General features: G+C 70.1%; 45 protein-coding genes and 1 pseudogene (1 of these 46 only partly in view). 16 read left to right on the forward strand and 30 right to left on the reverse strand.

What is annotated here, in order from left to right; genetic code table 11:
• The 3 genes in view from ABIE38_RS16425 to ABIE38_RS16435 are tightly spaced (at most 30 nt apart) and all read right to left on the reverse strand, a layout consistent with a single transcriptional unit that may run on beyond the window.
• Positions 1 to 218, reverse strand: the 5' portion of a protein-coding gene (locus ABIE38_RS16425) for a trimeric intracellular cation channel family protein (RefSeq protein ID WP_354058097.1). 544 nt of this gene lie to the left of the window's left edge; only the first 218 of its 762 coding nucleotides appear in the window; its start codon is at positions 216 to 218; the stop codon falls past the left edge of the window.
• Between the two features lie 10 nt (positions 219 to 228).
• Positions 229 to 795 carry a GtrA family protein gene (locus tag ABIE38_RS16430; RefSeq protein ID WP_354058099.1) on the reverse strand — a complete coding sequence of 189 codons (567 nt, stop codon included), beginning with the start codon at positions 793 to 795 and terminating at the stop codon, positions 229 to 231.
• Positions 796 to 825: 30 nt separating this feature from the next.
• The gene (locus ABIE38_RS16435) at positions 826 to 1,896 is read right to left on the reverse strand and encodes a glutathione S-transferase family protein (protein WP_354058101.1); all 1,071 of its coding nucleotides are present in this window, start codon (positions 1,894 to 1,896) and stop codon (positions 826 to 828) included.
• A gap of 131 nt (positions 1,897 to 2,027) precedes the next feature.
• On the opposite strand from ABIE38_RS16435, the gene ABIE38_RS16440 reads away from it, so the two are divergent.
• Positions 2,028 to 3,062: a DUF2332 domain-containing protein gene (locus ABIE38_RS16440; RefSeq protein ID WP_354058103.1), complete on the forward strand. Its 1,035-nt coding sequence runs from the start codon at positions 2,028 to 2,030 to the stop codon at positions 3,060 to 3,062.
• A gap of 63 nt (positions 3,063 to 3,125) precedes the next feature.
• Here the strand turns inward: ABIE38_RS16440 and ABIE38_RS16445 are convergent, their stop codons facing one another.
• From ABIE38_RS16445 to ectA, 4 genes are all read right to left on the reverse strand, one after another.
• Complete coding sequence (locus ABIE38_RS16445) at positions 3,126 to 3,953, reverse strand: PIG-L deacetylase family protein (protein ID WP_354058105.1); 828 nt, start codon at positions 3,951 to 3,953, stop codon at positions 3,126 to 3,128.
• A 32-nt stretch (positions 3,954 to 3,985) separates the two neighbouring features.
• Positions 3,986 to 4,408, reverse strand: coding sequence for an ectoine synthase (locus ABIE38_RS16450; protein ID WP_354058107.1), 423 nt, complete (start codon positions 4,406 to 4,408; stop codon positions 3,986 to 3,988).
• A gap of 40 nt (positions 4,409 to 4,448) precedes the next feature.
• On the reverse strand, positions 4,449 to 5,744 hold the full coding sequence (gene ectB / locus ABIE38_RS16455; protein WP_354058109.1) for a diaminobutyrate--2-oxoglutarate transaminase: 1,296 nt from the start codon (positions 5,742 to 5,744) through the stop codon (positions 4,449 to 4,451).
• 67 nt (positions 5,745 to 5,811) lie between these two features.
• Positions 5,812 to 6,324 (reverse strand): diaminobutyrate acetyltransferase, encoded by a 513-nt coding sequence (gene ectA / locus ABIE38_RS16460; RefSeq protein WP_354058111.1) that lies wholly within the window; start codon positions 6,322 to 6,324, stop codon positions 5,812 to 5,814.
• Between the two features lie 179 nt (positions 6,325 to 6,503).
• Here ectA and ABIE38_RS16465 point away from each other — a divergent pair, with 179 nt between their 5' ends.
• Positions 6,504 to 6,929, forward strand: a complete 426-nt coding sequence (locus ABIE38_RS16465) for a pyridoxamine 5'-phosphate oxidase family protein (protein ID WP_354058112.1) — start codon at positions 6,504 to 6,506, stop codon at positions 6,927 to 6,929.
• A 13-nt stretch (positions 6,930 to 6,942) separates the two neighbouring features.
• On the opposite strand, the gene ABIE38_RS16470 is transcribed toward ABIE38_RS16465, so the two are convergent.
• The 3 genes from ABIE38_RS16470 to ABIE38_RS16480 all read right to left on the reverse strand — a co-directional run bounded on the left by ABIE38_RS16470 (position 6,943) and on the right by ABIE38_RS16480 (position 10,290).
• Positions 6,943 to 7,401 (reverse strand): arsenate-mycothiol transferase ArsC, encoded by a 459-nt coding sequence (locus tag ABIE38_RS16470; protein ID WP_354058114.1) that lies wholly within the window; start codon positions 7,399 to 7,401, stop codon positions 6,943 to 6,945.
• Entirely contained in the window at positions 7,398 to 8,510 is a 1,113-nt protein-coding gene (gene arsB / locus ABIE38_RS16475; protein ID WP_354058181.1) for an ACR3 family arsenite efflux transporter, read from the reverse strand. The genes ABIE38_RS16470 and arsB overlap by 4 nt, the downstream gene beginning before the upstream one ends.
• Positions 8,511 to 8,649: 139 nt before the next feature.
• Positions 8,650 to 10,290: an HNH endonuclease signature motif containing protein gene (locus ABIE38_RS16480; protein WP_354058116.1), complete on the reverse strand. Its 1,641-nt coding sequence runs from the start codon at positions 10,288 to 10,290 to the stop codon at positions 8,650 to 8,652.
• A gap of 135 nt (positions 10,291 to 10,425) precedes the next feature.
• Here ABIE38_RS16480 and ABIE38_RS16485 point away from each other — a divergent pair, with 135 nt between their 5' ends.
• Positions 10,426 to 10,776, forward strand: a complete 351-nt coding sequence (locus ABIE38_RS16485) for an ArsR/SmtB family transcription factor (protein WP_354058118.1) — start codon at positions 10,426 to 10,428, stop codon at positions 10,774 to 10,776.
• A 111-nt stretch (positions 10,777 to 10,887) separates the two neighbouring features.
• Here ABIE38_RS16485 and ABIE38_RS16490 read toward each other — a convergent pair.
• The 3 genes and pseudogenes from ABIE38_RS16490 to ABIE38_RS16500 form a co-directional block, all read right to left on the reverse strand.
• Positions 10,888 to 11,149, reverse strand: a pseudogene (locus ABIE38_RS16490) (arsenical pump-driving ATPase); the annotation flags it as partial.
• A gap of 40 nt (positions 11,150 to 11,189) precedes the next feature.
• A complete protein-coding gene (locus ABIE38_RS16495) occupies positions 11,190 to 11,921 on the reverse strand; it encodes an arsenate-mycothiol transferase ArsC (RefSeq protein ID WP_502914799.1) in 732 nt (243 codons plus the stop codon).
• Between the two features lie 53 nt (positions 11,922 to 11,974).
• Positions 11,975 to 13,489 (reverse strand): SulP family inorganic anion transporter, encoded by a 1,515-nt coding sequence (locus ABIE38_RS16500; RefSeq protein WP_354058122.1) that lies wholly within the window; start codon positions 13,487 to 13,489, stop codon positions 11,975 to 11,977.
• 100 nt (positions 13,490 to 13,589) lie between these two features.
• On the opposite strand from ABIE38_RS16500, the gene ABIE38_RS16505 reads away from it, so the two are divergent.
• Complete coding sequence (locus tag ABIE38_RS16505; RefSeq protein ID WP_354058183.1) at positions 13,590 to 13,943, forward strand: MerR family transcriptional regulator; 354 nt, start codon at positions 13,590 to 13,592, stop codon at positions 13,941 to 13,943.
• On the opposite strand, the gene ABIE38_RS16510 is transcribed toward ABIE38_RS16505, so the two are convergent.
• A complete protein-coding gene (locus tag ABIE38_RS16510; RefSeq protein WP_354058124.1) occupies positions 13,944 to 15,005 on the reverse strand; it encodes an ArsO family NAD(P)H-dependent flavin-containing monooxygenase in 1,062 nt (353 codons plus the stop codon). It lies immediately after the preceding gene.
• 73 nt (positions 15,006 to 15,078) lie between these two features.
• Between ABIE38_RS16510 and ABIE38_RS16515 the strand changes: the two genes are divergently transcribed.
• Positions 15,079 to 16,179 carry a permease gene (locus ABIE38_RS16515; protein ID WP_354058126.1) on the forward strand — a complete coding sequence of 367 codons (1,101 nt, stop codon included), beginning with the start codon at positions 15,079 to 15,081 and terminating at the stop codon, positions 16,177 to 16,179.
• A 37-nt stretch (positions 16,180 to 16,216) separates the two neighbouring features.
• On the forward strand, positions 16,217 to 16,453 hold the full coding sequence (locus ABIE38_RS16520) for a thioredoxin family protein (RefSeq protein ID WP_354058128.1): 237 nt from the start codon (positions 16,217 to 16,219) through the stop codon (positions 16,451 to 16,453).
• Between the two features lie 12 nt (positions 16,454 to 16,465).
• Here ABIE38_RS16520 and ABIE38_RS16525 read toward each other — a convergent pair whose 3' ends face one another.
• Positions 16,466 to 16,876, reverse strand: coding sequence for an arsenate reductase ArsC (locus tag ABIE38_RS16525; protein WP_354058130.1), 411 nt, complete (start codon positions 16,874 to 16,876; stop codon positions 16,466 to 16,468).
• Positions 16,877 to 16,944: 68 nt separating this feature from the next.
• A complete protein-coding gene (locus ABIE38_RS16530) occupies positions 16,945 to 18,102 on the reverse strand; it encodes an acyl-CoA dehydrogenase family protein (protein WP_354058131.1) in 1,158 nt (385 codons plus the stop codon).
• A 113-nt stretch (positions 18,103 to 18,215) separates the two neighbouring features.
• Here ABIE38_RS16530 and ABIE38_RS16535 point away from each other — a divergent pair, with 113 nt between their 5' ends.
• The gene (locus tag ABIE38_RS16535) at positions 18,216 to 18,983 is read left to right on the forward strand and encodes a PIG-L deacetylase family protein (RefSeq protein WP_354058133.1); all 768 of its coding nucleotides are present in this window, start codon (positions 18,216 to 18,218) and stop codon (positions 18,981 to 18,983) included.
• A gap of 8 nt (positions 18,984 to 18,991) precedes the next feature.
• Here the strand turns inward: ABIE38_RS16535 and ABIE38_RS16540 are convergent, their stop codons facing one another.
• Genes ABIE38_RS16540 through ABIE38_RS16550 form a run of 3 tightly spaced genes read right to left on the reverse strand, consistent with a single transcriptional unit; the run spans position 18,992 to position 21,236 of the window.
• Positions 18,992 to 19,729 (reverse strand): APA family fibronectin-binding glycoprotein, encoded by a 738-nt coding sequence (locus tag ABIE38_RS16540; RefSeq protein WP_354058135.1) that lies wholly within the window; start codon positions 19,727 to 19,729, stop codon positions 18,992 to 18,994.
• Positions 19,726 to 20,400 (reverse strand): alpha-ketoglutarate-dependent dioxygenase AlkB family protein, encoded by a 675-nt coding sequence (locus ABIE38_RS16545; protein ID WP_354058137.1) that lies wholly within the window; start codon positions 20,398 to 20,400, stop codon positions 19,726 to 19,728. The genes ABIE38_RS16540 and ABIE38_RS16545 overlap by 4 nt, the downstream gene beginning before the upstream one ends.
• A complete protein-coding gene (locus tag ABIE38_RS16550; protein WP_354058139.1) occupies positions 20,397 to 21,236 on the reverse strand; it encodes an inositol monophosphatase family protein in 840 nt (279 codons plus the stop codon). Before ABIE38_RS16550 ends, ABIE38_RS16545 begins: the two co-directional genes overlap by 4 nt.
• Positions 21,237 to 21,366: 130 nt before the next feature.
• Here ABIE38_RS16550 and ABIE38_RS16555 point away from each other — a divergent pair, with 130 nt between their 5' ends.
• The 5 genes from ABIE38_RS16555 (at position 21,367) to ABIE38_RS16575 (ending at position 25,880) form a co-directional block, all read left to right on the forward strand.
• Positions 21,367 to 22,011 carry an ABC transporter permease gene (locus ABIE38_RS16555; protein ID WP_182609363.1) on the forward strand — a complete coding sequence of 215 codons (645 nt, stop codon included), beginning with the start codon at positions 21,367 to 21,369 and terminating at the stop codon, positions 22,009 to 22,011.
• Positions 22,008 to 23,201 (forward strand): ABC transporter ATP-binding protein, encoded by a 1,194-nt coding sequence (locus tag ABIE38_RS16560; RefSeq protein ID WP_354058141.1) that lies wholly within the window; start codon positions 22,008 to 22,010, stop codon positions 23,199 to 23,201. The genes ABIE38_RS16555 and ABIE38_RS16560 overlap by 4 nt, the downstream gene beginning before the upstream one ends.
• On the forward strand, positions 23,198 to 23,962 hold the full coding sequence (locus ABIE38_RS16565; RefSeq protein WP_354058143.1) for an ABC transporter permease: 765 nt from the start codon (positions 23,198 to 23,200) through the stop codon (positions 23,960 to 23,962). Before ABIE38_RS16560 ends, ABIE38_RS16565 begins: the two co-directional genes overlap by 4 nt.
• Positions 23,959 to 24,936: a glycine betaine ABC transporter substrate-binding protein gene (locus ABIE38_RS16570; RefSeq protein WP_354058145.1), complete on the forward strand. Its 978-nt coding sequence runs from the start codon at positions 23,959 to 23,961 to the stop codon at positions 24,934 to 24,936. The genes ABIE38_RS16565 and ABIE38_RS16570 overlap by 4 nt, the downstream gene beginning before the upstream one ends.
• Before the next feature lie 71 nt (positions 24,937 to 25,007).
• Positions 25,008 to 25,880 (forward strand): alpha/beta fold hydrolase, encoded by an 873-nt coding sequence (locus tag ABIE38_RS16575; RefSeq protein WP_354058147.1) that lies wholly within the window; start codon positions 25,008 to 25,010, stop codon positions 25,878 to 25,880.
• Between the two features lie 49 nt (positions 25,881 to 25,929).
• On the opposite strand, the gene ABIE38_RS16580 is transcribed toward ABIE38_RS16575, so the two are convergent.
• Together ABIE38_RS16580 and ABIE38_RS16585 are read right to left on the reverse strand one after the other, a co-directional pair.
• Positions 25,930 to 26,235, reverse strand: coding sequence for a hypothetical protein (locus tag ABIE38_RS16580; protein ID WP_354058149.1), 306 nt, complete (start codon positions 26,233 to 26,235; stop codon positions 25,930 to 25,932).
• 35 nt (positions 26,236 to 26,270) lie between these two features.
• Positions 26,271 to 26,738, reverse strand: a complete 468-nt coding sequence (locus ABIE38_RS16585) for a hypothetical protein (RefSeq protein WP_354058151.1) — start codon at positions 26,736 to 26,738, stop codon at positions 26,271 to 26,273.
• Positions 26,739 to 26,901: 163 nt separating this feature from the next.
• Between ABIE38_RS16585 and ABIE38_RS16590 the strand changes: the two genes are divergently transcribed.
• The gene (locus tag ABIE38_RS16590) at positions 26,902 to 27,981 is read left to right on the forward strand and encodes an FUSC family protein (protein ID WP_354058152.1); all 1,080 of its coding nucleotides are present in this window, start codon (positions 26,902 to 26,904) and stop codon (positions 27,979 to 27,981) included.
• Here ABIE38_RS16590 and ABIE38_RS16595 read toward each other — a convergent pair.
• The gene (locus tag ABIE38_RS16595; RefSeq protein ID WP_354058154.1) at positions 27,978 to 28,427 is read right to left on the reverse strand and encodes an MmcQ/YjbR family DNA-binding protein; all 450 of its coding nucleotides are present in this window, start codon (positions 28,425 to 28,427) and stop codon (positions 27,978 to 27,980) included. The genes ABIE38_RS16590 and ABIE38_RS16595 overlap by 4 nt on opposite strands.
• 2 nt (positions 28,428 to 28,429) lie before the next feature.
• Positions 28,430 to 29,320: a cation diffusion facilitator family transporter gene (locus ABIE38_RS16600; protein WP_354058156.1), complete on the reverse strand. Its 891-nt coding sequence runs from the start codon at positions 29,318 to 29,320 to the stop codon at positions 28,430 to 28,432.
• Between the two features lie 73 nt (positions 29,321 to 29,393).
• Between ABIE38_RS16600 and ABIE38_RS16605 the strand changes: the two genes are divergently transcribed.
• From ABIE38_RS16605 to ABIE38_RS16615, 3 genes are read left to right on the forward strand one after another with little or no spacing between them, the layout of a single operon-like run.
• Positions 29,394 to 29,828, forward strand: coding sequence for an NfeD family protein (locus tag ABIE38_RS16605; protein WP_179523646.1), 435 nt, complete (start codon positions 29,394 to 29,396; stop codon positions 29,826 to 29,828).
• Positions 29,829 to 29,879: 51 nt separating this feature from the next.
• Entirely contained in the window at positions 29,880 to 31,187 is a 1,308-nt protein-coding gene (locus ABIE38_RS16610; RefSeq protein WP_354058158.1) for an SPFH domain-containing protein, read from the forward strand.
• Positions 31,188 to 31,242: 55 nt separating this feature from the next.
• The gene (locus tag ABIE38_RS16615) at positions 31,243 to 31,887 is read left to right on the forward strand and encodes a TetR/AcrR family transcriptional regulator (protein WP_354058160.1); all 645 of its coding nucleotides are present in this window, start codon (positions 31,243 to 31,245) and stop codon (positions 31,885 to 31,887) included.
• A gap of 9 nt (positions 31,888 to 31,896) precedes the next feature.
• Here the strand turns inward: ABIE38_RS16615 and ABIE38_RS16620 are convergent, their stop codons facing one another.
• From ABIE38_RS16620 to ABIE38_RS16650, 7 genes are all read right to left on the reverse strand, one after another.
• Positions 31,897 to 33,282 carry a TIGR01777 family oxidoreductase gene (locus ABIE38_RS16620; RefSeq protein ID WP_354058162.1) on the reverse strand — a complete coding sequence of 462 codons (1,386 nt, stop codon included), beginning with the start codon at positions 33,280 to 33,282 and terminating at the stop codon, positions 31,897 to 31,899.
• Positions 33,283 to 33,293: 11 nt separating this feature from the next.
• On the reverse strand, positions 33,294 to 33,992 hold the full coding sequence (locus ABIE38_RS16625; RefSeq protein WP_354058164.1) for a lipocalin family protein: 699 nt from the start codon (positions 33,990 to 33,992) through the stop codon (positions 33,294 to 33,296).
• A complete protein-coding gene (locus tag ABIE38_RS16630) occupies positions 33,989 to 36,259 on the reverse strand; it encodes an MMPL family transporter (protein ID WP_354058165.1) in 2,271 nt (756 codons plus the stop codon). The genes ABIE38_RS16625 and ABIE38_RS16630 overlap by 4 nt, the downstream gene beginning before the upstream one ends.
• A gap of 14 nt (positions 36,260 to 36,273) precedes the next feature.
• Entirely contained in the window at positions 36,274 to 37,083 is an 810-nt protein-coding gene (locus tag ABIE38_RS16635) for an alpha/beta fold hydrolase (protein ID WP_354058167.1), read from the reverse strand.
• Between the two features lie 106 nt (positions 37,084 to 37,189).
• Complete coding sequence (locus ABIE38_RS16640; protein WP_354058169.1) at positions 37,190 to 37,924, reverse strand: histidine phosphatase family protein; 735 nt, start codon at positions 37,922 to 37,924, stop codon at positions 37,190 to 37,192.
• Positions 37,925 to 37,940: 16 nt separating this feature from the next.
• Positions 37,941 to 39,239 carry a phosphotransferase family protein gene (locus ABIE38_RS16645; RefSeq protein WP_354058170.1) on the reverse strand — a complete coding sequence of 433 codons (1,299 nt, stop codon included), beginning with the start codon at positions 39,237 to 39,239 and terminating at the stop codon, positions 37,941 to 37,943.
• Positions 39,236 to 40,516, reverse strand: a complete 1,281-nt coding sequence (locus tag ABIE38_RS16650) for an acyl-CoA dehydrogenase family protein (protein WP_354058172.1) — start codon at positions 40,514 to 40,516, stop codon at positions 39,236 to 39,238. Before ABIE38_RS16650 ends, ABIE38_RS16645 begins: the two co-directional genes overlap by 4 nt.
• Between the last annotated feature and the right edge of the window lie 226 nt (positions 40,517 to 40,742).

Below are 40,742 nucleotides of genomic sequence, written 5' to 3' on the forward strand. Positions count from 1 at the left end.
ACGAACGGCGGCACCAGCAGGACGGGCTGCGCGAACGCGAGCGGGGTGACACCCAGCATGACGTCGCGCAGGATGCCGCCGCCGAGACCTGCCAACAGGCCCAGTACCAGACCTCCGGTGATGTCGATGTTCTTCCGCGCGGCCAGCAGATTGCCGGACAGGGCGAAGAAGAACACCCCCACGAGGTCGAACCACAGCAGCAGCGTCGAGGATTCCACGAGCCGGCCCCTAGACCACCGCGTCCGCGGTGGAGCGGGCGTGGTGACGGCGACGGACGGAGCGGAACGTCCAGAGCTTGTTGACGACGAAGTTGATCGGCATCGTGATGAGGATCGTCAGCAGCTGGCTCCAGTACTCCCTGGAGTGGATGCCCGCGTCCTCGTGCCACCACGGTTCGGGCAGGTAGAGCGGCGAGGTGGGGTTGGTGAAGGCCAGCTTGATGAAGATCCCCGCGGCCGCGGCCACCGATCCCACCAGCAGGAACGGCCAGAACTCCTGCATCACCGGTGCCTTGTGCCCCTTGCCGAAGGTCCAGTGCCGGTTGAGCATGAAGTTGTAGACATTGGCCACCAGGAACGCCACGATCCACACCAGGGTCGTGAAGCGGAAGTTGTACTCCGTCCCCGAGAACGGGAACAGGATGTCCTGGGCGTTCTGGGTCCCGCCGTTGGCCCTGTTCATCAGGACCGTGACGATCATGTTGACGACCATCCCGGACCCGCCCACGATCCCGAACATGAGGAACTGTCGGGCGTTTCGTCGATAACGACCTAGTTCGGACGGGGCCGGGTTCACAGCGAGCCAGTCTAGGCCCACAGGCCGGGACTAGCCCGCTCCGTGCCCCTCCGGGACCCGCTCGGACGGGTCGTCGATCGGCCCCGGGGCGGTGCCGGCACCGAACGGGCGGCCACCGAGCTCCTCGCGGTGATGCGGGGAGAGCAGGCCCGCGAGGTCCGGCCCCTTGGGCACGATCCCGGTCGGGTTCACGTCGCGGTGGACGTTGTAATAGTGCTCCTTGATCTGCGGGAAATCGCAGGTGTCCCCGAAGCCGGGCGTCTGGAACAGGTCGCGCAGATAGCCCCACAGGGCCGGCATCTCGGTGATCTTGTTGCGGTTGGCCTTGAAGTGGCCGTGGTAGACCGCGTCGAAACGCACGAGGGTGGTGAACAGCCGGATGTCGGCGACGGTGATCGTGTCGCCGGCGAGGTATCGACGGGTGGTCAAGCGCTCCTCGAGCCTGTCCAGCGAGGCCCAGAGCTCGTCGTAGGCCTGCTCGTAGGCGCCCTGCTCGGCCGCGAACCCGCTGCGGTACACGCCGTTGTTGACGGTCGGGTAGATCCACGAGTCCAACTCGTCGATCTCGTCGCGATGCTCGTCGGGGTACAGGTCCGGGGCGCCGTCGCGGTGGAAGGCCGACCATTCCGTGAGCAGATCGAAGTTGAGCTTCTGGTACGCGTTGGTCACCACCGACCTGGTGGGCAGGTCGACGAGGGCCGGGACCGTGATGCCGCGCGGGTAGTCGGGGATCCGGTTGAAGTAGGCCTCCTGGAGCCTGTGCATGCCCGTGACCGGGTCCTTGCCGTCGGGGTCGAGGTCGAAGACCCAGGAGTTGACGTCATGGGTCGGACCGGCCAGACCCATGGAGATGGCGCCCTCCAGACCCATCAGACGGCGGACGATGATCGAGCGGCTCGCCCAGGGGCAGGCCCGGGCCGCCATCAGGCGGTACCGGCCGGCCTCGACGGGCCACCGCATCTCGCCGATCTTCTCCCCCACCGGGTCCGATCCCGCCGGGAGATCCGCCACGACCCGATCGTTGATGTAGGTGGCGTCACGGACGAACTCACCGTCCTCCGAGGCGTTCTTGGCTGCGATGAACTCGGTGTCGTCTGCCATGGGGTCTCCTACGGTCGTCGTCCGGTCGTCGTCGCGGCCAGTGGTTGATGCATCACCAATATAGCCGGTCCGACGCCCTCGCGCCAGCGCATCCGGGTGATCCGGGGCGCCCGGTGTGCCACGCTGGCCGCATGGACTCCGCGCACGTCGACGACGTTCCCACCCGCTACGCCGAGTTCGCCGAGTTCGAGGTCCGCGGCCGCACCCCGGTCTACCTGGCGTGGGCCCGGGGCATCGCCGAGGACCCCGCGACGTGCGAGCTCATCGGGAGCCTGCCCCGGATCAAGCGACAGCCCGCGCTGGTCTTCGCCTCCGCCCGGCACGCCGGCGCTCCCGAGACCGAGGACTACCCGGCGTTCCGGGAGTTCGTCCACGCCCACTGGGCGGAGATCGAACAGATCGCCCTCACCCACTCCACGCAGACCAACGAGGCCAAGAGGTGCGCGGTCCTCCTGCCGTTCCTCTCCCTGCTCCCGGGCCCGCTCTCGTTGGTGGAGATGGGAGCCTCCGCCGGACTGTGCCTGTACCCGGACCGGTACGCCTACCGGTACGCGCTCGATGGCGGCTCCACCCACGAGCTGCGACCGGCGGGATCGGACACGGCCGCCTCCGCCGCCGACACCCCGGTCCTCGACTGCGCCCTGCGCGACGGCGTCCCCCGCCCGGAGGCCCTGCCCGACGCCGTCCACCGTGGCGGGGTGGACCTGTCCCCCATCGACCCCTCCCACGCCGATTCGCGGGGCTGGCTGCGCAGCCTGATCTGGCCCGGACAGCAGGCCGAGCGGGTGCCCCGCCTGGATGCCGCGCTCGACATCGCCGCCGCCGACCCGCCCCAGATCATCACGGGGGACCTGGTCGAGAAACTGGAGGACTCCGTGGCCGCGTGTCCCGCGGGGTCCACGCCGGTGGTGTTCCACACCGCGGTGCTCGGATACCTCGAACCCCCGGCCCGCGCCGAGTTCGTCCGCCGGGTCACAGACCTCTGCAGGGACGCGGGAGCGGTGTGGATCTCCGTGGAGGGGGTGACCCTCCTCCCCGACGTCGCCGAGCAGGTCCCGGAGTCGATCCGGCGCCACAAGGGCATCTTCGTCGTCGCCGTCAACGGGCGCCCCCTGGCCACGGCACACGGCCACGGTGACTGGGTCCGCGCGCTCGACATGCCCTGACATGCCCTGACAGGCCGGGCGGGTCCGGGGCTGGTCGGGTCGGGCCTAGCCGGCTCGGCCACTTCAGTCGAACGGCCACCCGCGACGCATCGACTGGTCGGACCCCGGCTCGATGAGGTACTCGGTCCCGAAGGTCGCCGCGTAGACGTTCTCCGGCAGGGCCAGCATCATGCCGATGTCGCTGGTCTGACTGGCGTGACACTCCATCGCGCGACGCTTGAGCTCCACGACGTCCGCGGGAAGGTCGATCGCCCACGCGATCTCCGACTGCGGGACCCCCACCGGCAGCCCGTCGTCCCCGGTGAGAATCATCCGCCGCAGTTCCTCCACATCCATGCCGCCGGACGCGAACGCGGCCAGGAACTCCGCCGCCTCGGGGCTGTCGAGCATCTCGAGTTGGGCGTCCTGGTTGGTCGTGGCCTCCAGAAGCCGCGGACGACGGGCCGCCGACTCCACAGCGCGGCGGGCGATGCGGTGGACGGCCAGGTGATCCGGGTGCCCGTAGTTCCCGTGGTGGTCGTAACCCACGAGGACGTCGGCATCCTCTCTGTCGAGGATCCGGGCCAGCCGGCCGGCCGCATCGTCGGTGTCGGCGCTGTGCAGGCACAACGGATCGTCGTTCTGGGCCCACCCGGTCATCCCCGAGTCGCGGTAGCCCAGCCAGTCGATCCTCGCGACACCCAGTACCGCTGCTGCGGCCCGGGCCTCCCCGCGCCGGTGGTCGACCAGGTCGCCGTCGGGCCCGAGGTGGTCGGGCCGCTGGCCGTGGTCGCCGTCCGTGGCGAAGACCGTGACGACGCGGTGACCACCGCGCGAGGCGAGGGCCATCATCCCGGCGGTCTGGGAGGTCTCGTCGTCGGGGTGGGCGTGGAGGAACACGATCGTGGACACCCGACCAGTGTGCCCTCCCGGCCCCGACCTGCCTACTTCTCGCGCACGACCGTTCCGTCATCCTGCAGGCGCAGGAGCGGGTAGATGCCGTTCTCGTCGTGGTTCTCGTCGCCGACGACCGGGGGGTTGAAGACGCAGAGCATCTGCATCTCCTCCTCCACGATGACCTGGTGCTTCTCGTGGCCGTCGAGCAGGTACATCGACCCCGCCTCGAGCGGGTACTCCTTGTCGTTCGTGAGGTCCCGCAGGATCCCCTTGCCCCGGGTCAGCCAGACGGCCTCGATGTGGTTGGCGTAGTGGAAGTCGTTCGTCGTGCCGGCGGCGATGGTGGTCTCGTGGAACGAGAACCCCACCCGGTCGTCGGCCAGGACGATGCGCTTGGACTCCCAGTTGCCGTTGTTGCCCTTGACGTGGCGGTCGGTGTCGGTGATCTCTGCGGTGGTGCGAACGATCATGTGGTGCCTCCTCGGGGAAGGTGTGGTGGTCCGGGCGCGCTCAGAGGTACTGCTGGGCGAGGACGTGGTCGACGGCTTCGTAGCAGATCTCGATACCGCGGTCGCGCTCGTCGTCGGTCAGGATGAGCGGGGCGAGGAACTTGACCACCTCGTCGCTCGGGCCGGCGGTCTCGACCAGCATCTTGTTGTCGAAGCAGCGGGCCATGACCTCTCCGGCCAGCTCCGGCTTCTCGAGGAAGGCGATTCCGAAGGCCATGCCTCGGCCGCGGAGCTCGAGCTTGCCCTCGTACTTGTAGACCAGCGGGGAGAAGCGCTCGCGGAGGATCCGGCCGTTCTCGAGCGTGCGGTTCTGCAACTTGTCGTCCGACCAGTACTTCCGCAGCGCCACCTCGGCGGTGACAAATGCCATGTTGTTGCCGCGGAACGTGCCGTTGTGCTCGCCCGGGGTCCACTCGTCCAGCTCACGGTTGAACAGGGTGATCGCCAGCGGCAGGCCGTAGCCGCCGATCGACTTGGACAGGGTGACGATGTCCGGCTTGATGCCGGCGAACTCGAACGAGAAGAACTCGCCGGTGCGGCCGCAGCCCATCTGGACGTCGTCGACGATGAGCAGGATCTCGTGACGCTTGCACAGCTCGTCGAGGGCCTTCAGCCACTCGGCGCGTGCCGCGTTGATGCCGCCCTCGCCCTGGACGCACTCGACGATCACGGCCGCCGGGCGGTTCATGCCCGAACCGGAGTCGACCAGGACGCGCTCCATCCACTGGAAGTCCTCGGTCACGCCGCCGAAGTAGTTGTCGTACGGCATCGGCGTGGCGTGGACCAGCGGGATCCCGGCGCCGGCGCGCTTCATCGAGTTGCCCGTGACGGACAAGGACCCGAGGGTCATGCCGTGGAACGAGTTGGTGAAGTTGATGATGGCCTCGCGGCCGGTGACCTTGCGGGCCAGCTTGAGCGCCGACTCGACGGCGTTCGTACCGGTCGGCCCGGGGAACATCACCTTGTAGTCCAACCCGCGCGGCTCGAGGATCGTCGAGGTGAAGGTCTCCAGGAAGGCGCGCTTGGCGACGGTGTACTTGTCGAGCGAGTGGGTGACGCCGTCGCGCTGGATGTACTCGAGCAATGCGCTCTTCATGTCGTCGTCGTTGTGGCCGTAGTTCAGTGCGCCGGCGCCGCCGAAGAAGTCGAGGTAGTCGTCCCCGTCGACGGTCGTGAGCTTCGCGCCCTTCGCGGTGTCGAACACCACCGGCCAGTTGCGGGAATAGCTGCGGACCTCGGACTCGCGGTCGGAGAAGATCGAGGTGTCCAGGTTTGCGTCGTGCGTGGCTTCGGTCATGGTGGTGATCACTCCATCGAGAATGGTGTCGGGCGGCGGCGGCGGACCAGTGGGCCCGGGCGCCCTTCTAGGAAATCGTGTAGAGATCTTCGGGTTCGTGCCCGTCGCCGAGCAGTTCGACGCCGAGGTAGTCCTCGCTGGACAGCGTCATTCCCCGGTCGCGGGCGACGGCGCCGAAGGTGCGCTGGGACGCCTCGTTGTCCGGGCTGATGGTGGTGCGCAGTCGGACCACACCGCGCTCGGCGAGCCGGTCCATGAGGCTGTGGAGCAACCGTGCGGCCAGCCCCTTACCTCGCTGGTCCGCGTCGACGCCCACCTGCCAGACGAAGATCGTGTCCGGCTCCGAGGGGCGCAGGAATCCGGTGACGAAGCCGACGACGCGGCCCTCGACCTCGACGACCACCGAGCTCTCGGAGAATTCCGCTCCCCACAACACGTAGGCATAGGAGGAGTTCAGGTCGAGTACTCCGCTGTCGCGGGCGATCTCCCACATGCGATTTCCATCTGCCGCCGTGGGCGGGCGGAAAACCGCGTCGGACGAATCAGGGTTACGGGGTGCTTCTCGTTCTCCTGGGTTCATAGGTGATCACCACGGTAGTGACGTGGACCGGTTGCCGCATCTACCTTCGCCGGATCGTTACCCGATTGTCGGGCGAGTCCGCAGGTGGCCGTCGTGCAGTGACATCCATCACCCGGTGCGACCCCGCCCGCTATCGCGATGGTCTTCCTTACCGGGCCGGACCCTGGGAGAATAAATTCATGGACGAGAACCCGATCACCGAATTCGACGAGGGCCGCTCTCTCGAGTTGCTGGCCACCGAGGCGCTCGGCCGCCTGGTCACCGTCTCGGGCGGGCGGGCAGACATCTTCCCCGTCAACTACGCGCTGTCGACGGAGGGCAAGATCTTCTTCCGCACGGCGGAGGGCAGCAAGCTCGCCGGCCTCACCGTTCATCCCGACGTGGTCTTCCAGGTCGACCACATCGAGGATGAGGAGGCGTGGTCGGTGGTCGTCCGGGGTGAAGCCCGACGGCTCGACAGCTTCGAGGAGATCAACCGCGCCGAGGAACTCGACCTCAAGCCGTGGATCCCCACGCTCAAGTACAACTTCGTGGAGATCACACCGGAGCAGATCTCGGGCCGCGGCTTCGCCTTCGGCGAGGAGCCGGAGCGGTATACGGGGTAGGCGCGCTGTCGGCTTAATCGGCTGAGCCGGCCCCCCGGTCGTTCAACTCGGCCCACAGTCGCCTCACGCGGGCGTCGATGTCGTCGCGGATCAGTGCCATCCGCCCCGCACCGTCGATCCCCCGCTCACTCGGTTCATCGGTCTCCCAGACGTCGATGACCGCGCGCATCCCGTCAACGGGTTCGAGCCGTGCGGCCGTCCCGAGCACGACGACACGGTCCGCGCGTCGCATGACGTCGTGATCGACCGCCGCCGCGGTGCCACCCGACATGTCGGCGCCGATCTCGGCGAGGGCGGCCACGGCCTCGGCATTGGGGGGCTTTCCCAGCGCGGGCTGCGTACCGGCTGAGTGGACCTCCACCGCGTCCCCTGCCGCGTGACGCAGCAGCGCCTCCGCCATCCGGGACTTGCCACGGTTGGACTTGCACACGAACAGGACGGTGGGCCGGCGGCCTTTCGCGTTCGGCGTCATCGGCGATCGGCTCCCGGCGCACTGGAGTCGGGGGCCGGGGTGGAAGCGGCCGCCATGTCCTGGTGGATCGCGTTCGGGACCGTCGGGTCCCCCTTGAACAGACGCTTGCCCGCCCACAGGCTCACGTACACCAGGGCGATCAGCACGGGCACCTCGATGAGCGGCCCGACCACCCCTGCGAGCGCCTGACCGGAGGCCACCCCCCAGGTGCCGATGCTGACGGCGATCGCGAGTTCGAAGTTGTTCCCCGCGGCCGTGAACGCGACCGCAGTGGACTTGGCGTAGTTCAGGCCGGCCGCTCGGGCCGCGAGCAGGCTTCCGCCGAACATGAGGATGAAGTAGGCCAGCAGGGGCAGCGCGATTCGCGCCACGTCGAGGGGATTTCCGACGATGGTGTCGCCCTGGAACGCGAAGAGCACGACGATGGTGAACAGCAGGCCGTACAGCGCCCACGGTCCGATCTTCGGCAGGAAGGTCTCCTCGTACCACTCCCGCCCCTTGGCCTTCTCGCCGAAGTGCCGGGTGAGGAATCCGGCCAGCAGCGGGATACCGAGGAACACCAGGACGCTCAACGCTATCGCCCACACCGAGAACCCGGCGGTGGTGGTCTCCAGCCCCAGCCAGCCCGGGAGGACCTGGAGGTAGAACCAGCCCAGGCCCGCGAAAGCGATCACCTGGAATACCGAGTTGATCGCGACGAGCACCGCTGCCGCCTCCCGGTCGCCACAGGCGAGGTCGTTCCAGATGAACACCATCGCGATGCATCGGGCCAGGCCCACGACGATCAGGCCGGTGCGGTATTCGGGCAGGTCCGGGAGCATGAGCCAGGCGAGCGTGAACATCAACGCGGGCCCGACCAGCCAGTTCAGTGCGAGGGACAACACGAGAAGCCTGCGGTCCCCGGTGACGCGACGTGTCTCGTCGTAGCGGACCTTGGCCAGGACGGGGTACATCATCACCAGCAGCCCCACCGCGATGGGAACCGAGATGCCCCCCACCTCGACCGCCTCCAACGCTTCGGCGATGCCGGGCACCAGGCGCCCGGCCAGGAGCCCGAGCGCCATGGCCGCGAGGATCCACACGGCCAGATAGCGGTCGAGGAAGGACATCCTCGCGGCGACCGGAGTGCCGGGATCGACAGGGGACGGGGGGCCAGCGTTCGCCGAGACCTGGGTGCTCATGCGGCCAACCCTAGGCAATTCATCGATGCCGGTCAATGTGTGACATTAACCACTGAACCCCGCGAGATCAGAACGGTGGCGGGTCGAGAATCTCGTCGAGGAGCTGTTGGACCTGCTCCTCGGCACGGCTGACCACCGGCTTGTTGCGACTCCACCAGCGGCCAGTGGAGGGCCTGGTCCGGTCGGGACCAGCGCGGTCGGGACCGGTGCGGGCGCGTTCTGCGCGGCGGCGGGCTGCACGGCGGGTCCAGAAGGTCGGCTCGGCCTGCAGTGCACCGTCGGCGGCATTCGGCTCGGGACTGCGGGCTTGCTGAGTGTCCCAGGCGTCCTGTTCGGCTCGGGCCTGTTCACGCCTGTAGGCGGCCAGGGGCCCGGAAGGCCTGGTGAGCATGGTGGATCCGTCAGGTGTGACGACGACGAGGGTGCCGTCTGGCGCCAGGTCGTAGATCCATCCGGAGAAGGTCTTGAACCGGTGATGGCGCCGACACAAGCACATCAGATTGCACTCGGCGGTGTGTCCGCCCCGCTGCGGGTCGGCGTGGTCGAAGGGCCGACAGTGATCGATGTCGCAGTGTTCGGCCGCCACCGTGCAACCCGGGTGCCTACAGGTGCCGTCCCGGAGGCGGATGCGGCGGGCCAGAGCGGCGCCGGGCCGGTAGGTCAGGGCACGGCGGGCGTCGTCGGCGGCGCCGATAGCGGGGTCGACGTGTTCGAGGCTGGCCCCGTCACTGGCGGTGAGCATGTCGAGCAGTGCCTGAAGCGCGGATTCGCCTGTGCGGGGGAACTCGACCTGCGGGTCGAGACCTCTGCCCCGGGCAAAGACCGTCACGCGCGGCCGCAGTGGCGAGGGTGACTCGTCCGGCCCGAGACCGGCGGCACGGGTGCGACCCCAGTCCCCGCATACCAGGGACAGCAGGGCGTCCGCGCGGCGCTCGGGCAACGGATAGGTCGACGTGTCCGCCGCCTCGGCGTCGGGTTGTGCCTGGGCGGATTCCGCAGAAGCACCCGGTTCGGGGTCGGCGAACTCGGCGGCGCGCTGGTCGATGGCCTCGGCCAGGACAGCGGCCTCATCGGAGGCCAGGGTGGCCCACAGGTTGGTCATGCCGTCGGCACCCTTGCGGATGTGGACCCCGCGGCCGCGGGCGGCGGCGTCTCTGCGTTCGCGGATGCCGTCGGCGTCGTAGCGGGCGATGATCGCATCAACGGATTCGCGCACCGACCGGGCACCCAGACGCTCGCCGGCCTCGATGGCAGCGAGATAGTCGTCCACGACCTCCTGCTGCACCCGGGACAGGACGGCAGGGTCGACCGTGGCCATCTGGCGGGCCAACAATTCGGCTGCGCGCTGTTCCATCCGGCCGGACGAGAGGGCTTCCATGACGGCGGGGTAGCGCTCGGTCAGGTCCGCGGCAAGGCTGATCATGGTGGCGGCCCGGCCGGTTGAGATGGGCATCGCCGCCACGAGGTAGCCGGTGCACACGTCGAACGGGTCGACCACCGCGTGCCCGGGAGGGGAGCCGTCCCCTGCCCCGGCCTCGTCCTGGCGCACGCACTCGAGGAACAACGCGTAACACGCGGCCAGGCGGGCCCCAGCGGCGCGGTTCTCCGCGACCCAGGTGCCGCGGGCGACGTCGGCCAACCTGCCGAGCACCGAAGGATGGTCGGAGCGACCGGCCCCACTTGTCACACCGCCAGCCGCGTCGCCCATGCCCCCACCTCCGATCGCACGTCGCCGTCACCCTGCATCGAACTCCTGTTCTATTATACGCACACACTTTCGAATGAGCAAGGGGCGATCTCCGCATGCCTCCCCCATCCCGATCGTCCGAGTAATCTGGGGGCCATGACCTCGTCCGAGCCCACCGAATCCTGCTGCATCGCCGGCGCGAACGGGCCGCTCAACCAGGCGGAGGCCGAGGCCGCGGCAGCCCGGTTCAAGGCACTCGCCGATCCCATGCGCCTGCGCCTGCTCTCGCACATCGCGGCGGCGGACTGCGACGACGTCTGCGTGTGCACCCTCACCGAGCCGCTGGGGATCACCCAGCCCACCGTGAGTCACCACATGAAGAAGCTGGTCGAGGCGGGACTCGTCACCCGGGAACAACGCGGCCGGATGGCGCACTACAGCATCGTCCCGGAGGCGTTCGCCCAGATCCGGGACATCGTCGACGTCCGAGGCCTTCGCTTCGTCTGAGATCGACCCGGGCGTCGGGTCCCTAGATCGCAGCCCCGGACGCCGAAGTACTCGACACCGCAGCACCCGCACCCTAGGCCGGACGACGCAGCGCCTCCGGACCGACGGGGTCCACGGTTCGATGCCGGCCCGTCGCAGGTCATCCTGGAGGGCCGCCGCCTCGAGGACCGGCGTGGTCTCCGCGAGGGAGACGATGAGGATCGTGGTCTGCGCCGGATCCTGCAGTCTCATGAGCGGCGTGGTGTAGCGAACGCCGTCCCCCAAACTGCCGGGCGGTGTCGACGACGACGAAACGACGCCTCGACTCGTGGATCACCCAGGAGAACGCCTGGAAGACCGCCCCTCGGAACCACTCAGCCGGAGAAATGCGGCCGAGCAGCAGAGCGCGGATCAATAGACGGTGATGGTGGTGGTCACGGTGCCGGCGTCCCCTCGGTGGACGGTGCCCCGGTGGCGGGCGCGAGCGTCACACCGATGATCACCGGGAGGGCCTGGCGGACCCGGGCCTCGATGTCGTCGCGGATGGCACGGACCCGGTCGAGATCCTGACCGGCGGGGTCCGAGACGTCCCAGTCCAGGTACCTCTTGCCCGGGTAGACGGCGCAGGCGTCCCCGCACCCCATGGAGATCACCACGTCGGCGGCCGCCACCACGTCGTCGGTGAGCGGCTTGGGGTATTCCGAGGTCAGGTCGAGTCCGATCTCGGCCATGGCCGCCTGGCAGTTCTCGTCGATCCCGGACCCCGGGAGCGACCCGGCGGAGCGGACGTGGACCCGTCCTTGCGACCGGTCCGCCATGAGCGCCGCGGCCATCTGGGAGCGCCCCGAGTTCTGGACGCAGATGAAGAGCACCTCGGGTACGTCCTTGGTCACCCGCCCCTCTGCCTGCGCGAGAGCCTTGAGCCGGTCGGTCGCGAAGCGGCGGGACAGCGACGGCAGGTGGGTGGTGACGCGCGCGGTACGACGCAACGCGGCATAGGACTCGAACACCACGCGCTCGACGGTCTGCGGGCTGAACACGCCCTCGTAGTGCCCGGCGAGCTCGCGGGCGTCGCGCTGGAGTTGCGCCTGGGGCATCAGCAGCTCGGGAAGAGGAGCGTCGTGCACGGATCGGGACATATCGGCCCCCAAGCCTCGTATCGACATCCATCAATATAGACAGCCATCGATGCTTTGGGAAGCCGTCCGGGCCGGCGTTCTCAGTGCCCGGAGCCGAGTTTGCCCGAGAGTTTCTCGAGCCGCTCCTGGCTGGCACCGTCGAGTCCGATCACCGACAGCGTCTTGCCCTTGGCCGCGTACTTCTGCTGCACGGCGTCGAGAGTGGCCACGGTCGAGGCGTCCCAGACGTCGGCGTCGGTGAGGTCGAGCACCACGTGCTGGGGATCGCCGGAGTAGTCGAACTGGTACACGAGGTCGTTGCTCGACGCCCAGAACAACTCGCCCGTGACCCGATACGTGCGGGTGTCGACCGCCCCGTCGTGGTCGGTGTCGAGCTCGGCGACCTTCTCGATGGTCGTCATGTGCGCGACCCGGCGGGCGAACATGATCATCGCGGTGACCACACCGAGGATCACGCCGATCGCGAGGTTGTGGGTCCACACCGTCGCGGCCACGGTGACGACCATGACGAGGGTCTCGGACAGCGGCATCAGCCGCAGGGTCCGGGGATGGATCGAGTGCCAGTCCATGGTCCCCACAGAGACCATGATCATCACGGCGACCAATGCGGCCATCGGGATGAGTCCGACGATATCGCCCAGGACGACGACGAGGATCAGCAGGAACACGCCGGCGAGCAGTGTGGACAGCCGCGTCCGGGCACCCGAGGCCTTGACGTTGATCATCGTCTGCCCGATCATCGCGCAGCCGCCCATCCCGCCGAAGAATCCGGTGACGAGGTTGGCGACGCCCTGGCCCCAGCCCTCGCGCGTCTTGTCGGAGTGGGTCTCGGTGATGTCGTCGACCAGCTTGGCCGTCATCAGGGACTCCATGAGCCCCACGAGCGCCATCGCCAGCGCGTAGGGGGCGATGATCTGCAGCGTCTCCAGGGTGAGCGGCACGTCGGGCAGCAGGAGGGTCGGCAGCGACCCGGGCAACTCGCCCTGGTCGTGCACGTTCGGGACGGTCCACCCCACCCAGACCACCACGATCGTCAGTGCCACGATCGCGATCAGCGGCGCGGGGATCACCGTGGTGAGCCTGGGAAAGAACACGAGGACGAGAAGCCCCACCGCCACCAGCGGGTACACCAGCCACGGCACGCCCACCAGGTGCGGGATCTGGGCCATGAAGATGAGGATCGCGAGCGCGTTGACGAATCCGACCATGACCGACCGGGGGATGAACCGCATCAGCCTCGCGACCCCGAACACGCTCAACAGGATCTGCAACACCCCCGCCAGCAGGACCGTGGCGATGAGGTAGTCCAGTCCGTGCTCGAGCACCACCGGCGCCACGACGAGCGCGATCGCTCCCGTGGCCGCGGAGATCATCGCCGGGCGACCGCCGGTGAAGGCGATCGTGACCGCCATCGTGAACGAGGCGAACAGTCCCACGCGGGGGTCGACGCCCGCGAGGATGGAGAACGAGATCGCCTCCGGGATGAGCGCCAGCGCCACCACGAGGCCGGCGAGCACCTCCGTCCGGAGCCGGGCGGGGGAGGAGAACGCAGCGCGGAACGAGGGCAGCACGCCAGTCGGGAACTCGGTGCTCACGGATCACCTACAGTCGGGGTCAGGACTCTCACACGGCGCGAGAGTAGAAAGCTACCGTAACGGGAGAGTTGTGGGCAGGCCAAGTCGCGGCGAGCAGACCATGAAGATCGGCGAGGTCGCCGAGCGCACTGCGCTGTCGATCCGGAGCCTGCGGCACTACGACGAACTCGGCCTGGTCAGCCCGTCCGCGCACTCCCCCGGGGGTTTCCGTCTCTACACCGAGGGGGACGTCGAGCGGATCCTGCTCATCAGACGGATGAAACCACTGGGGTTCAGCCTGGAGAGGATGCGCGACTTCTGCCGCGCCCTGGACCGCCGAGCCGACGACCCGGCAGGATCGGCCTCACTGATCGCCGAGGTCGAGACCGAGGCCACCGAGCGGCTCGAGCGCCTGCGGACCCACCTGGGTTACGCCGAGGAGTTCGTCGAGATCGTCGCGCGCCTCAGGGTCTGATCACCGTCCGAGCGCAGCGGACACGGCCGCCTTCGCCCACTGCCCGACCCCGATGAGAGTCGCCGAGGCCGGCCCGCACCAGTCCCCGTAGCCGAGCAGGAACAGCCCGGGCACGTCCGGCACCGCGGGCCCGTCGGTCACCACCCGGCCACCGACCCGCGGCATTCCCAGGCCCCGGAGGTGGCCGAGAGCCGGCCGGAACCCGGTGCACCAGATCACCGCGTCGACCGGTTCGCGTCGACCGTCGTCCCATTCCACGCCGTCGGGGTAGAACCGGTCGAACATCGGGGTGGCCGCCAGCAGGCCCGCGTCGCGGGCGGCGCGCACAGGGGGGACGACGACGATGTCGCCCAACTCGGCGACACCGCGGCCACTCCCGGATCGCACCGAGGCGGTGGCGACCCGGAACAGCTCCCGTCCGTCGACGTGGTCGGGCAGATAGCGCGGCGGCCCAGCGGTGCACCAGATCAGGTTGCCGTCGCCCCCCTGCAGATGTCCGGCGAGGTCGGCGGCGATCTGCGCGCCCGAGTTCGCACCCCCCACCACCACGACGCGCCGGCCGCCGAAGGGCTCCGGGCCCCGGTAGCCGGCGCTGTGGATCTGGTCGCCCCGGAAACCCCCGACACCCGGGTACGTCGGCACGAACGGCCTCGACCACGTACCGGTGGCACTGATCACCGCGCGGGCACGCCACCGGCGGCCGTCGGCGGCACGGAGCACGAACCCGTCCGGATCGTCCCGCTCCACGGCCACGATCCGGGTCGAACGCCGGACGGGTAGCCCGTAGTACTCCTCGTACCCGCGCAGGTACTCCACCACGTGGGCCGCGTCGGGGTTGCCGTCGACCGTCGGGTGCATCCGGCGGCCCGGGAGGGACGAGTAATCGGCGGGCGAGAACAGTCGCAGCGAGGGCCAGGTGTGCGGCCATGCACCCCCCGGCCCCTCGGACGCGTCGAGGATCTCGAAGTCAGCGCCGGCGCGGGCGAGGTAGAAGCCGGCGGCCAGTCCGGCCTGTCCGCCGCCGATCACCACGACGTCCCTCACCACAACGTCTCTCACCACTGTCCGACCCCCGTTCGGAACCCTCTGAACAGTTCCTATAGACACCTATCGATATCAATTCTACAGTGGAGACATGAGTCGCCCACCCGCCCCCGCGACCGGCCAGACCGGCCAGACCGGCCCGGAGAACGAGATCCCGGACACCGACGCCGGCGTCCGCGAGCATCGCCTTCTCGTGGCGTCGCTCGCCGCGGCCGCGGTGGCGTGGGTCGCCCTGTGGGTGATCAACGAGTGGTTCTGGGACGCGGCCGTCGGCTGGCTCGGCCTCGACCTCGCCGACCGGGCGGTCGGTGCCGTGCACTTCTTCCTGTACGACACCGTCAAGATCTTCCTCCTGCTCCTCGGCCTGATGTTCCTGGTGGGCATGCTCCGGGCGAGCCTCGACCTCGACCGTGCCCGCGACTGGCTCGAGGGCCGGGGGCTGTTCGTCGGGCTCACCCTGGCGATCGTGCTCGGCGTGGTGACCCCGTTCTGCTCCTGCAGCTCGATCCCGCTGTTCATCGGGTTCGTCGCCGCCGGCATACCGCTCTCGGTCACCCTCGCCTTCCTCATCGCCTCCCCGCTCATCAGTGAGATCGCGGCCATCATGATCGGTGAGATGTTCGGCTGGCACATCGCCGCCGCCTACGTCGGCGCCGGCGCCGCCATCGCCTTCGTCGCGGGCTGGGCCCTGTCCCGGTTCCGGCTCGAGAAGTGGGTCGACGACGTGGTCTTCACCACCCGGGTGGCCGTTCTCCGCGCGGACGGACACGTCCCCACCCTCCGCGAGCGGGTGGACGCCGCCCTCGGTGAATCCCGGGACATCTTCCGCAGCGTCTGGATCTGGGTGGTGGTGGGCGTCGGCATCGGTGCGGTGATCCACGGTTGGGTCCCCGAGGACTTCTTCCTCCGGTGGGCGGGACCGGACAACCCGCTGGCGGTTCTCGTCGCCACCCTCGCGGGGATCCCGCTCTACGTCAACGGCGCCGGGGTCGTGCCGATCGCCGAGGCGTTGTGGACCAAGGGCATGAGCCTGGGCACCGTCATGGCGTTCATCATGAGCTCGATAGCGCTGTCCATCCCCCAGGCGATCATGCTCAGGCGGGTCATGCAGCCGCCGCTGCTCGCACTGTTCTTCGCCGTCGTGGCGGCCGGCATCCTCGCCATCGGCCTACTGTTCAACCTCATCGCCTGATTCCGACTACCGCCCTACCCCACACACAGGAGGAACGATGATCGTCAAGGTGCTCGGGCCCGGCTGCCGCAACTGCCACACCCTCGTCACCCGCACGCGGGAAGCCCTGGCGGCGCTGGGCGAGGACGCGGAGATCGTCGAGGTCACCGACGTCGGCGAGATCGCCGGCTACGGGCTCATGAAGACCCCCGGGTTGGTGGTCGACGACGAACTCGTCATGGGCGGGAAGGTACCGACCGTTCGCCAGCTCACCGAGCTCCTGCGCGGACGCTAGGTGGACTGACAGCTAGGTCGGGGACACCCCGAGTTCGGCGAGCAGAACCGACACACGGCGCTTGATCTCGTCGCGGATGGGCCTGACCGCGTCGACGCCCTGTCCGGCGGGATCGTCGAGGGTCCAGTCCAGGTAGCGCTTGCCCGGGAAGACCGGGCAGACGTCACCGCACCCCATGGTGATGCACACGTCGCTCGACTGCACCGCCTCGCTGGTGAGCACCTTCGGCGTGGCCGCCGAGATGTCGATGCCGTCCTCCGCCATCGCCTCGGCGACGGCCGGGTTGATCGAGTCCGCGGGCGCCGACCCGGCCGAGCGGACCTCCACCGCGCCTCCGGACAGGTGCTCGGTATAGGCGGCGGCCATCTGTGAGCGACCCGCGTTGTGCACGCAGACGAAGAGAACGGACGGACGATCGGTCACGGTGACTCCCCCGGCAAAATGTATCGACGACTGTCGATAGTAACCGCTCGACGCCCTCGCGCGGCGGGTCACAGCGCCCGGCCGATGACCTCCTTCATGATCTCGTTGGTGCCGCCGTAGATCCGCATGACGCGGGCGGCGGCGAACTTCTGCGCGATGGGGTACTCCATCATGTAGCCGTAGCCCCCGAACAGCTGCAGGCTGCGGTCCACCACGTCGTCGAGCATGTCGGTGGCCTGGAGCTTGGCCATCGAGGCGGTCACGGCGTCCAGCTCGCCGGCGATCTCGCGGGAGATGCAGTGGTCGATGAAGGTGCGGCTGGCCATGACGGAGGTCTTGCACGCCGCCAGCTCGAACCGCGTGTTCTGGAAGTCCAGGATCGGCTTGCCGAAGGCCTGCCGCTCGCGGGTGTACTCGAGGGTCTCGACCACGGCGGCCTCGGCCATCGCCAGCGCGTCCACCGCGATCGCCAGGCGCTCGCGCGGGAGCTGGTTCATGAGCTGGTAGAAGCCCTGCCCCTCCTCACCGCCGAGCAGGTTGGCGGCGGGCACCCGCATGTCGTTGAAGAACAGCTCCGCGGTGTCGGCGCCGTGACGGCCCATCTTCTCCAGCACCCGGCCCCGCTCGAATCCGGGGGTGTCGGCCTCCACGGCGAACAGGGCCATGCCCTTGTGACCGGCGTCGAGGTCGGTCTTGGCCGCCACCACCACGAAGTCCGCGGAGCCACCGTTGGAGATGAAGGTCTTGGAGCCGTTGATGACGTACTGGTCACCGTCACGCCGCGCGGTGGTGCGGACGCCCTGCAGGTCCGAGCCGGCGCCGGGCTCGCTCATGGCGATCGCGGAGATCCACTGACCGGAACACAGCCTGGGCAGCCACTCCTGCTTCTGCTCCCGGGTCGCATAGTTGGCCACGTAGTGGGGGGTGATGGTCGACCCGACGCCCATCCCGAACGCCGTGTCACCCGAGTACACTAGCTCCTCTGTGACGAGGTACTCCATGCCCGGGTCCCCGCCCTGCCCGCCGAACTCCTCGGGCACGTCGAGGCAGATCAGCCCGGCCTCGCCGGTGCGCAGCCAGGTCTCGCGGTCCACGTGCTTCTGCCTGGCCCACTTCTCCTGGTTGGGCGTCATCTCCTTGGCGAAGAAGGCGCGCGCGTGCTCGCGCAGGAGCCGGTGGTCGTCGGTCTCCCAGGAGGGGCGGTAGTCGGGGAAGAGTGCGGACACGGCAGGGCCTCCGGGGGAGCTACGACGACGACGACGAGGTACGCGGTCGAGCATACGACGGCGGTCCGACCCGACTGCTCGCGCGCCGACGCGCCCGGGGCCATACTCGGGGCATGACCCACTCCCCGGATCAGCCCGAGAACGACCGGTCCGCGAACCCGGCCCCCTCGGATCCCCCCGCACCCGAGCCGTTCCCCACCGACTGGACCCGCTGCCTGGTGCTGGTGGCCCATCCCGACGATCCCGAATACGGTATGTCCGCGGCGGTCGCGCGGTGGACGGCCGAGGGCCGCAGCGTCGTCTACGTCCTGGCGTCCAGCGGGGAGGCCGGTATCGAGGGGATGGCGCCCGCGGTCGCGGGCCCGATCCGTGAGGAGGAGCAGCGGCGCTCCTCGGCGATCGTCGGTGTCGATGAGGTGGAGTTCCTGGGGTTTCCGGACAGCCGGATCGTCAACGAGGCCGGGCTCCGCGACGCCGTCGCCGACGCCATCCGCCGGCACCGCCCGGACATCGTGGTCTCACTGTTCTCCGGAGAGGAGTTCGGTCCGGGGATGCCCAACCAGAGCGACCACATGGAGTTCGGCGCGGCCGTGGGGGCCGCGTACGACGACCTGGTCGCGGCGGTCGGGGTCGATGCCGCGGAGGGGCGGCCGCAGATGTGGTTCGAGTCCTCGCCCGAGATGACGCACTACGTCGACGTGAGCGGGTTCGTCGGGGCTGCCGTGGACGCGCTGGCCGAGCACTCCGAGTACCTGTCGGTGCTCGACCCGACCACGCCCGTGCGGGAGCAGGCCCGCGCGCAGGTGGAGGCCGTGTGCGCACCACGGGACGGGCTGTCCGACGGGAACCCTGTGGTGGGCTTCCGGCGGATGCGACCCTGAGCGGCGGATCAGGCGGGCGCGCCCGGCTGCCCGAGTGGTGCGTAGGCCGCCTCGGATGGCCGCAGTCGCCCGACGATCTCGTCCGCCCACTCGGCGTGGGGTGAGGACACGGTGCCGTCACCCGGCAGACCGATATACGTGAGCCAGTAGCGCTGCCCACCCTCCCCGACGACCGCCGAGTACACCAGCGCACCCTCCGGGCCGATGAGGTCCTGCTGGACGGCGGGGAGCACGCGGAACGAGACGGACCAGCCGTCGCCGACACGGGTGCTGATCTCCTCCGCCCGCTCCTCGACCGGCTGACCCGGAACGGGGAGGAGGAACTGGCCCATTCCGCTGGCCAGCGTGAGCGCCGCCTGCCGGTTGTCCGGATTGCCCGGGTCGAACAGTTCCTCGGTGAGCGCGCCCGCCAGCACGACCCCCTCCGAGCGGCCGGCCTCCCCGTCACCGACCTCCTCAACCCCGGGCTCCCCGACCGGGGTCAGGGCGGTGGTGCCGAAGACCAGCTCGCCCGATTCGGCCCCCCAGCCCTCGGGGACGCGGATGACGAGGCCTGAGTAGGGATCGACGTGATCCGAACCGGCCGCGACCTGGGTCTTCGGCGACAGGGTGCGGACCCCCGGGGCATACGTCGCCGACGAGACGAGGACTGTTCCGACCGCGGCGACCACCGCCAGGACGGCGACCAGCGCCACCATGAGAAGGGTCCGGTTCCGGCTGGTGGAGGTGGGGCGCCCTGAGATCATCCGCCCAGCGTAGGCGGGCGGGTCTCACGCAGCGTGATGTTGACCCGTCCGGGCCCGGCGCCGAGCACCTCCCGGCACCAGGCCGGTGCGGTGCCGTCGAAGACCCTGGGAACACCGTGGAAGGCCATCCGCGACGGGCCGCCGAACACGACGAGGTCGCCGGACTCCAGCCGCACGTCGGTGTACGGGCGGCCGCGGTGGCGTGGGGTGCCGAAGCGGAAGGTGCAGGCATCACCGAGACTCAGCGAGACCACCGGCGCCGAACTGGCCTCGTCACGGTCCTGGTGCAGGCCCATGGTGGCATCACGGCCGTAGAGGTTCACCAACGCCGCGTCGGGTGTGTAGTCCGGGTGGCGAAGGAGCGGGTACACCGCGGTCGCCGCCTCGAGCCCGGTCCGCGCCGCCCGGACCAACCAGTCCGGCAGCGGCGGGACCACCTCGTCGTCGTCGTACCGGTAGGGCGTCCAGTGCCGCCCCAGGCTGAGCGTCCGCACCGACATCCTCCCCCCGCCGGGCAGCACGATCGAGCGCGGCGGCCGCGCGGCCGCCCAGTCCACGCAGGCCCGCAGCAGGAACTCCTGCTGCGTGCGGTCCATCCAGTCCGGCAGGTGCACCGCGCCGGGACCGAGGACCGCCGGCGGGCGGTGTATCCCGAAAAGCGGGTCGGTCACCGTGGGTCCGCGCCGAGCACCGCCCACGCCTGCTCCGCCAGGGAGGGTGTCGCGGCGGCCACGACCGTGCCGCCGTCCAGCGGCTGCCGACCGTCCGGTCCGGTGATCACGCCGCCCGCCGCCTCGATGATCGGGATGAGCGCCACGATGTCGTAGGAGTTCAGGTCGGACTCGACCACCAGGTCCACCCGGCCCGCGGCGAGCATGCAATAGGCGTAGCAGTCGCCGCCGAAGCGCTGCAGGCGGACCCGGGAGGCGAGGTCGTCGTAGCGTCGGCGCAGCTCGCCGTCATCCCCGAACATCGACGGGTGGGTCGTGTACATGATCGCGTCGGAGAGCTCGTCGCATCCCGAGACGCGGAGATCGAACGTCTCCGGACCGTCCGATCGTCGACGCACGGTGGCGCGCCCGTGGACCGCGGCGAAGGTCTCCCCCAGCACCGGCTGGTCCATCCACCCGGCGACCGCCCGGCCGTCCTCCACCACCCCGACGAGCGTGCCCCACCCGGACATCCCGGTCATGAACGCCTTGGTACCGTCGATCGGGTCGAGGTACCAGGTGCGGGAGGCGTCCGCGGGCCCGGACTCGCCGTTCTCCTCCCCCACCACCCGGTCCCCCGGCGCCATCGACGAGATCCCGGCCCGCAGCAGCGCCTCGATGTCGCGATCGGCCTCGGTCACCGGGTCGTACCCCCGCCCCCCGCCCTTGTCGCCGGCGGCCAGCGCCTCGAGTTCGCCGTGGAAGTGGCGGCGGGCGATCCTGCCGGTGGCGGCGAGCAGCTCGTCGAGGTGCTCGATCAGGTCGGGGTCCAGGGGACGGTCGGGACTCGCAGTCATGGCCCCATGGTGCATCACGCCCACCGGTCGCACGCCGGATCCCACCGGGACATACTCGTTCCCACCCCTCTACACGTGCTCATCCGGATAGCGTGAGCAGACCGAACCGCACGGACGGAGCCGAGATACGTTGAACGACCTCGTGGACTTCATCTCCACCCGCCGGCTCCAGCTCGCCACCGATTCCTGGCAGCACGTCAGCGCGACCGTGCAGGCGGTCCTGCTGGCCACGCTGCTGTCGGTGGCCGTCGGCGTGGCGGTGTACCGCAGCAGGGCCGGCTCCGCCGTGGCCACCGGCCTGGCCGCCACCGCGCTGACCGTGCCCTCGTTCGCGCTGCTGGGACTCCTCATCCCGATCCTGGGGCTGGGCGTGCTGCCCACCATGACGGCGCTGGTGATCTACGCGGTGCTGCCGATCCTGCGCAACACCATCGTCGGACTCGACGCCGTCCCGGCGGCCACGGTCGACGCCGCGCGGGGGGTCGGGATGAGCCGGATCGGGGTCCTGGGCCGGGTGGAGATCCCGCTGGCGTGGCCGTCGATCCTCGCCGGGATCCGCGTGTCCACCCAGATGTCGATGGGCATCCTCGCCATCGCCGCCTACGCCAAGGGGCCGGGGTTGGGGAACCTGATCTTCGCCGGGCTCTCCCGCGTGGGGACGCCCACCGCCCTGCCGATGGCGCTCACGGCGACCGTCCTCATCGTCGTCCTCGCGCTCGTCCTCGACGCGCTCCTCGTCCTCCTCGGACGCCTCACCATCAGGGGGAACCAGTGACCACACCCACCGCGCACGACGCCGGCGCCGTGTCCGGGGTGCCCATCACCCTGGACGACGTCACCAAGGTCTACCCCGGCCAGGAACGACCGGCCGTCGACCACGTCTCGCTCGAGCTGCCCGCCGGACGCACCACCGTGTTCGTGGGCCCCTCCGGCTGCGGCAAGACCACCACGATGCGGATGATCAACCGGCTGATCGAACCGACCTCGGGGACCATCACGATCGACGGCCAGGACAACCGGACCCTCGACGCCGACACCCTGCGTCGCCACATCGGTTACGCCATCCAGGCGTCCGGCCTGTTCCCGCACCTGACGGTCGCCCAGAACGTCGGGACCGTGCCCCGGCTTCTCAAGTGGAAGAAGTCGCGCGTGGCGGGCCGCGTGGACCAGATGCTGGAACTGGTGGGCCTCGACCCGGCCGACTACCGCGACCGCTACCCCGCCCAGCTCTCCGGTGGTCAGCAGCAGCGGGTCGGGGTGGCGCGGGCCCTGGCCGCGGACCCGCCGGTGCTTCTCATGGACGAGCCGTTCGGCGCCGTGGACCCCATCACCCGCGCCTCGCTCCAGGACGAGCTCATCCGCCTGCAGGACGAGCTGCACAAGACCATCGTCTTTGTCACCCACGACTTCAACGAGGCGGTCAGGCTCGGTGACCGGATCGCGGTGCTCGGCCCCGGCTCGTCGGTCCTGCAGTTCGACTCCCCCGAGGCGATCCTGGCCAACCCGGCCGACGAGACCGTGGCCGGCTTCATCGGCGACGACGCCGCGTTGAAGACCCTGACCCTCCGGCGAGTGGGAGATGTGGATCTGGGGAGGGCGACGACGGCGAGGGAGTCCGAGGACCCGGCCGACTTCGCCTCCCGCGTGCGTGGAACGGACGACGAGTGGGCGGTGGTCCTGGACGACTCCGGGCGCCCCCTGCGCTGGGTGCGCGGGGACCTGGTGGCCCGGATGCCGGACCTCCGTTCGGGTGGCCAGCCGGTGGCCGGCACCGTCACGGTCGACTCGACGCTCCAGGAGGCGCTCGACGGGCTGCTCTCGACCGCCAGCGCGACCACCGTGGTGGTCGACCGTTCCGGTGCGTACCGGGGGACGATCGGCATCGACGACCTGGTGGCCGAGCTCCGGCGCATCCACCACCACCACAACGTCCCCGGCTCCCCGGACCCCGCGGAGCGCTCGTGAGCGCCACGGCAGCCACGTCCCGGGCCGCGTCCCGCGCCGACTCGGCCCGGTTGGTGGTGCAGCCGGTCCTCATCACGCTGGCCGCGGTGGGCGTGCTGTGGTGGGCCTTCGGAACCGAGCTCGACGAGACCCAGAGGGCCTCGCTCAACGCCTCGTCCATCACGCAACGCACCCTCGAGCACGTCCAGATCACCTTCACCGTGGCCGCGATCGTGGTCGCGGTGGGGGTGCCGCTGGGGATCCTGCTCACCCGCCGCCGGATGGGTTTCCTCGCGCCTGTCGCCATCGGGATCGCCAACGTCGGCCAGGCGGCACCGGCGATCGGGCTGATCGTGCTGCTGTTCCTGGCCACCAACCGGACCGGATTCTGGATCGGCGTCCTGCCCGTGGCCGTCTATTCACTGCTCCCCGTACTACGCAACACGATCGTGGGGATCCGGAACGTGGATCCCGCGCTGATCGACGCCGCGAGGGGACAGGGCATGACGACGAGCCGCGTCCTGCGCACGATCGAGTTACCGCTCGCGGTGCCGTTCATCCTGGCCGGGCTCCGCACCACGCTCGTACTGGCGGTCGGCACCGCCACGCTGAGCTTCCTGGTCGACGCGGGCGGCCTGGGGATCTTCATCGACACCGGCTACCGACTCCAGGACACCACCACACTCGTGGTGGGCTCCGTGCTGGCGGTCTGCCTGGCCCTGCTGGTCGACTGGCTCGGCGGGGTGGGCGAGGTCCTGTTCAACCCGAGGGGGCTGCGATGACCACCCTGAAGCGACTGCTCGCCTCGTGCCTGGCCACCGTACTCGTGGCGACCGGGTGCGGGCTGAGCGACGGCGGGTCCGTGCCGCTCCCCGTGGGCCCCGGCCCGGACGGCACCGTCCCCGCGCTCGAGGGGGTGCGGGTGACGGTCGGCGGCAAGGACTTCACCGAGGGAGTGATCGGCAGCTACCTGGTGGAGTTCCTCCTGGCCGCCGCCGGGATGGAGGTCTCCGACATGTCCTCCCTGGCCGGGTCCAACAGTTTCCGGCAGGCCCTGGTGACCGGCCAGGTCGACATCGGGATGGAGTACACGGGCACCGCGTGGATGAGCTATCTCGGCAACTCCGAACCCATCCGCGACCCCGAGGGGCAATGGGTGGCGGTCCGGGACGCCGACCTCGAGGCCCACGACCTCCGGTGGCTGCCCCCGACGACCGTCGACAACACCTACTCGTTCGCCATGAGCCGGGCCACTGCGGAAGAGACCGGTCTGCGTACGTTCTCCGACTACGCCAGGCTCGTCCAGACCGATCCGGAATCCGCCGTGACCTGCATGGAGACCGAGTTCTCCGTGCGCCGTGACGGCTGGCCCGGACTGGCCGAGGCCTACGGGTTCGACGCCGCCACGGTCCCGGTGCCGATCATGCAGCCCGGGATCATCTACCAGGCCACCGCCACCGGCCGGGAGTGCCGGTTCGGCGAGGTCTACACCACCGACGGCCGGGTCAAGGGTCTCGACCTGGTGGTCCTGGAGGACGACCAGCGCTTCTTCCCCGTCTACAACCTCGCCACCGTGGTGCGGGGCGAGTTCCTGGACGCGCATCCGGAGATAGAGGACGTCCTGGCTCCGCTCGTCGAGGTCCTTGACAACGAGGTGATGGTCGAGATGAACATGCGGGTCGACGTCGACGGCGACGATCCGGCGCTGGTCGCGAGGGATTTCCTGGTCGACCGGGGACTGGTCTCGGCGGAGTGACCGCGCGTCCGGCCGTGCAGAGCGCGGCGAAGAGGCGAACAATCGGGGTCAGGTACCCGAGGAGGACACTCATGACCAGGAACCCGCTGGCCGCGATCCCGAGGTCGGCATCGCGCCTCCCGCGGATGGCGCCGGACATGACGCTGCTTCCGGCCGGGAGGATCGTCACCCTCGCCGACGACGTCACCACCAGGCTCTACGACACCGGCGAGGAGCACCTCACGCCGGTCATCCTGCTGCACGGGATGGCCGCCACCGGGATGCTCAACTGGTACCAGACCTTCCAGCGCCTGCGGGGCGAATACCGGCTCATCGCCTACGACCAGCGCCGCCACGGGATGGGCCACGGCGGCCCGTTCGACTTCGGGGCACTGGGCGAGGACGTGCTGCGGGTATCCGACCACCTGGAGTTGGAGACGCCGGTCATCGGCGGGTACTCGATGGGCGGCATCGTCGCCCAGCTCGCGGCCCGGCGCGACCCCTCCCGGCTGGGCGGGTTGGTGCTGGCCGCCACCGGTACCGGTGCCCAGCGCAACGCACTGGAGAAGATCACGATGGGGTCGCTGACCCGGGGCGCCCCCGTGCTCAACGCCGTCCCCGTCGAGGTGGCCAGGGAGATCGACGACGAGGTGCCCGGCGCCTACACCTGGGCGATGCGGGAACTGTCCTCCGTGCCCCTGGCGACCCACCGGACGGTGATCACGGAGGTGGCCCGGTTCAACTCCACGTCGTGGCTCAACGAGCTGGACCTGCCCGTCGCGATCGTCAAGACCATGCGCGACATCGCCTTCCCCCGGTGGATCCAGGACGAGATGGCCGACCTGCTGCCGCACAGCGCGGTGTTCCCGATCAGCGCCGGCCACGCCGCGTGCGCGACCCATCCCGGGACCTTCGCCCGTCGGATGCGCACGGCGATCGGCTGGGTGGTGTCCAACTCGCACTGAGGTCCGGCCGCGACCGCCGAGGGTGGTGCTGCCGGTGCTGTCGGTGCTGTCACACCGCGGAGTATCGCACCGCCGTGATGACGAAGACGACGATCGCGACCCCACCGAGGACGACGCCGAACAGTCCCCGGCGCGGGTCCGGGTCCTGGTTGGTGAGCCACCCCGTGGGCCACCGCGCGAGCAGGCCGAAGGCGACCGCCATCAGCGCGGCGAGGAACGCGATGATGTTGAGCAGAGGAACCCAGGACAGCGCCAGGGACCCCACCCCCAGCACCAGCGACCGGGTGCCCAGATCCATGCCCTCGGACGATCTCCTCCTCGGGGAGGCGGCATCGGAGCGGGGGCGCAGCGGCATACGGCCAGCCTAACCCCGTCCGACCGGGAGTCGGCTCAGCCCAGGAACTGACCGTCGACGAACCCCGTCAGCAGTACCGCGAACCCGCCCATCTCCCCCACGATGAGTGCCAGCATGCCGACCCGCATCATGGTCGACGGGTGCTCGAACTGGTTGGTGGTGTCCTGCAGTGCGCCGTGGACGATGTAGCTGCCGATCGCCACCACGAAGAAGAACACCAGGACCCCCGCCGCCGTGAGGTTCACCCACATTGGCCAGCTGCTCAGCTCCACGAACACGGCGATGAGCAGAATCGCGAACGAATACAGCAGTGACGCCCGGTGCGCGATGTCGACGTAGGGGTGCGCGAGGTGGTCGGCGCTCGTGGCCATCTGCCGGTATTTCCACACTCCCAGCCCCAGGGCCAGCATGAAGACCAGCCCGGCGGCGAGCAGCGTGAGCCGCGTGTCGAGGCCGAGCTCGACCGACACCGCCGACAGGGTGGGGGAACTGAGCGGGTCCATGGGTCCTTCCGGGGGGCGCTGAGCGATGCGGCTGTGTCCGTACTCACCGACCCTAGGGCAGAATCGGTCACCGCACCGTGGTCACCACACCGTGGTCACCTCGGCCGACGGTCACGGCACCCGGGATTGTCGTCACGCCGGGCCACCCACGAGAATGCTGCGTATGCCACGACTCCGAGAACTCGCGGGCCGGCCCGACGTCAGGACCGACCTGCTGCAGATCGTCAAGAGCGTGATCGCCGCCACGGCCGCGTGGTGGCTCTCGGCCCACGTCCTGGACTCGCCCCTGCCGTTCCTGGCGCCGTGGACCGCCCTTCTCACCGTGCACGCCACGGTCCACCGGTCGTTGTCCCGCGGAGTGCAGACGACGGTGGCGTCCGCGATCGGCGTCGGTCTGTCCTTTCTCATCGGGTTCTACCTCGGCGTGAACGTGTGGACCTTCGCCCTGGCGATGTTCGTGGGTCTGGCCGGCGCCCGGATCACCTGGATCCGGGACGAGGGGGTCGCGATCGCCACCACCGCGGTGTTCGTGCTCTCGAGTGGGTTCTCGGACCAGCAGCCCCTGCTCCTCGACCGCATCATCGAGGTCGCCGTCGGGGTGGGGATCGGTGTGCTGGTCAATCTCCTGATCATCCCCCCGATGCGGGATCAACAGGCGGCCAGCCAGGTGGATCGTATCGACCGCCGGATCGGGGACATCCTCGTCAACATGTCCGACGAGTTCTCCACCTCATGGGAGACGGACGCCGCCGACGGATGGCGACGTGAGATCGAGTCGGTGTCCGACGAGGTCGAGACCGCGTGGGGAACGGTGCACTTCGCCCGCGAGAGCCGCCGGTCGAACCCCCGTCTGGCCCGCCGACGCCTCGGCCGCGCGCACCGTACCCACGAGGGAGTCGACTACGAGGAGGTGCTGGGTCGCGTCGACGAGGCCGTCTCGCACATGAGGCACCTCATCCGTACGCTCCACGAGGCCTCCTATGCGGAGGGGCCGTGGGACGAGCGCTTCCGCAGCGAGTGGGCCTCGATCGCTCGCGACGCCGGTCACGCGATCGCCGATCCCGACGCCGAGATGGAATCGATCCACGACCGCCTGGTCGGGTTGACGCACTCCATGGCCGAGGACGGTCGGCTTCCCCGGGACTCCTGGCCGGTCTACGGCTCGTTGCTGACCAGCATGTTCCACATTGCCGTGCTCATCGACGACGTCGCCTCCATGCGGAGCGTGCGGAAACCCGCCTAGCGCTCCCCCCGGCCGGCCTCTCGCTGCTCGGCGTCCAGGCGGGCGACCCTCCGTGCTCCGGCGAGTTGCCGGTAGGAGGACTCGACCAATTCGGAGACCTCGTCCCAGTCCACGGAACCGGGATCCCCCGCCCCCTGCTTCCCGGGCCGGTCCAGGGGCAGTGCCCGCCATCCCCGGACGCCGACGTAGGCGGGCACCACGATGCGCTCGTCCTGCTCGAGGGCCGGCAGGTCCTCGGGGTCCGGGAGGAACAGCAGGGCGCGGGCGAGCAGGGGATCCGCGTGGCCCCCTTTGACCGTTCCACCGTAGGAGGCGAAGACCTTGGTGGTGTACCAGTTCGGCCGCCCGTGCGAGATCTTCTCCGCGGCGTCCGGCAGCGCCAGGCAGATCCCACGCAACCGGGCGAGCAGTGGATCGGAGTCGTCGAACATGATCGGGTGGCCCATGACTACAGCCTGACGTCGTTGTAGGCGCGCTCGTCCTCGATCGGCTCGAGGTGGGTGGTGATGTGGGAGTGCGGGAGCGCGGCGTGGATCTCCTGCTCGACCTTCTCCACCAGATCGTGACCCCGCTCGACACTCCAGTCGCCGGGGACGAGCGCGTGGAACTCGACGAACCGCCACCGGCCGGACTCGCGGGTCCGCAGCTCGTGGAAGTCGACCCGACCCGGCTGCCGGTGCCTGTCCAGCACTTCCTGGATCGCCCTGTTGTCCTGCTCGGGGAGTGTCGCGTCCATCAGACCCATCCCGGACTCGTGGACGAGCTTGTAGCCGATGAACAGGATGTTCAGCCCCACCGCGATCGCGACGACCGGATCGAGGAACTCCCAGCCGGTGATCCACACCAGGGTCACACCGATCACGACGCCGACCGAGGTGACGACGTCCGTGATCAGGTGCTTGCCGTCGGCTTTGAGGGTCGGCGACCGGTGCCTGACCCCGGCCCGGATCAGCAACGTCCCCACCACGCCGTTGATCACGGCCGCCACGACGGAGATCGCGAGGCCCAGTCCGATGGACTCGATCGGCACGGGGTTGATGAGCCGCTCGACACCCGTGTAGAGGATAAAGGTCGCGGCCACGAAGATCATCGCGCCCTCGACCACGGCCGAGAAGTACTCGGCCTTGGAGTGGCCGTACTGGTGGTCGTCGTCGGCCGGACGCTCGGCGACGGTGATGGCGATGAGCGCGACCACCGCGGCCACCAGGTTGACCACCGACTCGGCCGCGTCGGCGAGCAGGCCGACCGATCCGGTCACCCACCAGGCCACCATCTTCAACGCGATGGTGACGATCGACGTGGCCACCGACAGCCACGCGAACTTCTTGAGAGTCGACACGTCATGTGAGCGTAGTCCGCTCGTGAGACGACGTCCCCCCTGCCGACGGCCGGATGTCGGTAGGGTCGTAGGTATGCATGTAGGACTTGCCTGGCTCGCAGTTGCGGTGTTGCTCGCCGCCGGTGAAGCGGCGGGCGGCGAGTTGTTCCTGATCATGCTCGCCGGGGGCGCGCTCGGTGGGGCCGCCGCGGCCGCGCTCGGCGCACCGGTCTGGGGGCAGGCCCTGGCGTTCGCCCTCGTCTCGATCATCCTCGTCGCGGGGGTGCGACCCCTCGTGCGACGCCGCCTCCTGTCCGCGCTCCCCGAGCACGACACCAACACGGCCGCGCTGACCGGACGCGACGGCACCGTGGTCGAGGCGATCGGGCCGGCCGGCGGCCTCGTGCAGATCGCGGGGGACACCTGGACGGCGCGCCCGCTCATCGAGGGCGAGACGTTCGACGCCGGGGACAAGGTCCTCGTGCATGAGATCGAAGGGGCCACCGCGATCGTCGTGCGTGGCATCTAGAGAGCCCGGGCCCGACACACAGCCGACAGCACGACACAACAGGAGGAAACCATGGGTGGCTTGATCTTCCTTGCCGTCATCGTCATATTGATCGCCTCGGTGGTGGTGAGCTCGGTGAAGCTCATCCCGCAGGCGGAGGCCGCGGTCATCGAGCGGCTCGGCCGCTATCAGCGCACGGTGAGCGGTCAGCTCACCCTGATCGTCCCGTTCATCGACCGGGTCCGCGCGAAGGTGGACCTGCGCGAGCGGGTGGTCACCTTCCCGCCCCAGTCCATGATCACCGAGGACAACCTCACGCTGAACATCGACACGGTCGTCTTCTTCCAGGTCACCGACCCCAAGGCCGCCGTCTACGAGATCAACAACTACATCGTGGCCGTCGAGCAGCTGGCCACCACCACGCTCCGTAACGTCGTCGGTGGGCTCACTCTCGAGCAGACCCTCACCAGCCGCGACATGATCAACAAGCAGCTCCGTGGGGTGTTGGACTCCGAGACGGGCCGCTGGGGCCTGCGCGTGGCCCGGGTCGAGCTGCGGTCCATCGACCCGCCGCTGTCGATCCAGGAGTCGATGGAGAAGCAGATGAAGGCCGACCGCGAGAAGCGCGCGACGATCCTCACCGCCGAGGGGCAGCGCGAGGCCGCCATCACCACCGCCCAGGGCGCCAAGCAGGCCTCCATCCTCGACGCCGAGGGCAACAAGCAGGCCTCGATCCTCAACGCCGAGGCCGACCGGCAGTCGCGCATGCTCCGCGCCCAGGGTGAGCGGGCCGCCCGCTACCTCGTCGCGGAGGGCCAGGCGGCCGCCATCGCCCGCGTCAACGCGGCCGTCAAGGCCTCCAAGCCCACGCCGGAGATGCTGGCCTACCAGTACGTCCAGAACCTGCCGGAGATGGCCAAGGGTGACGCGGCCACGATGTGGATGATCCCCTCGCAGTTCGGGGACTCGCTGGAGAACTTCGCCAAGGCCGTGGCCAAGAAGGACGACGACGGGGTGTTCCGCTACGAGCCGCCCGCCACCGATGACGACGCGGATCTGCCGTCGGCCCCCGAGCACTGGTTCGACACCTCGACGGATCCGGAGATCGCCCGGTCCGTGGCGGCCGCCGAAGCCGCCGCGGAGGGCGCGTCGTCGTCCTCCACCGCGACGGAGAAGCCCAGGTCCAAGCCCAAGCCCGGGGTCTTCGACATGGTCCCCTCGTCCGAGGGCGGGATCGCCCCGGACGACACCCCCGCCCTCTCGGGCCCGCAGGGGGCGCAGCCGGGGCAGCCCGCCGGCATCGACCCCGGCGTGGACCTCGAGCAGGGCCTGCAGCAGGGCGGATACCCCGTCGACGAGCCCGGCCGGGACCGTCCCTGACCCGATTCGGCCGGGTTGCGGGCGCCGCCACGACCACTGGAAGTAACATGTCCGTGTGGCACGTAACAGTGGTCGCGGTGGCGCCCAGCCACCCGATGCCGAGGACATCCGCCTGATCGAGGCGGCGGCCTCGGTGTTCTCGGAGCGCGGCATCAAGGGCGCGAGTACCGACGACATCGCCAGAGCGGCCGGGGTGACGCGGGTGACGTTGTACCGCAGGCTCGGTCCGCGCGAGCAGATCCTCCGCGCGCTGTACGCCCATGAGGCGCAACGTCTGATGATGTCGGTCAACGCACGGTTCACCCCGTTCGAGTCCCTCGAGTGGGATCCGGTCCGGCATGTCGAGGACCTGCTCGTCGGTACCGTCTTCGACATCCGTAGGAGCGAACTGCTCCAGCGCGTCGTCGAGGTGGACAAGGTCGAGGCCATGGCCATGCTCGCCGGTCAGTCCGACTCGGTTCTGGGCGCCATCACCGAGATCGTCGCGGAGTTCATCCGGAGCACCTGGAACGCCGACGTCCACACCCGGCCGATGGACGCGGACGAGTTCGACACCCTGTCCCGCGAGGTCGGCAGTGTCGTGGGGCGCTTCCTGCACTCCATCGCCGTGATGCCGGACGGCCCGCCCGTCCTGGAGACCGAGGACGAGATCCGGGCGCTCGCGCGCCGGGTCCTGGTTCCGATGATCCTCCAGCGCTGAGGGCTTGCCTCAGAGCGCTGCGGGCACCTTCTCCCCACCCAGTTCATGGGCCAGCGCCGCCCTGAGCCCGGGATAGCGGAACGGGTGGTCGACTCCACGCAGGACCACCGGGTCGACCCTCTGGTCGGCCAGGGCCAGCTCGTCAGACCCGCGGCTGCCCAGCACCAGACCGGGCGCGAACCCGGGGACGGGGACCACGGTCGGACGGTGGAGCACCGAGCCGAGGACGCGGGTGAACCGTGCGTTGGTGACCGGTTCCGGAGCCACGGCGTTGACGGTTCCGGTCAGCGACGGGTCGACGACGGCACGGAGGTAGATGTCGGTGAGGTCGTCGAGTGCGATCCAGGACATCCACTGCCTGCCCGACCCCAGTCGTCCGCCCAGGCCCGTCCGGGTGATGGCGGCCAGCGGGGGCAGCATCCCGCCCGCCCCGGACAGGACGAGTCCGGTGCGCATGGTCACCACACGGGCACGCGAGCGGCGGGCGGGCTCGCAGGCGGTCTCCCACTCGGCCACGATCTCGGCCAGCGGCCCGGGTCCCGGCCCGGTCTCCTCCGTGAGGATCCGGTCCCCGCAGTCGGCACCGTAGTAGCCGATGGCGGAGGAGGACACCATGGCCGTGGCGCCGCCCCGCGCGGCGACCAGTTCGGCGAGTCGGCGGGTGGGCCCGATCCGGCTGTCGCGGACCGCCGCCAGGTGCTGGTCGGTGAAGCGGCCCGCGATGGAGGCACCGGCCAGGTGGACCAGCACGTCCACGCCGTCCAGGAGCGTCGGATCGGGGGCCGCGGGGTCCCACCTGCGCTCGTCGACCCCGTTCGCCGCGCCGCGGACCATCCTGATGACCCGGTGGCCGGCGACCCCGAGCAGGGCACACAGCGCGGTCCCCACCAGTCCGGAGGCCCCGGTCACCGCGACGGTCAGGGCGCGTCCGCCGTCCGGGCCGGCCAGCCGCCGGATCCGGTCGAGGTCGTGCGCCATCTGGCGGTAGCGGTAGGCGAACACCGGGGACAGGAGGGGCCCCGGAACTCGGGCGCGCACCCGGTCGCCGAGCACGGTCGTCCCGTCCGGACCCGAGGTCACGGTGTGCTCGTGGACCCACCCCGTGAGACCCGCGTAGGGCTGGGAGACACAGCGGTCCACGAAACGCTCACCCTCGACGTACCCGGCGGGGTCGTGCTGCGCGACCCATCGCGGGCCGAACCGCATCCCCAACGGACCGGGGAGCGCGGACCTCGGTTCGAGCACCGCCACACCGTCCCGCAGCGAGTCGGCCTGTCTCACCGGCCGCAGCGGCATGAACGGCGGGGAGATCCGGACGAAGGCGCCCGGCGAGGCGAGGTAGTCCCACGCCTCGTCCGCGTCGGCCCGGATCGTACAACTGAGGTCGATGCTCATCGGTCCGTCTCTCAGGGGAGCAGGCACAGCGGGGTGACGTCGCCCCGCCCGCCGGCCATGGGAACGGTCAGGAACGCGCACGGCCACCAGCCGCGCGACTCGACGACGTCACGAACGGTGGACCACTGCTCCGCCCCGAGGGCGGGGTCGCGGCTCAACACGAAGCCGGAGGACCGGCTCGGGTCACCGACGATCGCCACCGAGTAGTCGTCGGCGAGGTACGTGATGCGGTAGTTGACCGGACCGTTCTCGTCCTGGAACGGCACCTGTGGGAAGTTCACCCGCAGCGAGGCGTTGGTGTCGGTGTCGCGGATCGTCGCCTGCCCCTCGATCACCGAGTCGGAGCTGATCGCCGATCCACAGGAGTTGCGTACCGAGATCGTGTCGGGCGAGATCCGTGCGTACTCGGCGGTCGTGTCGTTGGTGCACTGCAGGGTGTACGGCTGCGGGATCGCCGCGACCTGGTACCAGGTGCCCACGAAACGGTCGGGATCGACGTACCCGACCTGCTGCAGTTCGGGGCCGCCGATCGACCCCACCGCGATCCCGTCGGGTGCCCGCAGCTGCGAGGAGCCCCCGCCGAGGCGACCCCCGTCGGTGAGGTCCTGGGCCCCGGCCGCGGGGGCGGCCCCGAGCCCGGCCGCCAGGAGCGGGACCACGGCGAGGGCGGTGACGAGTGAACGGGCCCGGGACCAGCGCGAGGTGATCATGGGTGGGACTCCTTCGTATCGGCGGTGCTGGCGGGAGCGGGGTCGTCCGGAATCGTGTTGTCGGCAGAGGAGCCGTCTGAACCTTCGGCGGTGGGCTCGCCGGCGGGCGTGGCGCCGCGTCGGGGATCGCCAGGCCACCAGACCCGCTCCCCGACCAGGGTGAACAGCGCCGGCACCACGAGGGTCCTCACGACGAAGGTGTCCAGCAGGACGCCGAGGGCCACGATCACGCCGACCTGGGTGAGCACGATCAACGGCAGCACACCCAGCACCACGAACACCGAGGCCAACACGATTCCCGCGGAGGTGATCACGCCACCGGTGAGGGCGACCGCCCGGACCATGGCCTCGCGGGTCGAGTGCGTGGCCGCCTCCTCCCGGGCCCGGATGATCAGGAACACCGAGTAGTCCACGCCCAGGGCGACGAGGAACAGGAAGCTGTACAGCGGGACCGACACGTCCAGGCCCGGGAAGCCCAGGATCTGGGTGGTGACGAAGGTCCCCAGCCCGAGCGCCGCGAGCGACGACAACACGGTCGCACCCAGCAGGAGCAGTGGCGCGATCAACGCCCGTAGCGCCAGGACCAGGACGACGAACACCACCAGGAGGATCAGCGGCGCGATCAGCGCGAGGTCGCGCAGGTTGCCGTCCGAGGTGTCGACTCCCTCGGCCACCGATCCGCCGACGATCGCCTCGGATCCGGGGACCTGGTCGACAGCGGAGCGCAACGCCACCACGCTGTCCTCCGACCGGTCGGTCGCGGGGGCCGCGTCGAGGGTCACCGTGATGCGGCTCCACCCGGTCCCCGACTCACCGGCCGGCATGGCGGACACCACGCCCTCCACGCCCTCGGCCACCTCCAGGACCTCCGCCTCGGTGCCGGTCCGGGCGAGCACGGTGACCGGGTCGGTGACGCCGGCCGGGAAGTGCTCGGCGGCGGTCTCCAGACCGGCCGCGGCCTCGGACGGCGTGCGGAACTGCTCGGTCTGGCTCAGACCGATCCGGGTGCCCAGCAGCCCGAACGCGAGGATCACCAGGATCAACACGCACGAGACCAGGACACGGACCGGACGCCTGACCACCCCGGAGGCGATGCGGCCCCAGACGCCGGACGGGACCTCCTCGCGGAAGTCCTCGGGAGTCGTGGCAACGGTGAGCCGGGAGCGCACGCCGGTGCGCGCGCCCGTGCTCTCGGAGCCACGTTCCGGTCGGGGGACGAAAGGCCAGAACAACCCGCGACCGCACACGGCCAGCGCCGCCGGCAGCGCCGCGAGGGCGTACGCCAGGGCGACGAGCAGGCCCACGGCCGCGGAGATCCCGAGCGATCGGTAGTTGGGCAGGGTCGCGAGCAACAGCATCAGCAGTGCCAGCACGACGGTGATGTTGCTGGCGATGATGGCGGGGACCGCTCCCCGGTAGGCGTCACGCAACGCCTGTCGCCGGTTCTCGGTCCTCCGCAGCTCCTCGCGGTACCTGGAGACCAACAGCAGCGCGTAGTTGGTGCCCGCGCCGAACACCAGGACCGAGACGATGCCGGACGTGGAGCCGTCGACGGTCACGCCGACGGCCTCGCCGACCGTCGAGACCAACAGCGAGGCCACCCGGTCGGCGACCGCGATCACGATCAGCGGGACGAGCCACAGCACCGGCGAGCGATAGGTGATGATCAGGAGCACCGCGACGACCGTCGCGGTGGCGGCCAGCAGTCGGAAGTCCGCGCCCTCGAAGGCGGCCGCGGTATCGGCCGCGAAGGCGGGGCCGCCGGTGAGTTGCGCCTCCAGACCGGGGTCCAGTCCGTCGGCGATGGCGGCGCGCATCTCGCGGACGAGCTCGCTGCCCTGTTCGTTGGAGATCGACTCGGCCTCGACCGGCACCAGGACCAGCGCGGCGGCGCCGTCCTCGGAGGGGATCGGGCCCTGCGGCTCGGCGCCGACGACCTCCGCCATCCGCTCCCCCGCCCCCACTGCCGCGGCGATCCCCTGCGGGCCCAGCTGCTCGCCGTCCTGCCTGGTGACCACAAGCACCGCCGGCACCGACCCCGCGTCGGGGAACTCCTGCTGGAGCTGGGAGACGAGGGCGGCCTCGGAGGTGTCCGGCAACGTCTGGGGTGCCTCGGACGCGCCCTCGGACGATGCCAGCGCGAAGACGGCGCCGGACACGAGCAGGACCGCCGCGAGGATCACCCAGGCGGTGAGCTTTCCCGTCAGCACGCCCACCCAGCCGCCGGTGGACGTGCCGGTGTCCGCCGCGGTGCCCTCGGCTGTCATCGTCTCCCTCGCCCTCACGCGTTGTATTCGGAGAGGAACGTCTCGAGGATGGTGTTGACCTCGTCGGGCCGTTCCATGGTCGGCGAGTGACCCGCACCGGGGATCTCGTGGAAGCTCGTGGTGGCGATGAGCTCGGCGATCCGGCGCGACTTGTCCGGCGGCGTGGCCGCGTCCTCCGCACCCACCACGACCAGCGTCGGAGCGATGATCCGGATGGCCTCGTCCTCGCACGGATCACGGTCCGCGACCGACTCGATGGCCTTGACCAGGCCGACACGGTCGGTGCGTTCGAGCATCGCCATCCACTCCTCGACCCAGGGTGCCGAGAGGTTGCGGTCGGCGAGCATGATCGGCGCCACGCGGGACCGCAGCGGCTTCATCCCGGCGACGCGGTACACCTTGGACAGCGTCTTGTACTTGCTGCGGTTGGCAGGCTCCTCCGCGGTGGCGGCGGAGTCGAGAAGGGTCAGGGAGTGGACGACCTCGGGGTTGCGGGCCGCGAGACGTATCCCGACGAACCCGCCCATGGACAGGCCGACGAAGTTGACCACGGGGATCTGCAGGTACCGGAGGAGTTCTGAGACGTCCACCGTCAGCGTGTCCATGTCGTACCCACCGAGCGCGCGGGGCGACTCGCCCTGCCCACGGAAGTCGATGGTCACGCACCGGTACCTGTCCCGCAGATGGGCGATCTGGTGCTGGAACATCCACCCGGAGAAGAGCAGACCGTGGGCGAAGAACACCACGGGAGCGTCCTCACGACCGGCGGGGACGCCGGTGTCGGTGTAGGCGATGGTCGTGTGACCGCGCTGGAATGTGGGCATCGGGGCTCTCCTGACAGTCGGACGGCCGCCGTGTCCGGCCGCCACAGTCGTACGATACGGCGGCCGGGGCCGGCTTCCCGTCACCTCGAGGTGATCGGACGCCGGGTCACCTCAGCGTGATCAGACCCCGCGGGTCCTCCGGCCCGGCGGCCCGCTCCAGATGCTGGTGCTCGTTGACCGCGATGCAGGTCATCCCTCCGCGACCCACCACGACGCGCGCCACCCCGGTGTTGACGGTCACGCGTTGCAGGCGGGTCCACAACCCCACCACGCCCTCCGGGTCGGCCAACAGGCCCGCGACCGCCAGCGAGATGGTCCCGGCCGAGCTCACCACCACCGTCGTGCGCCCGGACCCGGACCGGGCCGCCGCGTCCGCGATCGCCGAGTCCGCGGCCGCCCGGTAGGTCTCGAACGCCTCGAGACCGGCCCAGTGCCCGAGCGCGGCGTCGAGTTGACGCTGGAAGGCCTGCTTGGCCTCGTCCGATGAGCCCGCCGAATCCAGGGTTCCGTGACCGGCACTCACCCCGGCCACCCGGGCCGCGGTGAGCACCTCGTCGGCGTCGTACTCGGCCCAGCGGTCGTCGCACTCGACCGGGCAGTCCCACCCGTCACCCTCTCGCAGGCCTTCTCGCAGGCCTTCTCGCAGGCCCTCGACCAGACCCTGCGCCGTCTCGCGCTGACGCCGCAGGCCACCGTGGATCACCACGTCAGGTCGCAGTCCGCGCGCCGCCATGTCGCGGCCCGTCAGCCGGGCCTGGAGGTGGCCGGTCTCGGAGAGCCGGTCGTAGTCGCCGCTCCCGAACGAGGCCTGCCCGTGGCGGACGAGATGGATGGCACCCATCAGCGATCGACCCCCGTCACGTGCGGTTCCCCGTCCCCGGCAGGTCGCCGAGGATCCCGCCGATCTTCTGGCGCGCGTCGTGCACACCGCCCGCGAGCAGCGGCAGGACGACCCTGGGCACCGCCAGCAGCTCCGGGATCACGTCGCGCGGGCCGAACCGGGTGGGCGTCAACCGCCCCTCGCCGGTGCGGATGATGCGTAGGCACCGTTGCTCGAGGAACCCCACCGCGGGCCGGAACGCGCGGAACGCCGGGTTCGTCGTCTGACCGTGGAAGAAGCGGTGGTTGATCTGCTGGGCGATCACCGCCAGGCGGAACAGCCCGAAGACCTCGTAGAACCGCCAGTCGTCCTCGCCGATCTCCAGGCCCGACCGCTCCGCGTAGCGCTCGACGACCTCCCACCTGGTGAGCATCCCGGGCGCGTGCGTGGGCTGGCGCCGGAACGCCTTGAACACCGGGCCGTCCCCGTCCTCGACCCAGTAGGCCAGGGCGCCACCCAGGTCCATGAGCGGGTCACCGACGGTGGCCATCTCCCAGTCCAGGACGCCGATGACGGAGGTGATGTCACCCGGGTCCAGGACCAGGTTGTCGAAGCGGAAGTCGTTGTGGACCAGGCAGTGGCCCACGTCCTCCGGCTGGTGGGCGTCCAGCCACTTCATCACCGGCGCGAAGTCGGGCACGTCGGGGGTCCGGGCGCGGCGGTAGCGGGCCGACCACCCCTCGACCTGCCTGCGCACGTAGCCCTCGCCGCGGTCGAGGTCGTCCAGGCCGGCGGCCCGGACGTCGACGGCGTGCAGATCCACCAGGGCGTCGACCGCCCGCTCGGACAGACGCCGGATGGTGGCCCTGTCCGCGCGGAGTTCCCGGGGGAGGTCCTTGCGCAGGATCGTGCCCTCGAGTCGCTCCATCACGTAGAAGTCGGACCCGATCACCGACTGGTCGTCGCAGAACCCCACCATGCGGGGCACCAGCGGGTACACCGGGCGGAGCGCCGACTGGACGCGGTACTCGCGCTTCATGTCGTGGGCCCCGCGGGCCTTGGTCCCGGTCGGCGGTCGGCGCAGCACCAGGTCCACGCCGGGGTACCGCAGCACGTAGGTGAGGTTGGACGCGCCTCCCGAGAACTGGCTCACCTCGGGGATGACCGGCTCGTCGTCGTCACCCAGGTCCACGCCCGCCAGAACGGTGGGGTCGTCAGGGGTGAGGGACCGCAGCCAGGCCGCGACCGCCTCCACGTCGAACTCGTCCTCCCTGCGCACCGCGCCCGCGCCGGGAATGCGGCGGCTCAGAGGAGACGCCCCGTGTGGTCTGCTCATCGGCCCGACTCTGATTCCCCGGTGGCGGCAGCGTCGCGATACGGCGCCAGCATCGCCCGGGCGACCACACCCAGGTGGACCTCGTCGGGGCCGTCGGCCAGGCGGAGCGAGCGCGCGGTGGCGTAGGCGCCGGCGAGTGGGAAGTCATCGCTCATCCCGCCGCCGCCGTGCAGCTGCAGCGACATGTCGATCACCTTCTGGGCCATCCTCGGCACGGCGGCCTTGATGGCGCTGACCTCGACGGCCGCCTGTCCCTCGGTGTCGAGCTTCCAGGCGGCGTGCTGCACCAGTAGACGGGCCTGGTCGATGGCGATCCGGGCCTCGGCGAGCCGCTCCCGGTTCCCGCCCAGGTTGACGACGGGTTTGCCGAAGGCCACCCGGCCCGAGGCGCGACGGCAGGCCAGGTCGAGCGCCATCTCCGACAGCCCGATGAGCCGCATGCAGTGGTGGACGCGGCCGGGGCCGAGCCGGCCCTGGGCGATCTCGGCGGCCCGCCCGGGTCCGGCGATGATGTTCTCCACCGGCAGACGCACGCCGTCGAGGGAGACCTCACCGTGGCCGAGCGGCTCGTCGTAGACCCCCTGCGCGGTGAGCATGCGCTCGACACGCACCCCGGGGGCGTCCATGGGCACCAGGACCATCGAGTGCCGCAGATACCGGTGCGCGTCCGGATCCGACACGCCCATGAAGATGCCGACCCTGCAGTCCGGGTGGCCGACGCCGGTGGACCACCACTTGCGGCCGTCCAGCACCACCTCGTCACCCTCGACCCGTGCGGTGGCCGCCATATTGGAGGCGTCGGAGGAGGCCACCTCCGGCTCGGTCATGAGGAAGGCGCTGCGGATGCTGGCGTCCAGGAGCGGGTCCAGCCAGCGGTCCTTCTGCTCCTGCGACCCGTACTTGAGCAGCACCTCCATGTTGCCGGTGTCCGGGGCGTTGCAGTTGAACACCAGGGGCGCGATGAACGACCGCCCCATCTCCTCGGCGACGGGCGCGTAGTCGGTGTTGGTCAGGCCGGTCCCGCCGTGGGTGCCGTAGCGCTCGGCGTAGGGCCCCTCGTGCCCGGCGGGCAGGAAGAGGTTCCACAGCCCCTGCTCGCGCGCCCTGCTCTGCAGTTCGGTGATCCGCGGATCGACCGCCCAGGGGTCCTCGCCGGCCAGACGGCGGCGGGCGATGTCGGCGTGGATCTCCGGCTCGACCGGGGTGATGTGCGTGTCGATGAACTCGCGGACCGCCGCGGTGAGTTCGGCCGCGCGGGGTGAGGGAGAGAAGTCCATGGTGTGCATCGTGGCACACCCGGGTGAACGGGTCAGTCCCACGGCGGCGGCTCGTCGGATACCTCTGGCAGGATCGCGGAGGTGAGCGAGAACGCGCGTACCCCCCTCGGGGGGGGGGGGGGGGCCCCCCCCCCCGGGGGGGGGGGGGGCGCCCCCCCCCCCCCCCCCCAAACCGGCCCCGGGCCCGGGCGGGGCCCCCCCCCCGCGGCGGGGGGGGGGGGCGGGC

Source organism: Dietzia sp. 2505 (assembly GCF_040546785.1).
In the GTDB taxonomy this organism is placed as follows: domain Bacteria; phylum Actinomycetota; class Actinomycetes; order Mycobacteriales; family Mycobacteriaceae; genus Dietzia.

Bases quoted from the DNA above. Each gene is read 5' to 3' on its own strand.
- ABIE38_RS16435 (WP_354058101.1), bottom strand. From the start codon at position 1,896: ATGGCAGACGACACCGAGTTCATCGCAGCCAAGAACGCCTCGGAGGAC.
- ABIE38_RS16440 (WP_354058103.1), top strand. From the start codon at position 2,028: ATGGACTCCGCGCACGTCGACGACGTTCCCACCCGCTACGCCGAGTTC.
- ABIE38_RS16450 (WP_354058107.1), bottom strand. From the start codon at position 4,408: ATGATCGTTCGCACCACCGCAGAGATCACCGACACCGACCGCCACGTC.
- ectB (WP_354058109.1), bottom strand. From the start codon at position 5,744: ATGACCGAAGCCACGCACGACGCAAACCTGGACACCTCGATCTTCTCC.
- ectA (WP_354058111.1), bottom strand. From the start codon at position 6,324: ATGAACCCAGGAGAACGAGAAGCACCCCGTAACCCTGATTCGTCCGAC.
- ABIE38_RS16465 (WP_354058112.1), top strand. From the start codon at position 6,504: ATGGACGAGAACCCGATCACCGAATTCGACGAGGGCCGCTCTCTCGAG.
- ABIE38_RS16470 (WP_354058114.1), bottom strand. From the start codon at position 7,401: ATGACGCCGAACGCGAAAGGCCGCCGGCCCACCGTCCTGTTCGTGTGC.
- arsB (WP_354058181.1), bottom strand. From the start codon at position 8,510: ATGTCCTTCCTCGACCGCTATCTGGCCGTGTGGATCCTCGCGGCCATG.
- ABIE38_RS16480 (WP_354058116.1), bottom strand. From the start codon at position 10,290: ATGGGCGACGCGGCTGGCGGTGTGACAAGTGGGGCCGGTCGCTCCGAC.
- ABIE38_RS16485 (WP_354058118.1), top strand. From the start codon at position 10,426: ATGACCTCGTCCGAGCCCACCGAATCCTGCTGCATCGCCGGCGCGAAC.
- ABIE38_RS16495 (WP_502914799.1), bottom strand. From the start codon at position 11,921: ATGTCGATACGAGGCTTGGGGGCCGATATGTCCCGATCCGTGCACGAC.
- ABIE38_RS16505 (WP_354058183.1), top strand. From the start codon at position 13,590: ATGAAGATCGGCGAGGTCGCCGAGCGCACTGCGCTGTCGATCCGGAGC.
- ABIE38_RS16515 (WP_354058126.1), top strand. From the start codon at position 15,079: ATGAGTCGCCCACCCGCCCCCGCGACCGGCCAGACCGGCCAGACCGGC.
- ABIE38_RS16520 (WP_354058128.1), top strand. From the start codon at position 16,217: ATGATCGTCAAGGTGCTCGGGCCCGGCTGCCGCAACTGCCACACCCTC.
- ABIE38_RS16535 (WP_354058133.1), top strand. From the start codon at position 18,216: ATGACCCACTCCCCGGATCAGCCCGAGAACGACCGGTCCGCGAACCCG.
- ABIE38_RS16540 (WP_354058135.1), bottom strand. From the start codon at position 19,729: ATGATCTCAGGGCGCCCCACCTCCACCAGCCGGAACCGGACCCTTCTC.
- ABIE38_RS16550 (WP_354058139.1), bottom strand. From the start codon at position 21,236: ATGACTGCGAGTCCCGACCGTCCCCTGGACCCCGACCTGATCGAGCAC.
- ABIE38_RS16570 (WP_354058145.1), top strand. From the start codon at position 23,959: ATGACCACCCTGAAGCGACTGCTCGCCTCGTGCCTGGCCACCGTACTC.
- ABIE38_RS16575 (WP_354058147.1), top strand. From the start codon at position 25,008: ATGACCAGGAACCCGCTGGCCGCGATCCCGAGGTCGGCATCGCGCCTC.
- ABIE38_RS16580 (WP_354058149.1), bottom strand. From the start codon at position 26,235: ATGCCGCTGCGCCCCCGCTCCGATGCCGCCTCCCCGAGGAGGAGATCG.
- ABIE38_RS16585 (WP_354058151.1), bottom strand. From the start codon at position 26,738: ATGGACCCGCTCAGTTCCCCCACCCTGTCGGCGGTGTCGGTCGAGCTC.
- ABIE38_RS16590 (WP_354058152.1), top strand. From the start codon at position 26,902: ATGCCACGACTCCGAGAACTCGCGGGCCGGCCCGACGTCAGGACCGAC.
- ABIE38_RS16595 (WP_354058154.1), bottom strand. From the start codon at position 28,427: ATGGGCCACCCGATCATGTTCGACGACTCCGATCCACTGCTCGCCCGG.
- ABIE38_RS16605 (WP_179523646.1), top strand. From the start codon at position 29,394: ATGCATGTAGGACTTGCCTGGCTCGCAGTTGCGGTGTTGCTCGCCGCC.
- ABIE38_RS16610 (WP_354058158.1), top strand. From the start codon at position 29,880: ATGGGTGGCTTGATCTTCCTTGCCGTCATCGTCATATTGATCGCCTCG.
- ABIE38_RS16620 (WP_354058162.1), bottom strand. From the start codon at position 33,282: ATGAGCATCGACCTCAGTTGTACGATCCGGGCCGACGCGGACGAGGCG.
- ABIE38_RS16625 (WP_354058164.1), bottom strand. From the start codon at position 33,992: ATGATCACCTCGCGCTGGTCCCGGGCCCGTTCACTCGTCACCGCCCTC.
- ABIE38_RS16630 (WP_354058165.1), bottom strand. From the start codon at position 36,259: ATGACAGCCGAGGGCACCGCGGCGGACACCGGCACGTCCACCGGCGGC.
- ABIE38_RS16635 (WP_354058167.1), bottom strand. From the start codon at position 37,083: ATGCCCACATTCCAGCGCGGTCACACGACCATCGCCTACACCGACACC.
- ABIE38_RS16640 (WP_354058169.1), bottom strand. From the start codon at position 37,924: ATGGGTGCCATCCATCTCGTCCGCCACGGGCAGGCCTCGTTCGGGAGC.
- ABIE38_RS16645 (WP_354058170.1), bottom strand. From the start codon at position 39,239: ATGAGCAGACCACACGGGGCGTCTCCTCTGAGCCGCCGCATTCCCGGC.
- ABIE38_RS16650 (WP_354058172.1), bottom strand. From the start codon at position 40,516: ATGGACTTCTCTCCCTCACCCCGCGCGGCCGAACTCACCGCGGCGGTC.